Here is a 52117-nt window from a genome sequence, read left to right as displayed (position 1 = left end):
CGACACGCTGGGCGGATCGGCCGATGCTGCCAACCAGCAGTCGCGTTCGGGCGAGCGCAACACCTAATGCGCAGATCTCGTGAGATCTCCGCGCAACTTCGCTTGGCGCAGATCACTGACATCGGCATTGGCGACGAAGTTGCAAAGACCTTGGGCAATGACAAGTCAGATCAGCGAGCAAATGAATACCTTCAGGCGCAGTCTCCATCCTGCTCAGGTTCGGCGAATGGCAAGCGCGACATTGGCAGAGAACGGCGGCACATCAAGTTTCAGCTATGTCGGAATTCGCTTGCCATTCCCCCGTTTGCCTGCCGGCCGCGGTATCCCAGGCGATGACCCGATAGGTCCCGCGAGCCAACCCGGGCAACTCCAAGGCGGCCGGAAACGGCGCAGCATACCGTTTCGCCCGATCGTGTCGCGGCGAAGCAGCCAGACCTGGATGAGCACATGCGGGGTGCGGTTTGGCCACCGCATGCCGCCACCGGCGCCGCCGCTGCCAGGTGAGCCCATTGCAAATGGCGGAAATATTCTGTCGGCAGTTCCGGCGACGTGCAGATCGTCAATTTCGATTGGCAGAGACGGGATTTTGGCACAACGCTGTTGGAAAAAGGTCGTGGCCGTGCAAGTGACGCAAGGTTGACTGAACTCTCAGCAAGACGGCCTGTGTTGCCCATCGCTCTGCCGCTCCGTGACGCGGGCTCGTCCTACTCCTGACATCGCGCAGCCGCTTCCAGCGTTGTCGGTATCGAGCAAAGTGCATGACTGAGACTGAGGCTCCCACGCAAAGCACAGGCGACCAAGATGACATCAGATTCAGACAAGGCTGAGGCAGTTGAGCAATTGCTCGACACACCGGACCTTGCCACCGCGCTGGAAAGCGAGCAGTTCAAAAAATTTCTTGACCAGGTGCCGATCGCTATCGCCGTGTCGGACTTAGGCGCGAAGGAGCGCGTCGTCTATGCTAATCCAGAATTCGAAAAAGTGTCAGGCCTGAAGGCAGCCGAGCTTACCCGGCAAAACTGGGGAGCACTTTCCGGCATTGGCATCCACCAGCAGAAGGGCCGGCCTCTGCCCGAGGCCTTGGTCGAGGAAACCGATTTCGTCGGCACTTTCTGGCTGGAGCCCGTCGGGGCCAACCCGGCTCTTGTCGACGTTTATTCAAACATCATCGTGGACGATAACGGCACGAACTGCTTCCGACTGGTGGCTCTGGTCGACGTCTCATCCCATGGCGAATCTGAAGAAGCGCGCTTGGTGGAGGATCGCGTCCGCGAGAAGGACACCCTGTTGCGCGAACTGCAGCACCGGGTGAAGAACAACTTACAGATGATCACCGCATTGATCCGTCTAGAAACCCGTAACGCGACCGAGCCCGACCAGAAAAGATTTGAGAGGCTCGCCGGCCGCGTCGAGGCTCTGGCGATCCTCTACCAGACGCTATCGGCAGACGAGCAGAAGGAGGAGGTCGATCTCGGCGTTTATCTTAGCCAGATCGCCTCCGCGGTGATGGGGTCGCATGCAGTTGAGGGGATCCGCCTCGACATGAAGGTGGATACCTATCCGGTATCGATCAACGTCGCCATGCCAACGGGACTGGTCGTGAACGAATTGCTCACAAATGCACTCAAGCATGCCTTCCAAGGGCGTGAAGGCGGGACGATAAAGCTGCACAGCATCGCCGATGGCGACGGCTGCCTGGTGATAGTTGCGGACGACGGGATCGGCCTGCCGGAAGGGGAGACATGGCCCAAGCCCGGCAAGCTCGGCGCGCTGATCGCGCGCTCGCTGACAGAGAACGCCAAGGCAAAGTTCAACGTCGCCTCGAGCGCCAGCGAAGGGACGAAGGTCACCATCGTCTTCACGCGATTGGCGGCAGCAAGCTGACAATTGCCAGAGGGGGGATGCTTCATGCTCCCGGCCTTTCCACCGCGGCCCCGGGGCGCTGTGCTTGGCACATTCACGTCGCCGTTCTTCAGGTATGCCGTACCGGGCGCGGCAAGAACGCCGCGTCGATCCCGCCGTTAGCACCTATGCTATCTTAGTGGGTCTGGCTAAAGCTGAGACTCAACCGGAAGGTGGCGGACCAAGGCCGCCAGAACCCGGCGAAAAATTCCGGCCTCTGGTTCGTGTGTGTATTCTTGGAGTTTGCCTTCTTCGCATCCATGCCAGTGCAGCACATTGTTCTTTAGTTCCAGCCGATAGCTGGTTTCTAGTGATATCTCCGCTTGAAAAAAGCGCCGAAGTTCACCGACTAATTCGGCATCCTCAAAGAGCACGCCCATCTCCGAGTTCAAAGACACTGACCGGGGATCAAAATTGAAGGAACCGACGAACCCAGCCCTGTCGTCAACCGTGAACGATTTGGTGTGCAGACTGGCACCCTTGGAGCCAAAAACCGAAATTCCCTGACCGCGAGTGAAGGGCTGGAGCTCGAACAGTCTTACGCCTTTCCTCAGCAATCGCTTGCGATAGTTTGCATAAGCCCCATGAACCGCGGCGACGTCTGTAGCGGCCAAGGAATTGGTCAAAACGGAAACGTCAACCCCATTGCTGACGAGGTCCATCAGGACCGCGGAGCCCCTTTTGCCAGGGATGAAATAGGGAGATACAATTTCCAGATTGTTGCCCGCCGACTTTATGAGGGGAAGCAACTCCTTGGTAAGCCAGCTGCGACGTCTCCAACCTCTCACCTTCTCTGGAGGATCGGAAATCACCCGAACTCGATCCACCCAATGCACGTCGTTGCTGGCCGCGATGAACTCTGCGATGGACCCTCGGTCACCGATCCCGTTCAAAAGCATTGATTCGGTTTCGAGATCGCTTCCTGAAAACAAATCGGAATGCTCGTTCCCAGCGGCTGGACCCAGGACACTGATTGATTTCGCGTCCTCGCAAGCCCAGAATGCCTCAAATATTTCGGCGGTTTGCTGCACGGCAGGACCGAGGAGCAGCACGTCTAAGTCGCGAAAGTTGGTTTCTGCTGCGTCGAAATAGGCATCGCCAACGTTGCGCCCGCCTACGATAGCAACGTTGTCGTCAGCGATCCATGCCTTGTTGTGCATCCTCCGGGTCAACGCAAATAGTCGCAATACAATTTCCACAGCGCGCATGACGCTGCGTTGCCTGACGCCGCTCGGATTAAACAACTTCAACTCGATGTTTGGATGATTGCTCAAAGCCAGATAGGCCGCATCGTTCTTTCGCGGATTGGCGTCATCCAGGAGCATGCGAACTCGCACGCCGCGCTCAGCGGCCCGGAAAACTTCCTGCAAGAGCAAGCGGCCAGTGTGGTCATCGTGCCAAAGGTAGTACATGAGATCGAGACTGCGAACGGCACTCCTTGCCGCCAGAACGCGCCCGGCGAAGGCGTCATAATTGTCCGGAACCAGCAGCAAGCCGCTCTTGCCTGCTTTGATGTTGTCGTGTGCAATCCGCGTAATGGATACTTCCATAAAATTTTCTACCCTTCAGAGATAGAAACCCGGCCTTGCTCAAAATTTGTAGCAAGAACCCTTCAAAGGTAATCTGGTTGCAAATGTAGCTGTCGAATCCCCTGGAGATTTAATCGTGCCATGATCGGTAGATGATCGGAGGCGATCCGAGATAGCGATGTATGGTGCACTTCGAGGCTGGAAATCAGCCTTGGTGGTTTGGCCACGATCCGATCGAGCGCAAGCAAAGGGAATCGCGAAGGGAAACTGGACAGCACGGTTGTGAATTGGACCAAAATGCGGCAGTAGCGCCAGCAACGAGGATCTGCTGTGCACCCGCCATTCGTTAGATCGCCAAGCAAAATGGTTGGCCTTAGGACCGAACGCGTCGCCTCAAGCAGTGCGTTGGCTTGCTTGGTGCGCGACCGCCGGAGTGCCGAACCGATCGTCCTATATGCCCGAGGCGGCACGTCGACGGGCCGGATCAACCCGTGCGAACTCCGTCAGCGCTGGTGGGATCGATCTTCGTCAACCGCGACCTGGCCTCAATTACGCGCTGTTGCGCAACCCGTATCCTGCTGCACAGCGCGATATTGATGCCAACACCGCAGTCATCATCCAGCATCTCGTTCGCACGCTCAAGGGAGCGCTCTGCCCGATTAAGCCGCTGTCGGGCTCGCGCCAGTTCCATATCTAAAAGTTCCATTATTCCGAATCCATTGCGGTCCCTTTGATTGGTAAACCGCTTGTGGTCGCCGTTGGTTCCGGCTGTTCGCGAGCGTGCAGCCCAGACGTAGATGTGGTTGGCAAAGTTCTGGAGCGAGAGTGGTGGGCCGGTGGCCTGAAGGGCGCGACGAATGAAACGCCGGCCCAGTTCAACCCGCGCGACGTCCTTCAAAGCTGGGGGGATCGATCTTCACTAAGCGGTCTGCGGCCTCGACCGCAGTTCGTATCCTGTTGCGCAGCGCCAGGTTGTCGGCCAGCATTTCTTCGGTACGTTGAAGCGCGAGCTCGGTCCGGTGGATGCGCTGCCTGGCATTGGCAACTTCCGATGTCAAAATGTCGGCCACCGTCCCGTGGCCCTGGGGTTCCAAAGTGTCCATGGATTTCTAACACATGGGGACCGATATCGTTCCCTGGTCAATGACAAGTGCACTTCGGCCTGCTTCGCCGGCCGCTGCGATTGCCGGGCGATCGGCGACGACGTCCTGCAGAAGAGCCGGACGTTTCACATCCCCTCATGATGAAGGACAGCGCCCCTTCGCAACCGGCGAGCAACATCGCGACTAGTTCCCAGTTAACCGTAGATCATCGATTGTCTGCCGACATATCCATTGTGCGTTTGGTCCTGCCTCCGTTGCCGGGCCGATGCCGAGATAGGGGTCGCCGATCAGCTTGTCCGGGGCCAGGTCTCATCGGGTGCATAGGCCCCCAGAACTTCGCTGCCGTGATCGGCCAATCTCCAAATCCCAAGACTCAAGCGAAGCGCTACTCTGTGGCGTGAGGCTTATGCGCTTATACTCTACCCAACCGGAGCGGTTCATCCAAAACCCGTTCCGTGCGCAGACGCCGAGATCGAACGAAGGCCTTTAGTCCGTCGGCATCCAACGCATGCCCGAAGGCATAACCCTGCAGTATGTCGCAGCCCAAGCTCTTGAGTGTCTGTGCGTGCTCCATCGTCTCGACACCCTCGGCTACGACCTCGATACCCAGGGATTTGCCGATTTCAATGATCGATGAGACGACCTGCCTTCGTTGCGGCGATTTGACAATAGGAATGACCAATTGGCGATCAATCTTCAGCCGGCGAGGCTGCAGCTTGAGCAAGCTGACTATAGAGGCATAGCCCGTGCCAAAATCGTCTATTTCTATGTCAATGCCGAGCTCTTTTATCTGCTCAAGATTCCAGGTAACAAAATCATCATTTTCGTCAAGGAAAATTGACTCAACGAGCTCGAATGCAACTGTTCCCTTCTTGATATTTAGTTCCCTAAGACTCTTTATGAGTTCCTCATCCTGAAGGCGGCGTGCCGAAACGTTGACTGACACCCGCGGAATATGGAGATTCGCAGCAGACCACCCTTCGAGATCCAAAAGCGATTGCTCTAATATGTTTCGATCGATGATCGAGACGACATTCAATTCTTCCGCAATCCTTAGGAAGACGTCGGGCGCCAAAATGCCCTTCTCCGGATGCCGCCATCGCGCCAGCGCCTCAACCCCAACAATTTCAAGCGTTTTTGCGTCAAATTGCGGCTGGTAAAAGGGAATGAACTCGTTGCGCTCAAGGCCGCCGAGAATTTCGTCGGCAATCCGTTTTGTCTCGACGATCTCGCTTTGCATCGCCTCGGTGAAGAACTCGTATCGATTGCGCCCACGACTCTTTGCTCGGTAAAGCGCGATGTCAGCGTTGACCAGCAGGTGTTTGGCTTCGACATCTTTTCCGTTATCGACTGCAATTCCCACGCTCACGCCAAAACGGCATCGATGGCCCTGATAGTAGACCGGTTCCCGCATCTGGCTGATGACGCGGTCAGCGAGCAGCGCCAGTTGCTCGATATCGTCATGCACCACGCACAGGACGATGAATTCGTCTCCTCCGATCCGAGCGACGAATCCCTCGCCATCGACCTTGGATCGGAGGACGGTCGAGGCGTGAACAAGCATTGCGTCGCCTGCGGCGTGGCCAAGCGTATCGTTAATGTGCTTGAACCGATCGAGATCAATGTGGAGCAGTGCCGCATACCCGCCGGTCCGCCTGGCGTTTGCCGCGTAATCTTCCAGCACCTGGTCGAGGTAACGCCGGTTGGGCAAACCGGTCAGCGAATCGTGGAGCGCAATGTGCTCTATGCGCGCCTTGGCCGATTCGAGTTCTGCATTTTTCGACTCGGAAAGCTGTTTTGCGCGAACCAGGTCCTTGTTCAGCAGGACGTCGGCTGTCACATCCCATTCGGCGCCAATCATTTTTGGGGTGTCGTTTGCGTGCCGGTAAATTATCGCCTTGGATCGGACATGGCGAATCTGGCCATCCGGCCGAATAATCCGGTACTCCGACAAATATGGCCCGCCGTCGGCCATCGCGCGGTCGAAATCGGCGTTGGCGCCAGCCAAATCATCCGGGTGGATCGCTCCCGCCCAGTCCAGGTAGCCGCGGCCCTCCCCGGCTGGTTTGCCGTATATTTCATTGACGCGGTCGTCCCACGTCAGTTCGTTGGTCGCGAGATCGTGTTCCCAAACGCCAATAGCCGATGCTTCCAGAGCGAGTTCCAGGCGTCTCGACAATCGACTCAGTTCCGCATAGTTGCGCTGTCTCTCGCCAATCAGGCGACCGGTAACCAGGAATGGGATCACAACCAACGCCCCGGCCACCGCCATGATGGAGCGCAAGAACCACGCGTTGTCGGGCGTCGAAGGCCAGCCGTTTTTGGGAATGGCTGCGATCCGCCACGAACCGGACGGAAGCAGGACGTCGGCTGTCACCGGATTGCTCTTGGCGACGCGCTCATTGCCGAAGAATTGCTCTCCGCCTGGACCGAGAGCGTCCTTACCAATCAGCGCTATGTCAATCCCGAGATCATCGTCAAGCAGGCCGCTCGCCTTATAAAGGCGCTGAACGTCGACAACGGCCGAAATGATGCCCCAGAACCTTTCGGTGTTGCCCGCACTGCGTACAAAGACCGGAATACGGCCGACGAAGCCTTGCCCTCCCTGCCTCAAGTCGACGGGACCGGCAAGAATTAGCTCGCGCTTGTCTCGCGCCCTTAGCGCGGCCAGACGCTGCCGCTCGTCCTTGCGGTAATCGAGGCCTATGGCCTTGTCGTTGCCATTCATCGGGTACATCAGAGAAATGACCAGATCGGGCGCGCCGGCAATATTCTTCAATTGCGAGCCCCTGCCAAACAGGTTGCTCGCCAGCGAGGCGAAGCGTTGCTGTCCCATATAGGGCTCAGTCACGACCGCCGCGACCAGTCCCTGCACCAGTTGAAGGTTTCCGTTGATGTTGCCTTCAAGCTTGGCGCGGATAAGATTGACCTTGGCCAGGACATCGGCTCGGGCGGCTTGATCCGAGACGATTTTGTTCTGGTGGTCCGCGAACGCTGCGCCAATGGCAATAACGATCACCGCCATTGCCGCCGGGATATTTGCCGACGAGAAAACGGCCTTCTTGATACCGCCGAACCTAGCGCGGAAAGGAGCCAATAGGCGATTCCTCAGATACTATTCAGGTTCTGGGCCAACCCGACCAAGGTATATTAGCTATCAATGTTTAATTTTGACCTTCACGGGTCCTAAAAATTTCGCACCCTCCAACCGCCAGAGGTGGCCGGAGTGGCTGACACGGACCTGCGGCTCCGGCTGACGACTTAACGCGCGTTGCGGCTGAATGGATTGATGCATCGCGCTTCAGGTTTTGTTTGATGCATGTCGTTATCGCAAAACCGCTGCACACCCTCGTTCAAGCCCGAGGGCATGCTTTTGCGCGACATGCATTAGTGGCCCTCAATCGCCTTGGCGGTAACCAGGTAGGGTATCTTGCCGACGCTACGTTTCGTCGCGCCAATGGAATAGGCCATTGGGATCTTGGGAGAGTTCTCTGGCAGGCCGTACATATCCTTGCCGGCCCTCACGGCAAATGAAAAGTGCTGCCACGAAACCGTGTCATGCTCATTGAGAAAATCCAGCGTCAGCCCAGCTGAAATCAGCGCGTTCACCACGTCGCTGACCGGATGAATCCACTCATAGTAGCGCGGATGTTTCAAGATGCGGTCGTCGCCGGTATAGGTGAGTTCTTCGTTCCATGCGAGTGGTCGAGCTATTGGCGTTCGCCAGTCATGCTTGAACTCCAGCGCCGCAGCCTTGCGGTCACACTGGAACATCAACGGATGGCCCTCGGCGAGATAGAGCCGGCCGCCGGGCCGCAGCAGATCGGCAACAACCCGCGCCCAGCGGAACACGTCGTCAAGCCAGTTTACCGAACCCCAGGTAACGTAAGCGATGTCAAAGGTTCGGCCAAGCGCTTCGACTGCCTCGAACAGTGGCGCCTCCACGAAGCGCACGTCAGTGCCTGCCTTTGCGGCGAAATCCCGCGCTGCTGCGATCGCCGTCGGTGAAAAGTCGAGGCCGGTCACGCTGCCCGCGCCCAGATTCTTCAAGCTGATCGTGTCGAGCCCGATATGGCATTGCAGATGGACGATATCCTTGCCGACAATGTCACCGACCTCGCGCGTTTCCAGCTCATAGAGATTGGATCCGCCAGCCAGTACATTTTCTATGTGGTAGCTGCCCGTTGTGTCGGTCGAATGCAGCTCGGCTCGATCATCCCAATTAAGGCGGTTCGCGCCCAGAAACGGTTCCAAATTGCCCCCTCAAGTCCCTGCCGAGACCAATATATATGGTAAACAGAACGTTAATATACCTTGCAGCTAAAGTGTCGCGCGTCAATCCGTGGCGGTACGGTGCACCACCGGGGCTGAACTGAAACCGCGTGTGCGCAGGGTGCTGCGACCGACCCACCTTTCCCCTTTGTGCAAGCCTCGCGCTTCACCGGCCCCGATCGATGGGGTCAGCGATTTCGGCAAGCCTCTTGGCGAGGTCGGTCGACGGGCAGCGCCGGAAGAAATTTGTTGTCGTGCGAAACGTCCGCGGAGCTACGACTGAAACTCCGGCTGTGCCTGCATTGTCCGGAGATCGATCGGCATGGATATGTGTTCGTGCGTGATCATCCAGCGGTCGCTCATCTTCCGCAAACCCGACGTCACCCGCACCCAATAGTCGGACTTCTCCCCGTTGGTTCTTTTGCTTCTGACGTGGCACAGACCATGGCAGAACGCCACGTTGTCCCTGACCGTGACGAGCAGCTCGTGCACCTCATAATCGATCGGACCGTCAACCGAGGCAAACCACGCCTCGAAGTTCGTTCGATAGGCATCGGCGCTCTCGATCCGCAGCGGCGGCCTGATGTCGAATACGACAGTAGCCGCGGCATAGTGTGCCATCAGGGCTTCTATGTCCTTGGCCCGCAATGCCTGCACCAGGTCATCCAGGCCTTTGCGGATTTCCGTTTCTTCTGCAGTCGGGGTCTGCATAGGGCTCTCCTTTCATCGCATGATGAGCGGGCCAGGCCATTGCTCTCGAAGCGACGCACCTGGTCATCGGCCGCGATGGCCAGGTCAAAAGCTGCTGCCTTACTGCGCGGCTTCGGCGAAGGGGGTCGGCACATAGTTGAGTATAGGGCCGAGCCAGCGCTCGACCTCGGCGAGCGGCATGGCCTTGCGGCGCGCATAGTCCTCGACCTGGTCGCGCTCGACCTTAGCCACGCCGAAATAATAGCTTTCGGGATGCGACAGGTAGATGCCGGACACGGAGGAGCCGGGCCACATCGCAAAGCTCTCGGTCAGGCTGACGCCGGCGTTGCGCTCGCCGTCGAGCAGGCAGAACAGCGTCGCTTTCTCGGTGTGGTCGGGCTGCGCCGGATAGCCGGGCGCCGGGCGAATACCGCGATAGGGTTCGCCGATCAGCTCGTCCGGCGCCAGATCCTCATCCGGGGCATAGGCCCAGAACTCCTTGCGCACCTTCTCGTGCAGGCGCTCGGCGAAGGCCTCGGCGAAACGGTCGGCCAGCGCCTTGACCATGATCGACGAGTAGTCGTCGTTGGCCCGTTCGAAGCGCTCCGCGATCGCCGCTTCCTCGATGCCGGCGGTGACGATGAAGCCGCCGAGATAGTCGGCCTTGCCGCTGTCCAAAGGCGCGACGAAATCCGATAGCGCGACGTTCGCCTTGCCGTCGCGCTTGGTCAGCTGCTGGCGCAGCGTGAAGAAGGTCGCCAGCTCCTGCGACCCGGCATCATCGGTGAACAGCCTGATGTCGTCGCCGACGGTATTCGCCGGCCAGAAGCCGATGACGCCCTTTGGCGCGAACCATTTTTCCGCAATGATCTTGGCCAGCATCGCCTGGGCGTCGTCGAAGAGCTGGCGTGCCGCCGGCCCTTGCGCCTCGTCGTCTAGGATTTTGGGATAGCGACCCTTCAGCTCCCAGGTCTGGAAGAACGGCGTCCAGTCGATATAGCGCGCGAGCTCGGCCAGATCCCAGGCTTCGAAGGTTTTCAGGCCGAGGAAGGACGGTTTTGGCGGCGCGTAGGCCGACCAGTCAATCCTGTGGGCGTTGGCCCGCGCCTTGGCCAGCGGCAGGCGCTGCTTGTCGGCTTCGCTGCGCGCATGCGCATCGGCGACCTTCTTGTATTCGGCGCGAACGTTGTCGACATAACCGCCCCTGGTCTCGTTCGACAAAAGTGCCGACACCACGCCGACGGCGCGGCTGGCATCGGCGACATAGACCGTCTGGCCACTGATATAGCGCGGATGGATCTTTACTGCGGTATGCACGCGGCTGGTCGTAGCACCGCCGATCAACAGCGGAATGTCAAAACCTTCGCGCTCCATCTCGGCGGCCATGTGCGCCATCTCGTCGAGCGAGGGCGTGATCAGGCCGGACAGACCGATGATGTCGACCTTTAGCTCGCGCGCCGTCTGCAGGATCTTTGCCGCTGGCACCATGACGCCGAGGTCGATGATCTCGTAATTGTTGCAGGCCAGAACCACGCCGACGATGTTCTTGCCGATGTCGTGGACATCGCCCTTCACCGTCGCCATCAGGATCTTGCCGGCGGTCTGGCGCTCGCCGGTGTCGATGCCTTTGGCGGCATTCGCCAGCTTCTCCGCCTCCATGTGCGGCAGCAGGCCGGCGACGGCCTGTTTCATGACGCGGGCGGATTTCACCACTTGCGGCAGGAACATCTTTCCCGCGCCGAACAGGTCGCCGACGACATTCATGCCTGCCATCAGCGGACCTTCGATGACGTGCAGCGGACGCTCGGCGGCGCGCCGCGCCTCGTCCGTGTCCTGGTCGATGAATTCGGTGATGCCGTTGACCAGTGCGTGCGAAATGCGCTGCTCGACCGGCCAGTCGCGCCAGGCGAGATCGCGTTCCTGCGCTTCCTTGCCCGCCGTGCCCCTAAAACGTTCGGCGAGTTCCAGCAGGCGTTCGGTCGCGCTGCCGCCGCCCTTCGGCTGGCGGTTGTTGACGACGTCCTCGCAGGCTTCGCGCAGTTCCGGATCGATGGTGTCATAGACGGCAAGCTGTCCGGCGTTGACGATGCCCATGTCCATGCCGGCCTGGATGGCATGGTAGAGGAACACGGCATGCATGGCCTCGCGCACCGGCTCGTTGCCGCGAAACGAGAAGGAGAGGTTCGACACGCCGCCCGATATGTGGACATGCGGAAGCGTCGCGGTGATCTGCCTGGCGGCTTCGATGAAGTCGACGCCGTAATTGTTGTGCTCGTCGATGCCGGTGGCGATGGCAAAGATGTTCGGGTCGAAAACGATGTCCTCGGGCGGGAATCCGGCCTGCTCGGTCAACAGTCTGTAGGCGCGGGTGCAGATTTCGACCTTGCGCGCCTTGGTGTCGGCCTGGCCGTCCTCGTCGAAGGCCATGACGACCACCGCCGCGCCATACGCGCGGACGAGCTTCGCATGGTGCAGAAAAGCCTCCTCGCCCTCCTTCATCGAGATGGAATTGACCAGCGGCTTGCCCTGCACGCATTTCAGGCCGGCTTCGATGATCTCCCATTTGGAGCTGTCGATCATCACGGGTACACGGGCAATGTCCGGCTCGGCGGCGATCAGGTTGAGATAACAGACCATTGCCTGCTTCGAATCGATCAGGCCTTCGTCCATGTTGATGTCGATGATCTGCGCGCCGTTGGCGACCTGGTCGCGGGCGATTTCGAGCGCCGCGGCATAGTCGCCCGCGGTGATCAGCTTCCTGAATTTCGCCGAGCCGGTGACATTCGTGCGCTCGCCGACATTGACGAACGGAATCTCGTCGGTCAGCGTGAACGGCTCAAGCCCCGAAAGGCGCATCTGTGGCTCGATGTCGGGAACAGGGCGCGGCGGATATTTCTTCACGGCCTGTGCGATGGCGCGGATGTGGTCGGGCGTCGAGCCGCAGCAGCCACCGACGATATTGACCAGGCCGTCGCGCGCGAAATCCTCGATCTGCGCAGCCATGAACTCCGGGCTTTCGTCATATTGGCCGAATTCGTTGGGCAGGCCGGCATTCGGATAGGCGCAAACAAAGGTGTCGGCGACGCCGGATATTTCGTCCAGATGCGCGCGCATGGCTTTGGCGCCCAGCGCGCAATTGAGGCCTATCGTGAACGGGTTGGCGTGGCGGACCGAATGCCAGAAAGCCGTCGGCGTCTGGCCCGACAGCGTGCGGCCCGACAGGTCGGTGATCGTGCCGGAAATCATCACCGGCAGATGCACACCGTTCTCGATGAAGATCTCGTTGCAGGCGAAGATTGCCGCCTTGGCATTCAGCGTATCAAAAATGGTCTCGATCAGAATGATGTCGGCACCGCCGTCAATGAGACCGCGCAGCTGCTCGCCATAGGCAAGGCGCAATTCGTCGAATGTCACGGCGCGGTAGCCGGGATTGTTGACGTCGGGCGACATCGAGGCGGTGCGGTTGGTCGGCCCCAGCGCACCGGCGACGAAACGACGCTTGCCATCCTCCTGCTCAGCCCTTGCCGCTGCCCAGCGCACCAGCCGTGCACCGTCGCGGTTCAGCGCGTAGACCGCGTCCTCCATGCCGTAATCAGCCTGGGCGATGGAGGTCGAGGAGAAGGTGTTGGTTTCAAGAATGTCCGCCCCGGCGATGGCGTATTGATAGTGAATCTCCTCGATCGCCTTGGGCTGCGTCAGGATCAGCAGGTCGTTGTTGCCCTGCTGATGGCAGGCGCACTCGGCGAATTTGTCGCCACGGAAATGGTTCTCGTCGAAGCCCAGGCCCTGAATCTGCGTGCCCATGGCGCCATCGAGGATGAGGATGCGTTCGCGCGCCGCCGCCGTCAGTGCAGCAAGCACTTCCGAACCGTCGGGCTTGGCCGCGACGGGGCCGAACAGTTCGTCCAGCGATGTTGGGTTTTGCGACATATTTCGTCCTCTGAGCGACGGTCGCGCTTAAGCGACATAAAGACATCTTTATGTGAGTATACGGGATTTTTCTGCTGCTGTCACCCCGCCGAAGGCAATGGCTCGACGTTTGCGCTGCCCACCGGCGCTACGACGCCACCTGCGCGGTCTTCGCAGCCGCCGCTCTCAACAGCATCCCGAACAGGTCGCGCGGCTCGTCTGGGTCGGCCAGCATGTCGAGTTGCTGGTAGAGGCCGGTCGACGGCAACTGGTCCCTGATATAGCGCAGCGCCGAAAAATCCTCGATGGCGAAGCCGACGGAATCGAACAGCGTGATCTGGCTGGCATCGCGGCGGCCTTCAGCCAAGCCGGCAATGACCCGCCACAGCTCGGTCACCGGATGATCGGGTGCAAGCTGCTGGACCTCGCCCTCGATGCGGGTCTGCGGCGGATATTCGACGAAGATATCGGAGCGCAGCAGGATGTCGCGATGCAGTTCGGTTTTGCCAGGACAATCGCCGCCGACGGCGTTGATGTGGACGCCCGAGCCGACCATGTTGTCGGTGAGGATGGTGGCATACTGCTTGTCGGCGGTGACGGTGGTGATGATCCCGGCTCCCTCGACGGCCTCTTCGGTAGAGCGGCAGGCGACCATGTCGAAGCCCAGCCCGGTGAGATTGCGAATGCATTTTTCCGTCGCCGTGCGGTCGATGTCGTACAAGCGCAATTCGCGCACACCGAGCAAGGCCTTGAAGGCCAGTGCCTGGAATTCGGCCTGGGCGCCATTGCCGATCAGCGCCATGCAGTCGGCATCTTTCGGCGCCAGGTGCCTGGCCGCCAGTGCCGACATCGCCGCGGTGCGCAGTGCGGTCAGGATCGTCATTTCCGACAGCAGCACCGGGTAGCCGTTGTGGACGTCGGCGAGCATGCCGAAAGCGGTCACCGTCTGGCGGCCTTCGCGCATGTTCTTCGGATGGCCATTCACATATTTGAAGCCATAGACCTCGCCGTCGCTGGTCGGCATCAGCTCGATGACGCCCTCGGCGCTATGCGAGGCGAGGCGTGGCGACTTGTCGAAGGCCTCCCAGCGGCGGAAATCGTCCTCGATATAGAAGGCGAGCTCGGTGAGGAAACGCTCGACGCCGATCCTCAGCACCAGCTTCATCATGTGGTCGACGCTGACGAAGGGAACGATGTTGAGATTCGGGATCATTTTGTCCTTGCCCGCATTGCTGCAACGGTCAGTCCTTGCGATACGCGTTGTGCGCCTTCATCATCGTCGCCAGTGCCGGATCGCTCTGCTCCAGCGTGCCAATCGCGGCATTGGTGTCGTAGAGCCGTTCGTCCTGGCCCATCTTGAACTTGGCCTCGAGCCGTTCGATCGGCAGGTCGAAACCCAGAATATGCGGGACGCGCCGCTGCATGCCGCCCGGCCCGAGTTCGCGCATGCGCCAGCGATCGTCGCGGTCCTTTTCCAGCACGTCGACAAGCCGCTGCAGATGCCGGGCGGTGGCGTGATCGTCGAGCTGAAACGGCCGGCCATGGCAATGGACGACGGCGAAATGCCAGGTCGGCGCGCTGTCGCGCACCGGGTTGCGCGGATACCAGGATGGCGAGATATAGCCATGCGGTCCGTGGAAGATTGCCATTGTCTCCCTGCCCTCGGCGATCCGCGCGCTGTGCGGGTTCTGCCGGGCCAGATGCGACACCAGCGTGCCGTTCGCTCCCCGCTCGCGGTCGAGCACGAAGGGCAGATGCGATGCGACGATCCCCTGTGGTCCCGATGTCACCACCGTGGCGAAGGCCGCCGCCTCGAACAGGCCAAACACCTCGTCCAGCGACAGCGGTGCGAATTCGGGTTTCGTGTACATAGTACCTTCTTATTGTTGCATGATCTTTTCCGAAAACCGGTTCCCACTTTTCGGGATCATGCTCTAGCTCCGCTGCACGCGAACCGCCGGGATCAGGCCTTGCGGCCGCACCAGCAGCACGGCGATGACGCCCGACAGCACGATGGCGTCGCGGTAGGGTGCGACCGCCGCCGGCAGCGTCGCCTGCAGCAACACTTCGATGATGCCGAGCAGGAAGCCGCCAGCGACAGCACCGGGCAGGCTGCCCAGCCCGCCGACGACGGCGGCGATGAACGCCTTCAGCACTGGGGTAAAGCCCATCAGCGGGTCGACGGAAGCGCGCTGCGCCACCCACAGCATCGCCGCCAGTCCGGCGAGCAGGCCGGAAAGCAAAAAGGCGGTGGCGATGATGCGGCTGGCCGGGATGCCCATCAGGCGGACGACGTTGAAATCCTCGGCCGCGGCGCGCATGGCGGTGCCAGTCACCGTGCGGCGCAGGAAGAGTTCCAGCGCAATCAAGGCCAGGGCCGAGACAACGATGGAGATGCTCGGGCCGACGCCGATGGTGAAGTCGCCGAACGAGAAGGCGCCGGTCATCCAGCCGGGCATGGCGACCGGCTGCGGCCGAGCCGAGATGCCGTTCTGGAAGACGACCTTCAGCAGGCTCGAAACGGCGAAGCTGGTCAGAAGCAGGCTGGTGACGCTGGCGCCGCGCATCGGGCGAAAGGCAACACGCTCCATGGCAACCGCTGCGAGCGCGCCGCAGGAGACGGCGACGAGCACCGCCGCTGGAAACGGCAGACCGAAAACCAGCGCGGCAAGCAAGGCATAGCCCGACAATGTCATCAGTTCGCCATGGGCGAAATTGATCAGGCCGACGATGGAAAAGACGATCGCCAAACCAAGTGCCAGCAGCGCATAGACGCCGCCGAGGCTCACCGCATTGATGATCTGCTGCGCGATCATGGCTCAGGCTCCGAGATAGGCTTGGCGGACGAGGTCCGAGGTGGCGAGTTCCTTGGCGGTGCCCGACAGCACCACCTCGCCATTGGCAAGCACGATGGCGCGGTCGGCGACCTCCAGCGCCAGCGCCACGTTCTGCTCGACGAGAAGGATGGTCAGCCCGCTGCGGCGCAGTTCGGCGATCAGGTCGAAGACCGTGTCGATCAATTGCGGGGCAAGACCGAGCGACGGTTCGTCGAGCAGCACCATGCGCGGCTTGCCCATCAATGCGCGAGCGATCGCCAGCATCTGCTGCTCGCCGCCGGAGAGATTGCCGCCCTTGACACGGTGGTAGCGCCGCAGGATCGGAAACAGCTCCAGCATCTCCTCTTCGCGCACCCTCGCCTCCACCGCCGGCAGGTGCATCGCACCGCCGAGACGCAGATTGTCGGCCACGGTCAGGCCGGCGAAAATGCGCCGGCCTTCCGGCACCAGCGACACCCCCTTGCGGGCGATCGCCTCAGGCGCCAGGCCGGTGATGTCGACGCCATCGAAGACCACTTTCCCCGAGACGGCCGGGACCAGCCCGGCAATGGCGCCAAGCGTCGAGCTCTTGCCGGCGCCATTGGCGCCGACCAGCGCGATGATCTCGCCGCTGTCGACGGCGAGATCGACGCGGCGCACCGCCTCGACCTCGCGTCCTTGAGTTCGGCAATGGCGTCGCTTTCCTGCTCGATGTCGTGTTTATCGCCATGGCTGCAATCGCGGTCACGATGGTTGCGCTGTTCGGGGTAACAGGTTTCGGCACTGATAAATTGCAGCCGCTTTTCATCGTCTGGATCATCGCGATCTTTTTTCTGCGAAACGTCTATTTCATCGCCTTCGAGGCGGGCCGGCGCGCGGCCACCCCCGGCAAGCGGATCATCGGCATCAGGGTGGCGTCACGCAACGGAGCCGGCCTGTCGGTCGATCAGGTCATCGCCCGCAATCTGATGCGCGAGATCGAAGTCTTTCTGCCGCTGTCGATTATCGCCGGACGCGGTGGAATGGGCGTCGCCGATACGCTGACGACAGTTTTTGGGCTGGTATGGGCGCTGCTGTTCGCCTTGTTCCCGCTTTTCAATCGCGACCGGTTGCGGATTGGCGACCTCCTGGCGGGAACCTGGGTCGTCGAGGCCCCTAAGCGCACGCTGATGGGGGATCTGTCGGCACGAAAAGATCCGGTCGCCAGAACTTTTCAGTTCAGCCACGCGCAGCTCGATGCCTATGGCATCGCCGAACTGCACAAGCTGGAAGAAGTGCTGCGCCGCGACGACTATTTCGCGCTGCGGGCGGTGGCTGAGACGATCGGACGCAAGAGCGGTTCAACGCCGCAGGCGCATGATGCCCGCCCGTTCCTGACCGCGTATTACGGCGACCTGCGAGCCCATCTCGAGCGAAAGCTGCTGCTGGGCAAGCGAAAGGAAGACAAGCATCAGCGTTAGGAACGAAAGGCCGTCTTACCCACCCACTTCTCGTAGTCCGACACCAGGAGGTGCAGCGGCGCGACGTCCTCGTCGACGTCCGCGAAGCGGCCGATCGGCTCGCGGAAGACATTGTCGGTGAGATCGTCGTTGACGGTCGAAACCTCGCCGATCAGCACATCCTTGCCCTCGGCCCAGAAGGCATGCCAGACGCCCGGCAGCAGCGTCACGCTCTCGCCCGGATCGAGCTTCAGGAGCCCGCCCGCCGGCAGCCGGTGGATAGTCCCGTCGACCGGCACCGATACTTCCGCCTTCGGGTCGATGCCGCCATCGCGATCGTGCATGAACAGCTCCAGCACCAGCTTGCCGCCGCCGCGGTTGATGATGTCCTCAGCCTTGATGTTGTGACGATGCATCGGCGACAGCTGATCCTTGCGCGAGATCATGATCTTCTCGGCATAGAGCATGCCCATGCCCTTCTTCATGTCCTCGTAGCGACCGTTGCGGACGGTGAACAGGAAGAGGCCGAGCTCGTCGAACTTGCCCTGGCCGTAATCGGTGATGTCCCAGCCGAGCCGCGAGGAGAAGATGGCCGACGAATCCTGCCGGCGCGCCTTCATCTGTTCCGGGGTCCAATAGGCGAAGGGCGGCATGATGTAGCCGAACGAACGGATGAAGGCATCGGCGTCGCGGATGATGTCGTTGATAGCGGAGCGTTTCATGGTTGTGGTTCCTTCCCGTCGGCTTGGGCGATCTCCAAACCGAATAGCCGAACACCGATCCGGTGTCGACGTAAACCGCGTGCTGGCCTCATGACATCCGGGCCGATCAAGGCCATAAGTCCAGGCAAATCCCAGGGTGAAATTCCATGCTGAGCATAGACGACCTCGATACACCCGCGATCCTGATCGATGTCGACCGCGCCGAAGCCAACATCGCGCGGGCGCAGGCCCACGCCGACCGCCACGGGCTGAAGCTCAGGCCGCACATCAAGACCCACAAACTGCCTTACTGGGCCAAGAAGCAGATCGCAGCAGGTGCGGTCGGCATCACCTGCCAGAAGATCGGTGAAGCCGAGGTGATGGCCGATGCCGGGCTCACCGACATTTTTCTGCCTTACAATATTGTCGGCCGCGCCAAGCTGGAGCGTCTCAAGGCGCTGCATGGCCGCGTGACGCTGTCGGTGACATCAGACAGCATGGAGACGTTTGCGGGTCTCGCCGCCACCTTCACCGATCCAGGCCGGCCGCTACAGATGCTGGTGGAGTGCGATACCGGCATGGGCCGCTGCGGCGTCCAGTCGGCCAGCGAGGCTGTCGCGCTGGCCAGGGAGATCGACAAGGCCAGGGGGCTCGCCTTCGGCGGGCTGATGACCTATCCGGCTGCAGGCCGCGCCGCCGAGGCCGAGACTTGGCTCGCCGATGCGCGCCAGGCGCTCGCCGCATCCGGCCTCGCCTGCGAACGCATCTCCAGCGGCGGCACGCCGGATTTGTGGCGCGCAAGCGAGGCTTCCGTCGTCACCGAGTACCGCCCTGGCACCTACATCTATCTCGACCGCTACCAGGTCGCCAAGGGCGTCGGCAGCCTCGACGATTGCGCGCTGACGGTGCTGTCGACGGTGGTCAGCCATCCGACGCCGACACGGGCCATCCTCGATGCCGGCAGCAAGGCCTTGTCCAGCGATACGCTGGGGCTGCCCGATTTCGGCGAATTGCTGGGTACTCCCGGCGCCACCGTCACCAGCCTCAGTGAGGAGCACGGCAACGTCACGCTTTCCGGCGACGCCAAGCTGCGTATCGGCGAGCGCGTGCGCATCGTGCCCGACCATTGCTGCGTCGTCACCAATCTGTTCGACGAAGTTCACTTGATCGCCGGAGAACAGGTGCTGGAGACGCTGCCGGTGGCGGCGCGCGGCCGCATGGGATGAGAAGCGGTCCGCGGAGCGGACGGAAAGCCAATTGCTTGGCTTTCGAGCTTTGACCCCCTGAGCCTGCGAGGGGCAAAGCTGAAGTGAGTCAGGCTGATTGCCGTTCGGCCTGCCGTGCCGCGACGCGGCGCATGGCAATGACCCGGCGACGCAGGATTTCCGTGCGCATCGCCATCAGATGCAGCGCGAAGAACAGCACGGTAAAGCCCAAAGCCATCACCAGCAACGGCCGCAACAGGCTGGGATCGATGGTCGGCCCACCGAGCCGGATCACCGAAGCCGGCTGATGCAGCGTGTTCCACCAGTCGACCGAGAATTTGATGAGCGGAATGTTGATGAAGCCGACCAGGGTGATGATTGCGGCGGCCCAGGCCGCGCGTGCTGCATCGTCGAGGGCCCGCGTCAGCGCGATGATGCCGAGATACATCAGGAACAGCACGAACACTGAGGTCAGCCGCGCGTCCCACACCCACCAGGTGCCCCACATCGGCTTGCCCCAGATCGAACCAGTGATCAGCGCGAGCGCTGTAAAGACGGCGCCGATGGGTGCCGCCGATTTCAGCGCGACATCGGCCAGCGGATGGCGCCATACAAGCGTGCCCAATGCGGAAACCGCCATCAGCGTGAAACACATCATGGCCAGCCAGGCGAAGGGCACATGGATGTACATGATACGTACGGTCATGCCTTGCTGGAAATCTTCCGGCGCCGTGAAGCTCATGTAGAGCCCGGCGGCCAGGAGGAGTGTGGCGATGGTTGCCAGCCACGGCACCACCTTGTCGGCCAACCCGACAAACCGCGTCGGGTTGGCGAAATCCATCCAGCCGCTGAGGCGTGAAGTCAGGTCACTCATGCGGCTCTACATAAACCGGCGACGCGTTTGGGGCAATCGAGTGGCGGTGTCGCAGGTGCGCGTTCCCCTCTCCCTCTGTGGGGCCCGAAGGGCGGGCGAGGTCCGTGACTCGCCCCGGGCGGTGGATCGGCGCGTTAGCGCCGAGCCGGATGAGGGGTGCTGGAGGGGGTGAGGCCGGCGCCAAGCTGGAACACCCCTCATCCGTCGCCTTCGGCGACACCTTCTCCCACAAGGGGAGAAGGGAAGAACTCACGCGGCCGCGTCCGTGATGGTGCGGCTGAGGCGGCGGACTTCCTCGTCGTTGAGCAGGCCGCCGGCGCGCAACAGGCTGGCGAAGCGGCCATTGCGCATCGACAATTCGGCGAAGCCACCCATTTCGACCACCTTGCCCTTGTCCATGAAGACGACCAGATCGGCATCGCGAACAGTGGTCAGGCGGTGCGCGATAATGAAGGTCGTGCGTCCGCGCCGCAATTCGTCGATCGCTTCCTTGACGCGGTCTTCCGTCTCGACGTCAAGGGCGCTCGTCGCTTCGTCGAGCACCAGGATGGGTGAATCCTTCAGCACGGCGCGCGCAATTGCGATACGCTGGCGCTCGCCGCCCGAAAGTTGTCCACCGCGTTCGCCGACGACCGTATCGTAGCCGTTGCTCTTCGACAGGATGAAATCCTGCGCGGCAGCGGCATTGGCGGCGGCGTGGACCTCATCATAGGTCGCCTCGGCGCGCCCGACGCGGATATTGTCCTCGATCGAGCGGTTGAGCAGGCCGGCATCCTGGAACACGGTGGCGATCGAGTGGCGCAGCGACTTGCGGGTCACCGTGCGGGTATCGATGCCATCGATCAGGATACGGCCGCTGGACGGCGAAAAGACCCGCTGCAGGAGATTGATCAGCGTGGTCTTGCCTGCGCCCGTCGGGCCGACGATGGCCACGGTCTGGCCGGCATGGACCTCGAACGACACGTCGTTCACGCCCTGCCCCGAATTGGCGAATTCGAAGTTGACGTTTTCGAAACGCACATGACCAGTGACGTTGACCAGGTCACGCAACCCGTCCGGCTCGGCGGCCTCGGCCGCGGAGTCCTCAAGGCGATAAAATTCCTCGAGCTTGGCCCTGGCTTCCGAAATCTGGTTGGCGAAGGCCGACATCTGGTCGAGCCGGGCGATCAGCAGCGTGGCAAAGCCGGTAAACGCGATGACGTCACCGATACGCAATTGGCCATGCATGACCAGATAGGAGCCGATCAACAGCACGACCATCATCGAAATGGTCGACGACAGACGGTGCAGGGCGTTGGCCAACGCCCACCAGTCGAGCACCGGATACTGCGCATCAAGCAGATTCTTGACATAGCGCTTCAAGGCGTCGGTCTCGTGGCCGATGCGATTGTAGCTCTGCAGCACGGCGACATTGCTGACCGAGTCGCTCACATGCGCGAACACCTGGTGAAAATGCCGCTCCACGGACGCCTGGCCTTCCCTGGTGCGACGCATCACCAGCCGGCCGATTCCGACGTAGAGCGCGCCCAGCGCCAGCAGGACCATCGACATGCGAATATCCATGCTGAGCGCCGTCGGCACCAGCAGAACCAGTGCGACAACCGTGGACAAATGCTGCCTCATGAACTCGAGCCAGAGGCTGAACAAGGTCTCGACCGCGCGCAGCAGCGTATGCAGGGAATTGGAGGTGCCGCGCTGATGATGCCAGGCAAGCGGCATGGTGATCACGCGCTCGAATGACTGGCAAAGAACCTCGCTGCGCCGCGCATGGGCAAAACGGTCCGCGCCGCGCGCCACCAGAACGAAGGCGATGACGTTGAAGACGCCGATACCGGCCCATAGGCCGAGCGTCGAAAAGACCGAGCCGCTATCCGAAATGGCATCGATCACCCGTCCGAACATGATCGGCTCAAGGATGGCGATAATCGCAAGCGCGACATTCGCCCCACAGATAAACGCGACGCGTTTTCTGTCGGCAGCGAGATAACCGAGCGCTCTCCAGTAGATTTGCAGAAGGGACACTTCAGCTACTCCGGCAAATTGTTATTGTGCACTGCATCATTTTCTGACTCGTACTCGTTGACGTGTCGCGAAACAATGCCCTCGTACCCCTTCAGTTCCCAATTCGCGAACAAAAGATGGCGACGCTGCGAAATCTGTCGTGATCACCTAACGGTTTGAGAAGAAAGGTAAAATGTCAGCCTTGCGGCAAAATCGTGGCAGGCAGGAAGCACTGCCGAAATTTTAATCAGCAACTTGGCATGTACGAATCCCAAAAGCCTGCATCGGCTTTTGGGAAATCTCATGCGTAATAGAATTGCTCGAGCAACTTTAAATAACGCACATCCTCAAGATGCACAAAGACGTTCCAAATCCTTGAAGCTACGCCGGTATCCTGACGACCAGATCGGCCTTGTCGCCGGCTTTCGGTTCGAAAGACGAAGCCTTCGTCTTTTTACCATTTACCTCGAGCGAGACGGCTTTGGCCTTCTTGTCGCGGACAACCTGAACCCTGAGCTCGGCCCCCAGCACCTTGAGCGTTGCCGCATAGCCATCCCAATGGCTGGGCAGTTTCGGCCTGAACTGGATGCGCTCGCCCCTGCGCTCGATGCCGAGGATGCCTTCGACCGCCGCGCGATAAAGCCAGCCGGCCGAGCCGGTATACCAGGTCCAGCCGCCGCGGCCGCCCTTGCCTTGCCCGGCATAGACGTCTGCCGCGACGACGTAAGGCTCGACGCGGTAGTGCTCGGCAGCGGCCTCGTCGAACGCATGGTTGACCGGGTTGAGCATCGAGAAGCAGCGGTAGGCGTCGTCGACGCGCCCCATTTCGGCGAGCGCAATGACGAACCATGTCGCCGCGTGGGTATACTGGCCGCCGTTTTCACGGACACCCGGCGGGTAGCTCTTGATGTAGCCTGGGTTCTGTTCCGTCCTGGAGAAGGGCGGCGTGAAAAGCTTGACGATGTTGAGCTCGTCGTCGACGAGCATTTTCATCGCCTGCTGCATCGCCGTCGTCGATCGCGCCGGATCGCCCTCGCCCGACAGCACGCTCCACGACTGGGCAATCGAGTCGATCTTGCATTCCTGCGAGTTGCGCGACCCCAGCGGCGTGCCGTCGTCGAAGCTGCCGCGACGGTACCATTCACCGTCCCAGGCCGTGCTTTCCAGCGCCCGCTTCAGCACGCCCGCGTGTTTTGTCCAGGCTTGCGCACGCTTGGCGTCGCCTTCCGCCTTGGCGACAGCTGCAAAGTCGCCCAGCGTCTTCAGCAGGAACCAACCCAGCCAGACGCTCTCGCCCTTACCGTGCTCGCCGACACGGTTCATGCCGTCGTTCCAGTCACCGCCGAGGATCAGCGGCAGTCCGGCGGGGCTGCTGCGCTTGATGGCAAGGTCAAGTGCGCGCGCACAATGATCATAGAGTGAAGCGGTCTTCTTCGATATCTCCGGCGTGAAAAAGGCGTCGTGCTCGCCTTCTTCCAGCGACGGCCCTTCGATGAAGGGCAATTGTTCCCTGAGGATCGCGGTATCGCCGGTCACCAGCAAGTAATGTGCCGTGGCGTGGGCGAGCCAGACCACGTCGTCGGAAATCATGGTGCGGACGCCTGCCTCGGTTCGCGGCAGCCACCAATGCTGCACGTCGCCTTCGGGGAATTGCCGCCGCGCCGCGTTGAGGATCTGGTCGCGCGCCAGTTTCGGATCATGGAGAAGCAGGGCCAGCGTGTCCTGCAACTGATCGCGAAAACCAAAGGCGCCGCTCGCCTGGTAAAACGCCGAGCGGGCGCGGATGCGGCAGGCAAGGCTCTGATAGGGCAGCCAGTGGTTGACCATCGCGTTGAGCGCCCTGTCCGGCGTCTCGACCTGGATGGTGTCGAGAAACCCTCGCCAGGTGCGTTCATTGTCAGTCAGCCGCTGATCGAAATCCTTGCTGCAGTGATGCTGTACCAGCGCGCTGGCTTCCTCGGCAGAGGCTGCATCGCCGAGCAGCCAGAGCAGCGTCACGTCGCCGCCGGCAGGGATGTCGACGTCGCGTGCAATTGCCGCACAATGATCGTCGCCCGCCTCGACGCGGCCCGACAGGCTTGCGCCGCCGAGCACGGCTTGCGGGAGTTCGCTGGTGCCGTGCCGGCCAATGAACTCGCCGCGGTCGGCCGTCACCGAGTGTGCCGCGCCGTCGGCGGCCAGGAAGGCGACCCGCTCGCTGAAATCGAGCCCGTAGGGATTTTGCGCCAGCAACGCGCCCGTCGCGGCATCCCTGGACGGAACGATGGTCGCCGCCGTGCGCGAACGATGACTGCCAAGAACCCATTCCGCATAGGCATAGACGCGCAGTCGCGCCGGCGCCGAACCGGAATTCTGGATGCGCAACCTGGAGATTTTCACCGGATCGACGGAATCCACCACATGGGTAAGGTCCATCGACAGCGGCCCGCGCTTCGAACGGAAGGTCGAAAACCCCTGCCCGTGCCATGTTTCGTAGGTCATGGCGGGATCGCGGACGACGGCGGCCAGCGGCGAGAACGCCCGGCCGCTGGCATGGTCGTAGATATAGATGCCCTCGCCTGGCCGGTTGGTGACCGGGTCGTTCGCCCACGGCGTCAGTTGATAGTCGCGGCTGTTTCGGCTCCAGGTGAAGGCAGCGCCTTCAGCCGAAACGTGGAAACCAAACGAGGCGTTGGAGACGACGTTGATCCAGGGCTGCGGCGTCGTGCGGCGGCCAGCAAGGCGCACGACATAGTGGCGTCCGTCGCCCTCGAAACCGCCAAAACCGTTCCACTGGTTGAGCCCGCTGCCGCCGGCACTGCCGTCGAACGAGGCTTGGGCCCACGTCTGTGGCGCCGGCGGAGACGGTTCACGAAGCGCTGCTGCACCCGCCGGCTGCAAGGCGTCCCGCGCTTGCAGCGCAGCGGCCTCGGCGCGCTCGATCTGATCGAAGATAGTGCCGTTGCGCGTGTGCAGAACGACGCGAGCAGTGGCCAGCAGCGTCTTGTAGGTCGCCTCGTCCATGAGGTCGCGGCGCACCGCGAAGATGTGCTGGCGGGGTCCTAGCTCCTTGCCGCGCAGGCGGCTGTTTTCGCACAGCGTCTCGACCGCCCGTTGCAGGTCCTGCACGTAGGACGAAGCCTGCTCGTTGATGACGACAAAGTCGATCATCATGCCTCGGGCGCGCATGTATTCCTGGAAGCGGAGCGCCTGGGCAACGATTTCGAGATCGGCGACATCGCCGATCCTGACCAGGAAAATCGGAAAGTCGCCGGATATGCTGGTCGGCCATAGGCCCGATTGCCTACCGAGCCCGGAAGCGATCGATTCGGCCGGAAGCCGCAGGAACGGATCCGGATAGATCAGGTAGCGCGCCAGGTTCTGCACATTGGCGGCATCGGCAAGGCTGAGACCGAGATGCCGGGTCTGCACCTGTGAGCGGGTCCAGGCGAGCATCGCCTGGCGCGCGAAGGCTTCCGGATGATCAAGCCGCGCAATGGCTTCTTCGAGTTCGGCACGGTTGGCGCCGACGGCAGTCCAGAAGGTCAGCGCTATCTTCTTGTTGGCCGGCACGCGCACCTGTCGGCGAAGTGCCGCGACCGGATCCAGCGTGAAGCCGGAATGGCCGCCAAGCTTGGCGCCGGGATCGAAGGCGGCGGCCTCGGTAATGGTGCGGCCGCGGCCTATGAAGGCGCGCCGGTCGGTTTCGGCCTCGGCGTCGCGCGTCGACCCAGACGGGTCGGTGACGAAATGCACCATGGCGACATCAGGCTCGTCCGTTTCCCGCTTACGTCTGGTGGCGAAGATCGCTGCGTTATTCGCAGCGATTTCGGTTTCCACGAACATTTTCGAGAACGCCGGATGCGCGTTGTCGGATGCTTCGGAGCCCAGCACCAGTTCAGCGAACGAGGTCACTTCGATATGCCGGTCGACCGGGCCGTCATTGTAGAGCGTCACCCGCCGGCCTTCGCCATTTCCTTCCGAAATGACGATGCATTCGACCTCCGAACGCAGTGATCCCACTGACTTGACGAAGCTCGCCTTGTCGTCGGAGAATAGCGTCCGCACCTCTTCGTGGGTGGCACGCTTCGGCTCGGCGGTGGCCGACCACCAGTCGCCGGTGCCGGAGTCGCGCAGGAAGATGTAGGAGCCAAGCCGATCCTCGGTCGGGTCCGGCTGCCAGCGCGTGACGGCAAGCTCGCCCCAGCGACTATAGCCGGAGCCGGTCGCGGTAACCATGACCGAGTAGCGGCCATTGGACATGACGCTGGTCGAACGCAGCGCCTTGAGCGGGTTGAGCACGATGCGCGTATCGGGGCTTTCGGCTTCCGTTTCGTCCTTCGACCGTTCGTCGGCCTCGGTCCTGACGGTGGCGGTCGGGATGTCGCGCGGCGCTCTTTCCTGCAGCAGCAACTCGGCCGACTCGATCACCGGATCGCTGTGGAAGCGGTCGCGCAGGCGTCCTTCGAAGATGGCGTCGGCGACGGCGGCGATCGACATGCCGGAATGGTGGGCCATGTAGTTCAGCACGACGACATGGTCGGTGCCCTCCGGCACGCGTTGCGGCGTGAAATCGACCGCATCATAGAAGCCGTGCCGGCCAAGGGCGCCGAGCCGCCGCAGCCTGGCCAGGTTCTGCACCGATTCACGCGGGGTGAACTGCGCCGCCAGCACGGTCGCATAAGGGGCAATCACCGTGTTCTGGCCGAGACCTCGCTTCAGGCCCAGCCCGGGCACGCCGAAATTGGTGTACTGGTAGGTCAGTTCGCGATCGCGGGCGTTGTAGGCCGCTTCCGAAATGCCCCAGGGCACGTCCTTCGAGCGGCCGTACTGGATCTGGCGCTTGATGATGAGCTTGCTGGTCTGGTTGAGGATGCTGCCTTGCGGCTCCTTCATCACCAGCGGCGGCATCAAATACTCGAACATCGAGCCGGACCAGGACATCAGCGCTCCCTTGAACCCGATCTCGACGATCGGCCGGCCGAGGTGGAACCAGTGCTCCGTCGGCAGATCGCCCTTGGCTATGGCGAACAGGCTGGTCAGCCGCGCCTCGGAAGCCAGCAGGTCGTAACAGCTTTCGTCGAGCTGATGCTCCTCGACCCGGTAGCCGATCGACAGAAGCTTGCGTTCCTTGCGCATGAGGAAGGAGAAATCCATCTCGAAGGCAAAGCGGCGCGTGCGCTCGCGCAACGACAGAAGCTTGGCCCGCAGCGCCTCGACGGCAGTGTCGTCGCTATGCGCGTCATGGACATGCGCTTCGCAGGTGGCTTCCAGTCTCGCCGCCCAGTCGGCGATGGTGTCGCTCTGCGTCGATGCGGCCTCAGTATGGATGGCGATGGCGAGCTTGCGGATCTCGCCGGCCAGAACGGCCAGGTTGATGGTGCGGATCGACGCCATCTCGGGCTGTGCCTTGATCGATTCGACCGCGCGTCGCATGCCATCGAGGCGATCGGCAAGTCGCTGGCGCAACGGCCGCAACTGGCGGCGGTCGTCAGGCAACTCGGCCAGGCTTTCGTCGAGGATCGTCACCGTATCGAGGATACCCTCGAAGTCGCCCTGAAGGTGGACTGCAGGCGCTTCCGCCCATTCGGCACAGGCTGCCGCCACCGCCACCAGATGGCCGGCGAGATTGCCGCTATCGACGGCGGAAATGTACAGCGGATAGAGCGGCTTCAGCGTCGTCGTGTCATACCAGTTGAAGAGATGGCCGCGCTCACGCGGCATGCTCTCGATCGTCGACATTGTCGCGTCGATGCGGGTGGCGGCGTCGGACAGGCTGATCCAGCCGAAATCGCGCGCCGAAACCACTGACAGGAGATAGACGCCGATATTGGTCGGCGAGGTGCGGGGGGCCACGACAGGCGCCGGGCTTTCCTGGAAATTGTCGGGCGGCAGATTGTGATGCTCGGCCGTCACGAAGGTCTCGAAATAATGCCATGTGCGCCGCGCAATCGTGCGCAGCACATGGATGTCCGCCGCCGATATGCGCAAACGGTCCTCGGTTTCGGCCGAGCGGCTGATAAAGAAGGCGAAGGCCGGCGAGCCGATCCAGAACAGCGCGAAGAAGAAGGCGACGAAAGCTCCGGTGGAATCGGCCACAACAGGGATGGCGAGGCCGACGACGCCGACGATCACAGCACCGTACATCATGCCGTAATAGGAGCCGAGATCGTTGTCGCCGATCTTGTGAGCCTGCGAGGCAGTGCGCCATTCGAGCAGGTTCTTCCGGCTGACGAACAGGCGGTAGAGCGTGCGAATGATGGCATCGCCCATCATCCAGGCCAGATGCGCCATCAGCACGATCTTCAGAGCCACCAGGGCGGTGCCGAAGACGACGTCGCGCGCCAGCGCCGAGAAATGACCGCGCGGCGTCTGGTCGCCGCTTTTCGGCAGAATGGCGTGGACGATGTCGAACGTCGGCGCCATGAAAAGTGTGAGGATCAGCAGCGCCTGCCATTGCGCGGCCTGGGTGAAGGGCAGCAGCGTCCAGCCGGCGATCGCGGCCATCACCCAGAAGATCGGCGTCAGCGACCGGCGCAGATTGTCGACCATCTTCCAGCGCGACAGCGCCGGCACGCCCGAACGCGGATTGAGAATGAAGCCCAGAAGCTGCCAGTCGCCCCGCGCCCAGCGATGGTGGCGCGACGCGTCGACCGAATAGCGGGTCGGATAGTCCTCGACCAGTTCGACGTCGGTGACCAGTGCCGCGCGCGCCAACGCGCCTTCGAGCAGATCGTGGCTAAGCACGGTGTTTTCTTCGATGCGGCCCTTCAGCGCCGCCTCGAAGGAGTCGACGTGATAGAGCCCCTTGCCGGTGAAGGAGCCGTCGCCGAAGACGTCCTGGTAGATGTCCGACACGGCAAATACGTAGGGATCGAGGCCGCGATTGGCAGAAAAGACCCGCTGGAAGAAGGATGCGTCGTCGCCGCTGGTCAGCGACGCGGTGATGCGCGGCTGCAGGATGGTATAGCCGGCGGTGACGACGCGCTTTGCCGCATCGTAATGCGGGCGGTTGAGCGGATGGCAAAGCTTTCCAGCCAAACTGGCGACGGCATCGCGGGTGGTGCGCGTATCGGCATCCAGCGTCATCACATGGATGACGTTTTCGGGCAACGGCACGTCCAGCGGCAGAAAGGTGGTGTCGCTGTCGCCACGCAGCAGAAGATTCAGTTCGTGGAGCTTGCCGCGCTTGCGTTCCCAGCCCATCCAGGCGCCCTGGGATTCATTATAGAGCCGCCGGCGGTGCAGGACGTAGAAACGCGGCGCGCCTTCGCTGGGATAGCGGGCGTTCAGCCGCGCGATCTCGTCGCGAGCATATTGGAGGATCTCGATATCCGCCGCATCGATTTCGGTTTTGCTGTCCGGCCAGTCCGAAAGCAGAGCGAAATGGATTTCGTCCGCCGTGTTGGCCAGGTGGTGCACTTCGATGTTGCGGATGTTCTCCTCGACGTCGTCGCGCGAGCCGATCAGCGACGGCACCACCACCAGCGTGCGCGCCTCGGGCGGCATGCCGCGTTTATAGTCGTAGCCGACGAGGCGCGTCGGCTTCAGGAACAACGATACGACGGTGTTGAAGAAGGCAAGCGCGCCTTCGCTGGCCGGCACGGCAAACAGCGCCAGCATCAGGACGATCGACGGTATGGACAGGCCGAGACTGGCAAGGGCGTTGCCGGAGAGGACAAGAAGCAGGACCGTCAGCGCGAACACCGGCACGACAATGCCCAGCCATCCGGTCTTGCGGAACGCCCGTTTGATCGTGACGCTGACCGTCGGCCGATAGCCGATCGCCTTTTCCAGTTCCAGCCGGCGCGGGCCGACCAGAAAGAACCCGACGTCGGCGTGAGCGGTCGGACCGGTGACGGTGGTATCGGCGACAGCGGCATGGCCGGCGAGTTCGATCGCCTTTTCAGCAACGCGGAATTCGGAACGATCGGAGCGGCGCGCCATTTCCTCGATCGCGGTCCGGTACTGGTCTCGCGAGAAGAAATCGAGTGCGGCGAAATCGGTGCGCTCGCGCAGCAAGGTATCGATGCGGCTGACATCTTCGAACCAAACCGTCCAGTCGATATCGTTGATGAGCCTGAGGCCGCGGATGATGTTGCCGGTGGTCACGTTGCCGCTGGACAACGTGCGATGTTCGCTGATGATGATTTCCTCGGCATCGGAGCCGGACCTTTCAAGCTCGCCCTCCAGCCATTCCAGCGCCCTGCCGGCATTTTGCGACCCGTCGCGCAGACGGTAGAGCAATTGAGTGGCAAAGGTGGTGTCTTGTGCATGGGCGACGTAGTTCGAAAGGATCGCCTGACGGTCGGCGGTTTCATCGAGTGCCAGCACGCGGTCTGCGACCTCGTTGGCGATCTGGCGCATCTGCCGGGTACGACTGACCCGAACCGCGATCCGGCGAAGATTTTCGATCAGAACGAAGCGCAGCAGCGATGGCAGCGCCCAGAGCTCGCCGATCTTCAGCGGCTCGACGGCCTGAAAGCCTTCGACGATCGCCTTGAACATGGTCGCCGAGACCGAACTGTCCGAATGGGCGACATAGGTCCAGGCCAGCGCAAGGGCGCGCGGCACGCTGGCGCCGTCGGACAGTTTCAGGGTCGGCAACTGACGATAGAAGCGGGGTGGCAGGTCACGCTTGACCTGGAAGATGGTTTCCTCGACCAGATAATTGTTGTCGAGCAGCCATTGCGCCGCCGGCGTGATCGTCTCGCCTCTCGCCTGCGCGGCATTGGTCGAACGGTAGACTTCGAGGATCTTGCTGGCGCTGTCGCGGACGCGTGGCTGGAAATCGAACGGCTCCAGGCCGAACAGATCCTTGACGTCACCCTTGGCGAGGCTTGTACCCAGCGTGCGCAGGCGCTCTTCCGGCAGGAAATTGGAGCGTATCGGCTCTTCCGTGATGGCTGGAAAGCTCGCGCTCGTCTTTTCCAATTGGGTGGGGTCTGTCTGTATATTCATTGAAAATTCCGCATGGGGGACGCGTTAGGGGCGTCACCGCCACGGCAATGTCCCTAGAACCGATTGAAATGGAATTGGTTGCATCGAAACAAGGGCCGAAAGTTTATTTTCGCACCAGACCTGCAGACGAACCACCTCCCTCCCGCCGGGAGTTGATCGACGGAAGGATTCAGGCTTTTTCGTGATCTGGGCTTGAGCTTACGGCATATTTCGCCGGTGTTGTGATCATGTTTCGAAACAGGCGTTAATCGTTTGCCGCAACGCGATCGATGCGGATCACGAACAGCGTCGCTGGTCGCGCAGGCTCGACGCGCTGTGACAGAGCGTCGTCCGGCCCGAGCAACAGCGCGTCGCGCGGTCCGATGCGGACAAGCGCCGCGCCGGCCACCGTGACCTCGCCGTCAACACACAGGATGAGGGTCGCATCGGCGGCTGACTGGATGTCCGTCGGAGCTGAAATGACCAGGCGATCGACGGCATGAGTCATCCGTCCACGCCGCATCATGACGTTGAGATCGGTGATCGGACCGGCGATCAGCGCCGCTTGCGTCGGCACATCGGCCGCAAAGGAAAGCGGGGCGGACGTTTTGGTCAGCGTAGCCGCCGGGCGGCCGGCGATATCAAGGATGATCCCCTCGCCTTCCAGCACGGCCAAGCTTCGGTCCACTCCGGCAAACTCGGAGAATGGCCCGCCGCTTTCGACGCGCGCCATGGAGACGCGCCAGTCGAAATCGTCGAGCGCAGCACCTGCGGGCGAGACGGCGATTTCAGTCGTCACCCCGCCGCCGTTCTTCCACGGCATGGACCGGTATTCGGCTGCCCGCAGGATGCGCAAGACGCGGTTCAGCCGAGGATGCCTGGCAGGTTGAGCTGGTGCTCCCTGGCGCAGTCGATGGCGAGATCATAGCCGGCATCGGCGTGGCGCATGACGCCGGTTGCGGGGTCGTTCCATAGCACCCGCTCCAGGCGTTTGGCCGCTTCGCGTGTGCCGTCGGCGACGATGACCATGCCGGCATGTTGCGAAAACCCCATGCCGACGCCGCCGCCATGATGCAGAGATACCCAGGTTGCGCCGGACGCGGTGTTGAGCAGCGCATTGAGCAGCGGCCAGTCGGACACGGCGTCCGAGCCGTCCTTCATCGATTCCGTCTCGCGGTTCGGCGAGGCAACCGAGCCTGAATCGAGATGATCGCGGCCGATGACCACCGGCGCCTTGAGCTCGCCTTTCGCCACCATCTCGTTGAAGGCGAGGCCGAGCCGGTGGCGGTCGCCGAGACCAACCCAGCAGATGCGCGCCGGCAGACCCTGGAAGGCGATGCGCTCACGCGCCATGTCGAGCCAGTTGTGCAGGTGGGTGTTGCCGGGCGTCAGCTCGCGCACCTTGGCGTCGGTCTTGTAGATGTCCTCGGCATCGCCGGAGAGGGCTGCCCAGCGAAACGGACCGATGCCGCGACAAAACAGTGGCCGGATATAGGCCGGCACGAAACCCGGGAAGGCAAAGGCATTGTCGAGCCCTTCCTCCTTGGCCACCTGGCGGATGTTGTTGCCATAGTCGAGCGTCGGCACGCCGGCGTTCCAGAACGCCACCATCGCCTCGACATGTTCGCGCATCGACGCGCGCGCCGCCTTTTCGACCGCCTTCGGGTCGCTGGTGCGCTTCTCGCGCCATTCGGCGAGCGACCAGCCCTTGGGCAGATAGCCGTTGAGCGGATCATGCGCCGACGTCTGGTCGGTGACCAGGTCGGGGCGCACGCCACGCCGCACCAGTTCCGGCACGATGTCTGCGGTGTTGCCGACCAGGCCGACCGATTTCGCCTCGCCGGCCCTGGTCCAGCGCTCGATCTTTTCCAGCGCCTCGTCGAGCGTGTCGGCGCGTTCGTCGACATAGCGAGTGCGCAGCCGGAAATCGATGCGGTCGGGATCGCATTCGACCGCCAGGCAGCAGGCGCCGGCCATGACCGCGGCCAGCGGCTGGGCGCCGCCCATGCCGCCGAGGCCGCCGGTCAATATCCATTTGCCCCTGAGGTTGCCTTCGTAATGCTGGCGGCCGGCCTCGACGAAGGTCTCGTAGGTGCCCTGCACGATGCCTTGGGTGCCTATGTAGATCCACGAGCCGGCCGTCATCTGGCCGTACATCATCAGGCCCTTCTTATCGAGCTCGTTGAATTTCTCCCATGTCGCCCAGTGCGGCACGAGGTTGGAATTGGCGATCAGCACGCGCGGCGCATCGGTGTGGGTACGAAACACGCCGACCGGCTTGCCCGACTGCACCAGCAGCGTCTCGTCGTCTCCAAGCGTCTTCAGAGAGGCGACGATGCGATCAAAGTCGTTCCAGGTGCGCGCCGCGCGGCCGATGCCGCCATAGACGACCAGTTCGTTGGGGTTTTCGGCGACGTCGGGATCGAGATTGTTCATCAGCATGCGCAACGGCGCTTCAGTCAGCCATGTGCGGGCATTGAGCTCGCTGCCGCGCGGGCTGCGGACTTCGCGGATGTTGTGGCGAGGATCGGTCATGGCGTCACTTTTCCTTTCGAATGAGCTGCGCGGCGATGCGTCAGCGCCCGGCCCAGGCAATCGCGCTTTCCAGGATCCGCTTCAGCGTGGCGCGGATCGGCGCGGCGAATGCCGGGTCGTAAGGCACCGGCCAATTGTCGGGCGTACCTTTGCCCTCGGGCTCGCGCATATAGCCGCGGTTGGACAGTTCCATCTGCAGCGCATGAACGCCGTTTTGCGGCTGGCCGAAATGGCGCGTGATCCAGCCGCCTTTGAAGCGGCCGTTGACGACAAAACTCTCACCGGTCTCGGCGAGGATCTGGCCGACCATTGCCTGCAAGCCCGGATCGGCGCTTTTGCCGTCATTGGTGCCGAGGTTGAACACCGGCAGAGTGCCTTCGAACAGCCGCGGCAGCATCGAGCGGATCGAATGGCAGTCATAGAGGACGATCTTCCGGTGCACGGCGCGCAGCCTGTCGATCTCGGCCTGCATGGCGGCATGGTAAGGCACAAAGTACTTTTCGCGGCGCTCGTCGACCTCCGAGGCATCAGGCTCTTCCCCGACACGATAGAGCGGATCGCCGTCGAAGGTCTCGGTCGGGCACAGGCCGGTGGTTGCCTGGCCGGGATAGAGTGAGACGCCGGAGGGATCGCGATTGACGTCGATGACGGTGCGCGAGATCGCGGTATGCACCACCGTCGCGCCGAGGTCTTCGGCAAACTCATACAGCTTATCGATCCACCAGTCGGCGTCGCGGCGGCCGAGCCAAGGCGACACCAGCCGGTTCTCGAGGCCGGCGAGATCGATGCCGGTGTGCGGGATCGAGACCAGCAGGGGGGTGGTGCCGCGCTTTACAGTGAGCCAGGAGGGCGCGTTCATGAATGGTCTCCCTGCGCTGGCGCTTTGCGGCGACCTATAGAGGCGCACATCCTCACGACGCGATTCCCGGCAGCGCCACCGCGCCCGCTGCCTTCACGACAGCGCCGCTGCGCACCATGGCGATGGCCTTTTCCATGTCGGGGTGGAAATGCCGGTCATTGTCGAGATGCGGCACTTCGGCCCTGACCAGTCTGCGCACCGCTTCGAGCGGCGCACTCGATGCCAGCGGCGCATGGAAATCGCAGCCCTGCGTGGCGGCCAGCAATTCGATGCCGATGACGGCCGTCGCATTCTCGATCATGCCGATCAGCCGGCGCGCGCCATGTGCCGCCATCGAGACGTGGTCTTCCTGATTGGCCGAGGTCGGGATCGAATCGACACTGGCCGGATAGGCCTTTTGCTTGTTTTCCGAGACGAGTGCCGCCGCCGTCACTTGCGGGATCATGAAGCCTGAATTCAAGCCTGGCTTCGGGGTCAGGAAGGCCGGCATGCCCGACAGCGCCGGATCGACCAGCATGGCGATGCGCCGTTCCGACAGCGAGCCGATCTCGCAGACGGCGAGCGCGATCATGTCGGCGGCGAAGGCGACTGGCTCGGCGTGGAAATTGCCACCGGAAAGTGCTGTGTCGTCCTCGGCGAAGATCAGCGGATTGTCGGTGACGCCGTTGGCCTCGGTGCCCAGCGTGCCGGCGGCCTGGCGCAGCACGCTGAGCGCTGCACCCATCACCTGCGGCTGGCAGCGCAAGCAGTACGGGTCCTGCACGCGTTCGTCTCCGACCCGGTGCGATTCACGGATGGCACTGCCGGCCATCAGGTTGCGCAGCGCCTCTGCCGTCTCGATCTGGCCAGGATGCCTCCTGAGCAGGTGGATGCGCGGATCGAAGGGGGCGTCGGAGCCCTTGGCGGCATCGGTCGAGAGCGCACCGGCGACCAGCGCCGACTGGTAGAGCACTTCGGCGTCGAACAAGGCGGCCAACGCATAGGCGGTCGAAAACTGCGTGCCGTTGAGCAGCGCCAACCCTTCCTTGGCGCCAAGCGTGACCGGCTCCAGCCCGTGCGAGACAAAGGCGACCTTGGCCGGGAACCGGCCATGTGGGGTAAAACATTCGCCGACGCCGATCATCACCGCCGTCATGTGCGACAGTGGCGCAAGGTCGCCGGATGCGCCGACCGAGCCTTGCGCCGGCACCACCGGAATGACGTCGTTGGCGAGCATCGCTTCGAGCAGCTCAATGGTCTGCGGCCGCACGCCGGAGGCGCCCTGCGCCAAGCTGGCCAGCTTCAGTGCCATCATCAGCCGGCAAACAGCGACCGGCATCGGTTCGCCGACACCGGCGGCATGCGACAGCACGATGTTGCGTTGCAGCGTCTCGAGATCGGCGGCGGGGATACGGACGCTGGCCAATTTGCCGAAACCGGTGTTGATGCCATAGACCGGCTCACCCTTGGCGACGATGCGGGCAACGGCCTCGGCGCTGGCCTTGATCTTTGGCCAGCAGGCCGCGTCCAGCTTCGGCATCGCGCCACGATAGATTTCGCGCCAGTCGGCCAGCGTCGTGTTGCCCGGCTTGAGTCTGAGTTCACTCATTGTCCCCTCCAGATGCGGGCATGCAGCGGGTTGAAACCCATACGGTAGACGAGCTCGGCCGGGCGCTCGATGTCCCAGATCGCCAGGTCGGCCGATTTTCCAGCCTCCAGCGTGCCGGTTCGTCCGAGCAGTCCGAGCGCGCGGGCGGCCTCGCGGGTGACACCGGCAAGGCATTCGTCAACAGTCAGACCAAACAAAGTCGCCGCCATGTTCATGGTCAGCAGCAGCGAGGTCAGCGGCGAGGTGCCGGGATTGCAGTCGGTGGCGACCGCCATTTTGACGCCGTGCTGGCGAAACAGGCCGATCGGCGGCTTCTTGGTCTCACGGATGAAATAGTAGGCACCGGGCAGGATCGTCGCCACGGTCCCGGCCCTCGCCATCGCCGCCGCACCCGCCTCGTCAGTGTATTCGAGATGGTCGGCCGACAGGGCGCCATAGCGCGCCGCAAGTTCTGCGCCGTGCAGGTTGGACAATTGGTCAGCGTGGAGTTTTACCGGCAGGCCTGCTGCTTTCGCCGCGTCGAACACGCGAGAAATCTGCTCGGGCGAAAAGGCGATGCCTTCGCAAAAACCATCGACCGCGTCGGCCAGGTCCTCGGCAGTGACGGCCGGCAAAATCTGGTTTGCGACCAGATCGATAAAAGCGTCCTTGTCGCCTTTCGCTTCAGGCGGCAGGGCATGCGCGCCGAGGAAGCTCGTTGTTACCGTTACTGGACGGTTTTCGCCCAGGAGCCGCGCGGCGCGCAGCGATTTCTTCTCGTTTTCGAGATCGAGCCCGTAGCCCGACTTGACCTCGATGGTGGTGAGGCCTTCAGCGATCAGCGCGTCGAGGCGCGGCAGCGACTGCGCAACCAATTCCTGCTGGCTGGCAGCGCGCAGCGCCTTGACCGACGAGACGATGCCGCCGCCGGCCCTGGTGACCTCTTCATAGGTGGCGCCGGCCAGCCGCATCTCGAATTCATTGGCGCGATTGCCGGCGTGGACCAGATGAGTATGGCAGTCGATCAGGCCGGGTGTGATCCAGCGGCCTTCGCAATCGACAATCTCGGCGTTCTGGCTGAACGCTGCCGGCATGTCGGCTTCCTGGCCGGCATAGACGATCAGGCCATCGCGCGCGGCGATCGCGCCGTCTTCGACGATACCCAGTCCGGCGGCGCTGTCGGCCATGGTCGCCAGTCGCGCATTGCGCCAGAGGCGGATCTCCCCTGCCCGGCTTTTGCTCTCTCCAGCCATCATCTTTTCCGTTTCAATCGGCGGTGGTTATGTATATACATATTGAAACGCACTGCAAGTGGTATCATTGCACGGGACAAAGGGAATCGGAGAGAAAAACGTGACTGCGATCTTTGCGGAACAGGCGCTTCTGCCCGACGGCTGGCATTCCAATGCCCGGATCGTCGTCAGTGATGGCCACATCGCCACGGTCGAGCCGAACACCGCATCCCAGCCCGGCGACGAACGCCATGCCATTCTGCTGCCAGGCATGCCGAACCTGCACAGCCACGCCTTCCAGCGCGGCATGGCCGGTCTAGCCGAGCTGCGCGGCCCTTCAGCCGACAGCTTCTGGAGCTGGCGCGAGGTGATGTATCGCTTCGCGCTGTCGATGACGCCGGATCAGGTCGAGGCGGTCGCCGCGCAGCTCTATGTCGAGATGCTGGAGGCTGGGTTTTCACGCGTCGGCGAGTTTCACTATCTGCATCACGACCGCGACGGCCAGCCCTACGCCAACGTCGCCGAAATGGCCGACCGCATCACCGCCGCGGCTGCCGACACCGGCATCGGGCTGACGCTGCTGCCGGTCTTCTATGCACATTCCTCTTTCGGCGGCGCAGCGCCGAACGAAGGCCAGCGGCGATTCATCAACGATATGAATCGGTTCTCGCGGCTTGTTGAGAAATGTCACGAAACCGTTCGCACCTTGAATCACGCGGTCGTCGGCATCGCCCCGCACAGTCTGCGCGCCGTGACACCGGAGCAGTTGGAAAACATCGCGACAATGGCACCCGGCGGACCGATCCACATCCACATCGCCGAGCAAGTGAAGGAGGTCGAGGACTGCCTTGCCTGGTCCGGGGCGCGGCCGATCGAATGGCTGCTCGCCAATGCCAGGGTCGATAGTCGCTGGTGCCTGATCCACGCCACCCACATGACCGAGACCGAGACGGCGGCCTTGGCGAAAAGCGGAGCAATCGCCGGCCTCTGCCCGATCACCGAGGCCAATCTCGGCGACGGCACCTTTGCAGCACCTTTGTTCAAACAGCACGGCGGCCGCTTCGGCGTCGGCTCCGACTCCAACGTGCTGATCGGCCTGCCGGACGAATTGCGGCAGCTCGAATATTCGCAGCGCCTCGCCCACCGTGCCCGCAACCTGCTGGCGGTCGCCGGCGGTTCGACCGGGCGCGCACTGTTCGATGCCGCGCTCGACGGCGGCAGCGTAGCGCTCGGCGCAAGCCCCTCGCGGATCGCCGCTGGCGCCCCAGCCGATTTCATCTCGCTCGATGGCAAGCACCCGTCGCTTGCCGGCAAGACGGGCGATGCAGTGCTCGACACCTGGATCTTCGCCAACGGTTCCAAGGTCGATTGTGTCTGGGTGCATGGCAAGAAACTCGTCAGCAGTGGCAGGCATGCAAGGCGCGATTTTATTGCCGAGCGTTTTCGCAAGGTGATGGCGGCGCTTTCGGCATGAGCATGATCCAGACAATGGATGCGGACGGCGGCGAGCCCCTCTCGCTGCATCAACGCATCCTGTCCGACATCAGCGAACGAATCCTGTCCGGCGCCTGGGCGCCCGGCCACCGCATCCCGTTCGAGCACGAACTGACGGCCGAGTACAAATGTTCGCGCATGACGGTGAACAAGGCGCTGTCGCAGCTTGCCAAGGCGGGGCTGATAGAGCGCCGCCGCCGCTCTGGCAGCTTTGTCCGGCGGCCGCAGTCGCAAGCCGCGGTGTTGGAAATCCATGACATCAGGATCGAGGTCGAGGCGCTCGGCCTGCCCTATCGCTACGAGCGTGTGGCGCGACATAAAAGGCGCAGCAGCGCCGAGGATCGCGCCTTGCTGGAACTCGACTCCAACGGGCCGGTGCTGGCGCTGGAATGCCGGCATTTCGCCGGCAAGCGGCCGTTCGCCCACGAACAGCGGCTGATCAACCTGGCCGCTGTGGCCGAGGCTGCCAACGAGGAATTTTTTGCCGTCGCGCCTGGGCCGTGGCTGATCGCCCGCGTGCCATGGAGTGCCGCCGAGCACCGCATCCGCGCCGTCGCCGCCGACAGACACATTGCGACCGCACTCGAAATCGAGTCCGGCGCCCCCTGCCTGGTGGTCGAGCGACGGACATGGAGCGCCGAGCACCCGGTCACCCATGTCCGTTTCACCTATGCGGCCGACAGCCACACGCTGGTCGCGCGGTTCACGCCGTCGCAGGGGTAACCCTCCCCCTCGAGGGGAGGGTCGCGGAGGAAAATGCCGCATGGCGGCATTTTGTGACGCGGGGTGGGGTCGGTGCAACTTCGCCGGGCCCCCCCCCCCGCGCGAACAAACCCGGGGGGCGGCGGGACGCCCCCCCCCCCCCCCCCGCGGGGGGGGGCGCGCACAAAACCCCCCCCGGGGGTATTTTGGGCCGGGGGGGGGGGGCCGGTGCAACTTCGCCGACCCCACCCCGTCTCGCAATCTCCGCTTCGCTCCGACTACTCGCCGACCCTCCCCTCGAGGGGGAGGGTTAAGAGCCGCATCTCAAATCGCTGCAGTAATAATAATCTCGACCAGATATTCCGGCCCGGCAAGCTTGGCCTCGCCGGTGGCGCGGGCCGGGGTATGGCCCTGTGGCACCCACTTGTCCCATTCCGCGTTCATCTCGGCAAAGGTGCCCATGTCGGCCAGCCAGATGATCGCCTGCAGGATCTTGGTCTTGTCGGTGCCGGCCTTGGCCAGCAATTCGTCAATGGCCGCCAGGATGTCCCTGGTCTGGGTGCCGACGTTTCCGCCCGGTTCGCCGACCTGACCAGCCAGATAGACGGTGTTGCCGTGGATGACGATCTGGCTCATGCGTGGGCCAACATCGATGCGACGAATGCTCATTGGACGTTTCCTTCCTTTGTGGGTCGCGCCTCTTTAGAGTCGCGGTTCGCTGGGGGCAAGGTTGGATGAGCGAATCCTCTTGAGCCAGCAGGCGTGGGGCGAAAATAGGCACACGCAAATTGCTCCGGTCGCCGCAATTCCGCCGGATTGACTTGTTGACTAATGTAATAACATCACATATCCACCGCCGCTGCCGTACTAGTGGTGTCCCACGGATCGTCACATGACCAAAACCTGCCTGACATTCCGCGACCTGACGCTGGGCTACAACAGCCATCCGGCGATCCATCATCTCGATGGCACGATCCGCCGCGGGTCGCTGACTGCCGTCGTCGGCGCCAATGGCTCGGGTAAGTCGACCCTGATGAAGGGTATCGTCGGCGTGTTGAAACCTATGGCCGGCACGGTTGTCCGGGCGCCCGGCGTGCGCGCAGCTTATCTGCCGCAACAGTCGGAACTCGACCGCTCCTTTCCCGCCCGGGTCGTTGATCTGGTTTCGCTCGGCCTGTGGCCACGGCGCGGGCTGCTCGGCCGCTACACCAGGGAAGATCGCGATTCGGTCAGCCAGGCGCTGATGGCCGTCGGCCTCGGCGGCTTCGAGAAACGCCCGATCGACACGCTGTCGGGCGGCCAGCTGCAGCGCACGCTGTTCGCCCGTGTGCTGCTGCAGGACGCCGATCTCATTCTGCTCGACGAACCGTTCAACGCCGTCGATACCAAGACCGTCGGCGACCTGATCGCACTGATCAAGCGCTGGCATGGCGAGGAACGTACGATCCTGGTTGTCGTCCACGATCTGGAACTGGTGCGCCAGAATTTCCCCGAGACGCTGCTGCTGGCGCGCCAGCCAATCGCCTGGGGCGAAACCAGGGAAACGCTGCGGCCGGAAAACCTGTTGCGCGCGCGCCGCTTCCACGAAGCCTGGGAGGAGAACGCGCCCTGGTGCGAGCCCGACAAGCACGGTGATCACGGTCACGGCCCCGGGCACGACCCTGGGCACAACCATGCGCACGACCATTATCACGGCTCCGGGCCGCGGGCCGCATGATGGACACGCTCTACGGTCTTCTCATCGCTCCGTTCGCCGAATTCGCCTTCATGCAGCGGGCGCTTGCCGGTTCGCTGATGCTGTCGCTCGGCGCCTGCCCGGTCGGCGTGTTCCTGATGCTGCGGCGCATGAGCCTTTCCGGCGACGCCATGGCCCACGCCATCCTGCCGGGTGCTGCCGCCGGGTTCCTGTTTTATGGGCTGGAAATCCTGCCGATGACCATCGGCGGGCTGATTGCCGGCATCATCGTCGCGCTCGGCGCCGGCGCCGTCTCGCGCTTCACCATTCAGCGCGAGGACGCTTCGATGGCGGCCTTCTACCTGATTTCGCTGGCGATCGGCGTGCTGATGGTGTCGATCCGCGGCTCCAGCGTCGATCTCATGCATGTGCTGTTCGGCACCGTGCTTGCGCTCAACAATGAAGCGCTGACACTGATCGGCGGCATCGTGCTGGTCACGCTGGCCAGCCTCGCCATCTTCTGGCGGGCGCTCGTCGCCGAATGTCTCGACCCGCTGTTCCTGCGTTCGGTCAGCCGGCTGGGCAGCCCTGTGCATTTCATCTTCCTCGGCCTCGTCGTGCTCAACCTGGTCGGCGGCTTCCAGGCGCTCGGCACGCTGCTATCGGTCGGGCTGATGATGCTGCCTGCGGCCGCCGCCCGCTTCTGGACCATGCGCGTGGAGCCGATGTGCGTGCTGGCGGTGCTGATCGGCTTTGCCTCCTGCGTCGCGGGGCTGCTTCTGTCCTATCACGTGTCGCTGCCTTCCGGCCCGGCCATCATCCTGTCGGCCGGCGTCGTCTATTTTGCCTCGATCCTGTTCGGCACGCGCGGCATCCTGCGCGCCCGTATTATCCATCACCGCCACAGAACCGCCTGATCCGAAGGAGTGCTGTCCATGCTGAAATCGATCCGCGCCGCCCTGGCAGTGGGCGTTATGACATTGTCAGCCTTTGGCGCGTCGTCGGCCTTCGCGGAGCCGTTGAAAGTGATCGCCAGCTTCACGATCATTGCCGATTTCGCCAAAAATGTCGGCGGCGACCGGATCAATCTGACCACCATCGTCGGGCCGGATGGCGATGCCCATGTCTACGAGCCGAGTCCGGCTGACGCGGTGGCGATGGCGGGTGCGGATGTGGTGCTGGTCAACGGCCTGCATTTCGAAGGCTTTTTGCAGCGCCTGGTCGACGCCAGTGCCACCAAGGCGACGATCGCCGTTTTGACCAAGGGCGTCACGCCGATCAACTTCAAACCCGAATTCGCCGATGCCGACGCTGCTGAAGGCGCCCACACTGATGGCGAGACCGATCCGCATGCCTTCCAGTCGATCGCCAACGCCAAGATCTATGTGAAGAACATCGCCGATGCCTTCTGCACCGCCGACGCTGGGGGTTGCGACAGCTACAAGGCCAATGCCGCCGCCTATACAAAGAAACTCGACGCGCTTGAGGGCGAAGTGCAGACGGCGATCCAGTCGATCCCGGAAGAGAAACGCGTCGTCATCACCTCGCATGACGCCTTCGGCTATTTCGAGAAGGCCTATGGCCTCACCTTCCTGGCGCCCGAAGGGGTGTCGACCGAGTCGGAGCCGTCCGCTGCCGACGTCGCCAAGCTGGTCAGCCAGGTGAAGCAGGACAAGGCGGCGGCGGTCTTCATCGAGAACATCACCAACGCGCGGCTGATCGAGCAGATCGCCAGCGAGACCGGCACCAAGGTTGGCGGCACGCTTTATTCGGATGCGCTGTCGCAACCCGACGGCCCGGCATCGACCTATATCGACCTGATGCACAACAACATCGCCCAGATCAAAGGCGCGATCCTCGGAAGCTGATGCCTTCCTGGCCAGCCGGGCCGCGCCGGCTCTGTTGGATTCTCCGTCGAAAGAACTATCTGCGCAGTGGGATTTCATTCTGCGCGGATTGCCGATCTCGTCGGGGAGTCTTAAGACTGCGGCCAAACCAGTTTTGCGAGGAAACATGGAATATCGTCAGATCACCGAGGACTATTCGGTCTCCGGCCAGATCCAGCCCGAAGAAGTCGCCGCCATCAAGGCCGCCGGCTTCAAGAGCGTCATCTGCAACCGGCCTGATGACGAGCAGCCCGGCCAGCCTTCGGCGGACACCGTCAAAGCGGCAGTCGAAGCCGCCGGGCTTACCTTTCGCTACATTCCGGTCATCAGCGGCCAGATCACCGCCCAAAATGTCGAGGACCAGGCTGAGGCGCTCGATGAGCTCGAAGGCCCGGTGTTCGCCTATTGCCGTTCCGGCGCACGCTGCACCAACCTTTTTGGGCTGATCCAGCAGTCGAAGGGCTAAATCGGCAGCGCGCCGGTTTCCTTCAGCGTTTCCAGCACGATCGCCGTCTTCACATGCTGCACGGATTCGTGCGGCAGGAGCACGCCGTTGACGAATTCCGACAGCGATTTCAGGTCGGGCGTCACCACTTTCAGGATGTAATCCATCTCGCCGGTCAGCGCGTGCGCCTCCTGCACTTCCGGCAGCCGCGCCACCAACTCGCCGAAGCGCCGCGCATTGTCGCGGTTGTGGGTGGCGAGCGTTACAGAGATGACGTTGACCAGTGAGAAGCCGAGCTTGTCGCGGTCGAGCACCGCGCGATAGCCCCTAATATAGCCGTCCTCCTCCAGCCTCTGGCGGCGGCGCGAACATTGCGACGCCGACAGGTTCACCCGTTCCGACAAATCGTTGTTGGTCAGCCGTGCGTCGCCCTGCAAGAGAGCCATTATCTTGCGGTCAAACTGGTCTATGCGCGCCTCATCCATGATTTTTTCATCCACCATGCACAATTCCCGCATGATCTATTCGTTTAAAGCGTTTGAATGCAAGCACCATGCGCCTGCTCCGCGCTATAGTAGCGTCAAAATGGCCCTTTGCGGCCAAGCAGCTTTTGGAGGACAACACCATGGGTCCCTTCCCGCACGATGCACCGCCCGCAACGGTCAGCAAGGCCAATCCCGCCGGCACCGACGGCTTCGAATTCGTCGAGTTCGCGCATCCCGAACCGGAAAAGCTCGCCGACCTTTTTACCCGCATGGGCTATGTACCGGTAGCCAAGCACCGCACCAAGAACATCACCGTCTGGCGGCAGGGCGACATCAACTATGTCGTCAATGCCGAACCCGGCTCGCATGCGATGAAATTCGTCGACAAGCACGGCCCCTGCGCTTCCTCGATGGCCTGGCGGGTGGTCGATGCCAAGCACGCGTTCGACCATGCTGTCGCCAAGGGCGCCACACCCTATGAAGGCGTCGACAAGGCGCTCGATGTGCCGGCGATATCAGGCATTGGCGGCTCGCTGCTTTATTTCATCGAGGTCTACGGCGACAAAGGCTCGGCCTACGAAGCCGAATTCGACTGGCTGGGCGAGCCCGACCCGAAGCCGGAAGGCGTCGGCTTCTATTATCTCGACCACCTCACCCACAATGTCTATCGCGGCAATATGGACAAATGGTGGGATTTCTATCGTGACCTGTTCGGCTTCAAGCAGATCCATTTCTTCGACATCGACGGCAAGATCACCGGCCTGGTCAGCCGCGCGATCACCTCGCCCTGCGGCAAGATCCGCATCCCGCTCAACGAGTCCAAGGACGAGACCAGCCAGATCGCCGAATATCTGAAGAAGTACAATGGCGAAGGCATCCAGCACATCGCCGTCGGCACGGACGAGATCTACGGCGCCACCGACAGGCTGGCAGCCAACGGGCTGAAGTTCATGCCCGGTCCGCCGGAAACCTATTACGAGATGTCTCATGCCCGCGTGCACGGCCATGATGAGCCGATCGAGCGGATGAAAAAGCACGGCATCCTGATCGACGGCGAAGGCGTGGTTGACGGCGGCACGACCAAGATCCTGCTGCAGATCTTCTCGAAAACCGTAATCGGCCCGATCTTCTTCGAATTCATCCAGAGGAAGGGCGACGAAGGTTTTGGCGAGGGCAATTTCCGTGCGCTGTTCGAATCGATCGAGCAGGACCAGATCAAGCGCGGAGTGCTGAAGGTGCAGGCGGCGGAGTGAGGTGCGCCTTCAAATTCCTTGCGGTTCGATCAATTATGACCTAAATTCTGGTCATAAGAGGTCTGACCATGAATGTTCCGATGGCAAAAGCGAAGGCCCAACTCTCCGAGTTGGTGAAACGTGCGCAGGCCGGTGAAGAGATCCATCTGACGCGGCATGGCGAGGTTGTGGCAACCTTGAGCGCTCCCGCCCGGGCTGGCGGGAGCAAGGGTCTTTTTGGAGCCCTGAAAGGCCAAATTCGGATATCGGATGATTTTGATGAACTCGGTCCCGAATGGGACGAGTACATTAAATGAGCCACCAATATCTGGTGGATACTCATATTCTGCTTTGGGTACTGAACGCAGACTCGCGCCTTTCGGACCACCATCGCGACATCTTTCTTGCGGGCGAGGATGTGGTCGTCAGCGCCGTCTCGGTAGCAGAGATCGCCATCAAGAAATCGCTCGGCAAAGTCACGCTCACAGGCAACATAGTGGAAATCTTGCGATCGAACGGCATTCCGATCCTCGGTGTGAATGAACTACACGCGGCGAGGCTTGAGCATTTGCCGCTCCATCACCGCGATCCTTTCGACCGTCTGCTCATCGCACAGGCTCAAATTGAGGGCCTGACGTTCGTCACTGCGGATCGGCATTTTTCAGCCTATGACGTTGCGTTGGTCTGATCACAGATTCAGCCGCTCGACCTCCGCCTACCTCAACTTCAAATCATAGTTGAGCAAAAACTCATCGAGTTGCGGCGGCTTTACCGAGGTGCCGGACATCATCGCATGCACCTGGCCACGATGATGGATCCCATGGATGAAGAGATGGGCGAGCAGATCGCCGATGCGCTCCGGTATTTTCCGTCCGCTGAAGTTTACTTGGTGAGGCCGGCGGCCTTGCGCAGAATGTCGTTGATGCGGCTCTGCCAGCCGGGACCGCCGGCGCGAAAGCGAGCGACCACATCACTGTCGAGGCGCAGCGTCACCTGCTTCTTCGGATTGTCGAGCGCCGGCCACCCGCGCGAACGGCAAATGCTTTCGGCAAGGTCCGGAAAAACGTCAGCGAATGGACGAGCGTTTTTGAAATCCTCCTCGGTCCATTCGGGGTTGTCCGAAACGGCGTCCCAATCTTCTTTGGTAAAACCTTTGCCTGGCTGAAATTCGCTGTCAGGCTTCGTAATATTCAGCTTAGGTTTTGCCATCGAACAATCTCCTTTCCGCCTGGTTGGCCGGTCGCATCGAAATTACCGAGATGCCCTCGGCGCCCAGCCGGGCAAAAACCACAGCTGAGCCGGTCGTTCGACCAGAGGTTGTTGCGCGCCATGCGGCGCAGATGACCGAGCAGGTCCACGTCACACACCAGTCCAGGCAATCAATTTCACAGCGATACAGATAGCCCCTATGGCTAGCAGACGAGCGATCATACGACGGCGTAGCGCTTGCGTTTCAACATCGCTCGCAACGTCCCGATTTATAGCGACGTTAACAAGCTTCGGCAGACGCGCCACGCTACTGAAGTTACGCAGTCTTTCAGATCGATCCTCGATCTGACGGCAGAGCCGGATCGCCGAAATCAAAAGCCAGGCAGTAGCGATGCTACAAATTCCCACGAACCAAAGGTAAGCAGCGGTGTAAGGCATCCTGGGTCCCCCCGCGTTTGGAACGATTAAGCTAGATCACTCCGCTGACTGGACCAAGGACACGCCCGCCCACAGAAGTGCGAATCCGGCGAGAACGATCAGCAGCAGCCGGTTCATGCGCCGGCGCATGGCTTGCGTCTCCTCGTCCCGCGCGACGTTCGTGTTGGTCACCGTGTGGAAAATCATCGCGTTGCGCGGAAAGCCGCTGCGGTTGGTAAGCCCGGGCGAGCGCGCCTCGATGCGATAGCTCAGCCGGACCGCCTGGATGAAGATCGCCAGCATGAGAAGAGCCCAGACACCGCAAAGAAGATAGACAGTCTCGCCTGTCATTCTCCGTATTTCTCGACCTTCTGCTCGATCGCACCAAAAATCGAATGTCCGATCCTGTCCTTCATCTCGATGCGCACAATGTCGCCAAGGCCCAGGAACGGGGTTGTCGGTTCGCCGGCCTCGATGGTCTCGATCATGCGCAACTCGGCTATGCAGGAATAGCCGGCGCCGCCCGCCGAGACAGGCTTGCCAGGCCCGCCGTCGAGCTTGTTGGAGACCGTGCCCGAACCGATGATGGTGCCGGCGGCCAGCGGCCGGGTTTTCGCGGCATGCACAATCAGCGCCGGAAAATCGAATGTCATGTCCACGCCGGCGTTGGCGCGGCCGAACGGCTTGCCGTTGAGATCGACCAGCAGCGGCAGGTTGACCTTGCCGCCATCCCAGGCCTCGCCAAGTTCGCCCGGCGTCACCGCGACGGGCGAAAACGCCGAGGACGGCTTTGATTGGAAGAATCCGAAGCCCTTGGCAAGCTCTGGCGCGGTGAGGGAGCGCAGCGTGACGTCATTGACCAGCATGACCAGCCGGATCGCGGCTCTTGCCGCATCGAGGCTTGCCCCCATCGGCACATCGTCGACGACGACAGCGACTTCCCCTTCCATGTCGACGCCAAGAGCCTCGTCGAGCGTGCGGATCGGATCACGCGGCGCGATGAAACTGTCCGAACCACCCTGGTAGATCAGCGGATCGGTCCAGAAGCTTGCCGGCATTTCGGCGCCGCGCGCCTTCCGCACCAGTTCGACATGATTCACATAGGCAGAGCCATCGGCCCACTGGTAGGCGCGCGGCAACGGCGAATGGGCATCATGCTCGTGAAAGCGCGCTGACGGCACCGCATTGTTCTCCAGCGATTCCGCTATTGTCGCCAGATGCGGCGCGATCCGGTTCCAGTTGTCGAGCGCCGACTGCAGCGTCGGCACCAGAAACGAGGCATCGGTGAACCGCGTCAGGTCGCGCGAGACGACGACCAGCTTTCCGTCGCGCGTCCCGTCCTTCAATGTGGCAAGCTTCATGCGGTTTCCTCTCCTGATGCGGCTTTGGTGCCGCTTTGAATTTTGTATGATCTCTTCCGAAAACCGGTTCTCACTTTTCGCTAACGCGGTCCTTCGGTTCGGGATCATGCTCCAGTCCCACAACAAGGCCGTCGTGGGCAATCGTCAAGTCTCCGGCCCATGTTTTCCTGACGGCGGCGATCCAGTCGGCCTCGCCGATCTCGGGATCATCGGCCGGGATGAGGTGGTTGAGCACCAGTCTCTTGGCTCCTGCGTCACTGGCGATGCGCCCCGCCTCCTCAGCAAAACTATGGCTGGCGAGCAGATGCTCCCTCAGCCGCGCGCCATTGCCGGTTTTCGCGACGAGCCGCTCGATGCCGTCTTCCAGCATGGCTTCATGGACGAGAATGTCGGCGCCTTTGGCGAAATCCGCCAATGGCGGAAAGAACGCCGTATCGGCGGAAAACACCACGCTCTGTCCGGCATGCTCGAAGCGAAGCGCAAAGCAGTCGTTCACCGGCGGATGGTCGACGCGTAGCGCCAAAACCTTCAGGCCGCGCTCCTCCATCACCCGGCCTTCGCCGAACTCGATGATCGAAACCAAATCTGCGATATCAGGCCGGCCTTCGTCGACTATGCGTATCTCGATGTCGAATTCCATCGCTTGGCAAAAGCGCTGCCAGTAATGGCCGGTGCCGGGCGGGCCGAACACGGTGACCGGTGTCGCCAGACCCGCCGTCCAGGCGGTGTGGATCAGCGGACCGAGTTCCAGCACATGGTCGGAATGCAGATGCGTGATGAAGACCAGGTCGAGCGACTTTAGGCTGATGCCGGTCTCGGCCAGCCCGTGCGTCACGCCAAGCGCGCAATCCACGACGATGGTACGTCCGCCGAATTTCAGCAGCGACGAACTCGGCCACGGACCGCCCGGCCGGAGCGCCGGGCCGCCCTTCGAGCCCAGCAGCACCAGCCGATCCCGCATTGGATCAGCGCTCAAGACCAGTCGCCCTCGGGCGTGCCGTTGAAGCGCTTCTTCAGATCGGCCCAGCAGTCGATGTAATTGTCCTGCCGGGTTTCAACCTCGGCGGCGTAGCGGGTCAGCATCTGTGGGAATCGCGTCTCGAACATGAAGGCCATGGTGTTGTCGAGCTTGACCGGTTTCAGATCCGCGTGGAAGGCTTTTTCAAAACCTGTTGCGTCAGGCCCGTGGGCCAGCATCAGATTGTGCAGGCTGATGCCGCCGGGAACGAAGCCCTCTTCCTTGGCGTCATACTGGCCGTGGATCAAGCCCATGAACTCGCTCATGATGTTGCGGTGATACCAGGGCGGGCGAAACGTGTTTTCGGCCACCAGCCAGCGCGGCGGGAAGATGACGAAGTCGATGTTGGCGGTGCCCTCTTCGCCGCTCGGCGCGGTCAGCACCGTGAAGATCGACGGATCGGGATGGTCGAACAGGATCGCGCCGACCGGCGAAAACGTTGCAAGATCATATTTGTAGGGCGAGTAGTTGCCGTGCCACGCCACCACATCCAGCGGCGAATGATCGAGTTCGGTGACATGGAACTGGCCGCACCATTTCACGATCAGCCGGCACGGCGTTTCCTTGTCCTCGAACCAGGCGCAAGGCGTCTTGAAATCGCGCGGATTGGCCAGGCAATTGGCGCCGATCGGGCCACGATCCGGCAACGTCAGCTTGGCGCCGTAGTTCTCGCAGACATAGCCGCGCACTGTTTCATCGACCAGTTCGACCTTGAACACTAGGCCGCGCGGCAGCACGGCGATCTCGCCCGGTCGCAATTCGATGACGCCCATCTCGGTGACGAAGCGCAGCGCCCCCACTTGCGGCACGATAAGCAACTCGCCGTCGGCGTTGAAGAAATGGTCGTCGGCCATCGAACGGTTGGCGACATAGACATGGGCGGCCATGCCGGTCTGGCCGAGCACGTCGCCGGCGGTGGTGATCGAGCGCATGCCGGCAATGAAGTCGGTCGGTTCCTTCGGCATCGGCACCGGGTTCCAGCGGTACTGGCCAAGCGCAAGTTCGTGATCGCCGACATTCGGCGCGCTTTTCCACAGCGGATAATCCGCCGCCTTGAAGCGGCCGGTGTGCCTGACGCTCGGCCTGATGCGGTAGAGCCAGGAACGCTCGTTGGTGCCGCGCGGCGCGGTGAAGGGCGAGCCCGAAAGCTGCTCGGCATAAAGGCCGTAGGCCGGCCGCTGCGGCGAATTCCGCCCTTGCGGCAGCGAACCGGGCAAAGTCTCGGTTTCGAAGTCGTTGCCGAACCCCGGCATGTAGGAAAAGGCCATGGCATCCTCCCTGGATTGACCAAATTGGTTTCATTTGTAACCATCGAAAATGTAACTATCAATCGTGATGGAGCAGACCATGGAGGCTGACACCCTCGAACTCGAAAGCTTCCTGCCCTACCGGCTCTACCGGCTCGCCGATGCCGTCAGCCGCGAATTCTCCAGGGTTTACAAGGACCGCCATGGCCTGACGCGCCCGGAATGGCGCACGCTGGCCGGTCTCGGCCAGCACGGCACGATGACGGCAACAGCTCTCGGCGAACAGTCGGCCATGCACAAGACCAAGGTTTCGCGCGCCGTCGCCGAACTCGAACGGCGGCGGTGGCTGACGCGCAAACCGGATGAAAAAGACCGCCGCATCGAGCATCTGACGCTGACCGGAGCGGGCCTTGCCGCCTATCGCGAAATGGTGCCGTTGGCAAAGGCATTCGAACGGGACTTGCTGGGAAGGCTGAATGCCAGCGAGCGCGCAGCAATCACGAACGGACTGAATGCACTCGAAATAAACTTCGCCTTGGGCAACGGTTAGATAGCTATAGTGGTCGGTAGTGCGCCCAACCCGAAGTAAGTGCGTTCGGTCTCAATCATGCGCCTTATTTGACGTCGAAACGCAACCGGCTCATCGACGTGAGCCAAGACCTCGTGCGCTCGCGAAGCAGCAGGCTCCCGTACGCTCCCCAGCATCAGTCTTGCCGTGCCTTGATCCCCAGCCAAAGCCGCCGCAACACCGGCATGGAAAGGAGCCCACACGCCATGGTCGCCCAATTTCATTTCGTTCACCAGGACCGTGGCAGTTGCAGCTACAGAAGGGAACGTCGATCGATAAATCTGGTCAATTTCGGCTGCCGTCCTGGCCATTTGACTTGCCAAGGGGGCAAACTGCTCAGGACTTTCAAACTTGGCAAACGAGCCAACGCGCTCAACGCGATCGAAGGTCAATGTGCTCGGCAGTGAACCCCAAAGCCAGTGAACCGCTAAATTCAGATAAGAGCCTTTTGACCATGAGCTGGGTTGGAACTCGACAACACTTAGCCAGAAGCCACGATCGGCGATCCATGTTCGCGACTGACCCTTCCGCCGGAATCCAGCGGGTTGCAATGCGATCTTTGCCTGCGAAGCAATGATACGTCCGTGCTCGTTTTCCGCCATCTCGGCCCCCAACGTGAAGACAAATGGGCTGGCGCTACCAATCCATCACCACCTTGCCGGAATTGCCGCTCTTCATCGCCTCGAAGCCGGAAATATAGTCGTCCACGCCGATGCGGTGGGTGATCAACCCAGTGACGTCGAGCGGCCCCTGCACCAGCGCGATCATCTTGTACCAGGTCTCGAACATCTCGCGGCCATAGATGCCCTTGAGATGCAGCATCTT

The 52117-nt window shown here is 62.1% G+C and carries 41 protein-coding genes and 3 pseudogenes; 14 read left to right on the top strand and 30 right to left on the bottom strand.

Annotated elements, in window-relative coordinates; translation table 11 throughout:
* Positions 1 to 801 precede the first annotated feature (801 nt).
* On the top strand, positions 802 to 1884 hold the full coding sequence (locus AC0L3H_RS28585) for a histidine kinase dimerization/phosphoacceptor domain -containing protein (RefSeq protein WP_473587691.1): 1083 nt from the start codon (positions 802 to 804) through the stop codon (positions 1882 to 1884).
* Positions 1885 to 2051: 167 nt separating this feature from the next.
* Here AC0L3H_RS28585 and AC0L3H_RS28580 read toward each other — a convergent pair whose 3' ends face one another.
* Complete coding sequence (locus tag AC0L3H_RS28580; RefSeq protein ID WP_473587690.1) at positions 2052 to 3452, bottom strand: phospholipase D family protein; 1401 nt, start codon at positions 3450 to 3452, stop codon at positions 2052 to 2054.
* Positions 3453 to 3885: 433 nt separating this feature from the next.
* Here AC0L3H_RS28580 and AC0L3H_RS28575 point away from each other — a divergent pair, with 433 nt between their 5' ends.
* Positions 3886 to 4128: a hypothetical protein gene (locus AC0L3H_RS28575; protein ID WP_473587689.1), complete on the top strand. Its 243-nt coding sequence runs from the start codon at positions 3886 to 3888 to the stop codon at positions 4126 to 4128.
* A gap of 178 nt (positions 4129 to 4306) precedes the next feature.
* Here the strand turns inward: AC0L3H_RS28575 and AC0L3H_RS28570 are convergent, their stop codons facing one another.
* The 9 genes from AC0L3H_RS28570 to AC0L3H_RS28530 form a co-directional block, all read right to left on the bottom strand.
* Positions 4307 to 4534, bottom strand: coding sequence for a hypothetical protein (locus AC0L3H_RS28570; protein WP_473587688.1), 228 nt, complete (start codon positions 4532 to 4534; stop codon positions 4307 to 4309).
* Between the two features lie 412 nt (positions 4535 to 4946).
* Entirely contained in the window at positions 4947 to 7559 is a 2613-nt protein-coding gene (locus AC0L3H_RS28565; RefSeq protein ID WP_473587694.1) for a bifunctional diguanylate cyclase/phosphodiesterase, read from the bottom strand.
* Positions 7560 to 7921: 362 nt separating this feature from the next.
* Complete coding sequence (locus AC0L3H_RS28560) at positions 7922 to 8788, bottom strand: class I SAM-dependent methyltransferase (protein ID WP_023803186.1); 867 nt, start codon at positions 8786 to 8788, stop codon at positions 7922 to 7924.
* A gap of 291 nt (positions 8789 to 9079) precedes the next feature.
* Positions 9080 to 9517, bottom strand: a complete 438-nt coding sequence (locus AC0L3H_RS28555) for a YybH family protein (RefSeq protein ID WP_473587687.1) — start codon at positions 9515 to 9517, stop codon at positions 9080 to 9082.
* 99 nt (positions 9518 to 9616) lie between these two features.
* Positions 9617 to 13426, bottom strand: coding sequence for a methionine synthase (metH, locus tag AC0L3H_RS28550; protein ID WP_473587686.1), 3810 nt, complete (start codon positions 13424 to 13426; stop codon positions 9617 to 9619).
* Between the two features lie 127 nt (positions 13427 to 13553).
* On the bottom strand, positions 13554 to 14618 hold the full coding sequence (locus tag AC0L3H_RS28545) for an ornithine cyclodeaminase (protein WP_473587685.1): 1065 nt from the start codon (positions 14616 to 14618) through the stop codon (positions 13554 to 13556).
* A gap of 28 nt (positions 14619 to 14646) precedes the next feature.
* On the bottom strand, positions 14647 to 15276 hold the full coding sequence (locus tag AC0L3H_RS28540; protein ID WP_473587684.1) for an FMN-binding negative transcriptional regulator: 630 nt from the start codon (positions 15274 to 15276) through the stop codon (positions 14647 to 14649).
* 63 nt (positions 15277 to 15339) lie between these two features.
* A complete protein-coding gene (locus tag AC0L3H_RS28535) occupies positions 15340 to 16221 on the bottom strand; it encodes a branched-chain amino acid ABC transporter permease (RefSeq protein ID WP_091591683.1) in 882 nt (293 codons plus the stop codon).
* Between the two features lie 3 nt (positions 16222 to 16224).
* Positions 16225 to 16881, bottom strand: coding sequence for an ABC transporter ATP-binding protein (locus AC0L3H_RS28530; RefSeq protein WP_473587683.1), 657 nt, complete (start codon positions 16879 to 16881; stop codon positions 16225 to 16227).
* A gap of 44 nt (positions 16882 to 16925) precedes the next feature.
* Between AC0L3H_RS28530 and AC0L3H_RS28525 the strand changes: the two genes are divergently transcribed.
* Positions 16926 to 17681 carry an RDD family protein gene (locus AC0L3H_RS28525; protein ID WP_473587693.1) on the top strand — a complete coding sequence of 252 codons (756 nt, stop codon included), beginning with the start codon at positions 16926 to 16928 and terminating at the stop codon, positions 17679 to 17681.
* On the opposite strand, the gene AC0L3H_RS28520 is transcribed toward AC0L3H_RS28525, so the two are convergent.
* Complete coding sequence (locus tag AC0L3H_RS28520) at positions 17678 to 18382, bottom strand: D-lyxose/D-mannose family sugar isomerase (RefSeq protein ID WP_287283427.1); 705 nt, start codon at positions 18380 to 18382, stop codon at positions 17678 to 17680. The two genes, AC0L3H_RS28525 and AC0L3H_RS28520, sit on opposite strands and share 4 nt — an antisense overlap.
* Positions 18383 to 18528: 146 nt before the next feature.
* Between AC0L3H_RS28520 and AC0L3H_RS28515 the strand changes: the two genes are divergently transcribed.
* A complete protein-coding gene (locus tag AC0L3H_RS28515) occupies positions 18529 to 19587 on the top strand; it encodes a D-TA family PLP-dependent enzyme (protein WP_473587682.1) in 1059 nt (352 codons plus the stop codon).
* Positions 19588 to 19675: 88 nt separating this feature from the next.
* Here AC0L3H_RS28515 and AC0L3H_RS28510 read toward each other — a convergent pair whose 3' ends face one another.
* From AC0L3H_RS28510 to hutI, 8 genes are all read right to left on the bottom strand, one after another.
* Positions 19676 to 20440 carry a heme ABC transporter permease gene (locus AC0L3H_RS28510; RefSeq protein ID WP_473587681.1) on the bottom strand — a complete coding sequence of 255 codons (765 nt, stop codon included), beginning with the start codon at positions 20438 to 20440 and terminating at the stop codon, positions 19676 to 19678.
* Between the two features lie 249 nt (positions 20441 to 20689).
* Positions 20690 to 22462 (bottom strand): glucan ABC transporter ATP-binding protein/ permease, encoded by a 1773-nt coding sequence (locus AC0L3H_RS28505; protein WP_128170259.1) that lies wholly within the window; start codon positions 22460 to 22462, stop codon positions 20690 to 20692.
* A gap of 360 nt (positions 22463 to 22822) precedes the next feature.
* Positions 22823 to 31381, bottom strand: coding sequence for a glycoside hydrolase family 94 protein (locus AC0L3H_RS28500; RefSeq protein WP_473587680.1), 8559 nt, complete (start codon positions 31379 to 31381; stop codon positions 22823 to 22825).
* Positions 31382 to 31625: 244 nt separating this feature from the next.
* Complete coding sequence (locus AC0L3H_RS28495) at positions 31626 to 32216, bottom strand: HutD/Ves family protein (RefSeq protein WP_473587679.1); 591 nt, start codon at positions 32214 to 32216, stop codon at positions 31626 to 31628.
* A gap of 8 nt (positions 32217 to 32224) precedes the next feature.
* Entirely contained in the window at positions 32225 to 33895 is a 1671-nt protein-coding gene (gene hutU, locus AC0L3H_RS28490; protein WP_473587678.1) for a urocanate hydratase, read from the bottom strand.
* Positions 33896 to 33935: 40 nt separating this feature from the next.
* The gene (hutG, locus tag AC0L3H_RS28485) at positions 33936 to 34754 is read right to left on the bottom strand and encodes an N-formylglutamate deformylase (RefSeq protein ID WP_473587677.1); all 819 of its coding nucleotides are present in this window, start codon (positions 34752 to 34754) and stop codon (positions 33936 to 33938) included.
* 52 nt (positions 34755 to 34806) lie between these two features.
* The gene (gene hutH / locus AC0L3H_RS28480) at positions 34807 to 36342 is read right to left on the bottom strand and encodes a histidine ammonia-lyase (RefSeq protein ID WP_473587676.1); all 1536 of its coding nucleotides are present in this window, start codon (positions 36340 to 36342) and stop codon (positions 34807 to 34809) included.
* Positions 36339 to 37574: an imidazolonepropionase gene (gene hutI, locus AC0L3H_RS28475; RefSeq protein WP_473587675.1), complete on the bottom strand. Its 1236-nt coding sequence runs from the start codon at positions 37572 to 37574 to the stop codon at positions 36339 to 36341. Before hutI ends, hutH begins: the two co-directional genes overlap by 4 nt.
* Positions 37575 to 37674: 100 nt before the next feature.
* On the opposite strand from hutI, the gene AC0L3H_RS28470 reads away from it, so the two are divergent.
* Together AC0L3H_RS28470 and hutC are read left to right on the top strand one after the other, a co-directional pair.
* A complete protein-coding gene (locus tag AC0L3H_RS28470) occupies positions 37675 to 39027 on the top strand; it encodes a formimidoylglutamate deiminase (RefSeq protein ID WP_473587674.1) in 1353 nt (450 codons plus the stop codon).
* Entirely contained in the window at positions 39024 to 39770 is a 747-nt protein-coding gene (hutC, locus tag AC0L3H_RS28465; protein WP_287055384.1) for a histidine utilization repressor, read from the top strand. The genes AC0L3H_RS28470 and hutC overlap by 4 nt, the downstream gene beginning before the upstream one ends.
* Positions 39771 to 40073: 303 nt before the next feature.
* Here hutC and AC0L3H_RS28460 read toward each other — a convergent pair whose 3' ends face one another.
* A complete protein-coding gene (locus AC0L3H_RS28460; protein ID WP_091600542.1) occupies positions 40074 to 40418 on the bottom strand; it encodes a RidA family protein in 345 nt (114 codons plus the stop codon).
* Between the two features lie 223 nt (positions 40419 to 40641).
* Here AC0L3H_RS28460 and aztA point away from each other — a divergent pair, with 223 nt between their 5' ends.
* The 4 genes from aztA to AC0L3H_RS28440 all read left to right on the top strand — a co-directional run bounded on the left by aztA (position 40642) and on the right by AC0L3H_RS28440 (position 43776).
* Entirely contained in the window at positions 40642 to 41466 is an 825-nt protein-coding gene (gene aztA, locus AC0L3H_RS28455) for a zinc ABC transporter ATP-binding protein AztA (RefSeq protein WP_473587673.1), read from the top strand.
* Entirely contained in the window at positions 41466 to 42341 is an 876-nt protein-coding gene (aztB, locus tag AC0L3H_RS28450) for a zinc ABC transporter permease AztB (RefSeq protein ID WP_473587692.1), read from the top strand. Before aztA ends, aztB begins: the two co-directional genes overlap by 1 nt.
* 18 nt (positions 42342 to 42359) lie before the next feature.
* Positions 42360 to 43292, top strand: a complete 933-nt coding sequence (aztC, locus tag AC0L3H_RS28445; RefSeq protein ID WP_473587672.1) for a zinc ABC transporter substrate-binding protein AztC — start codon at positions 42360 to 42362, stop codon at positions 43290 to 43292.
* 145 nt (positions 43293 to 43437) lie between these two features.
* Complete coding sequence (locus AC0L3H_RS28440) at positions 43438 to 43776, top strand: protein tyrosine phosphatase family protein (protein ID WP_128176911.1); 339 nt, start codon at positions 43438 to 43440, stop codon at positions 43774 to 43776.
* Here the strand turns inward: AC0L3H_RS28440 and AC0L3H_RS28435 are convergent.
* Positions 43773 to 44240: an Lrp/AsnC family transcriptional regulator gene (locus AC0L3H_RS28435; protein WP_027153898.1), complete on the bottom strand. Its 468-nt coding sequence runs from the start codon at positions 44238 to 44240 to the stop codon at positions 43773 to 43775. The two genes, AC0L3H_RS28440 and AC0L3H_RS28435, sit on opposite strands and share 4 nt — an antisense overlap.
* 140 nt (positions 44241 to 44380) lie before the next feature.
* On the opposite strand from AC0L3H_RS28435, the gene hppD reads away from it, so the two are divergent.
* The 3 genes from hppD (at position 44381) to AC0L3H_RS28420 (ending at position 46160) form a co-directional block, all read left to right on the top strand.
* On the top strand, positions 44381 to 45493 hold the full coding sequence (gene hppD, locus AC0L3H_RS28430) for a 4-hydroxyphenylpyruvate dioxygenase (protein ID WP_473587671.1): 1113 nt from the start codon (positions 44381 to 44383) through the stop codon (positions 45491 to 45493).
* A 68-nt stretch (positions 45494 to 45561) separates the two neighbouring features.
* Entirely contained in the window at positions 45562 to 45789 is a 228-nt protein-coding gene (locus AC0L3H_RS28425; protein ID WP_091600557.1) for a type II toxin-antitoxin system Phd/YefM family antitoxin, read from the top strand.
* Positions 45786 to 46160 carry a type II toxin-antitoxin system VapC family toxin gene (locus AC0L3H_RS28420; protein ID WP_473587670.1) on the top strand — a complete coding sequence of 125 codons (375 nt, stop codon included), beginning with the start codon at positions 45786 to 45788 and terminating at the stop codon, positions 46158 to 46160. Before AC0L3H_RS28425 ends, AC0L3H_RS28420 begins: the two co-directional genes overlap by 4 nt.
* Before the next feature lie 27 nt (positions 46161 to 46187).
* Here the strand turns inward: AC0L3H_RS28420 and AC0L3H_RS28415 are convergent.
* From AC0L3H_RS28415 to hmgA, 7 genes and pseudogenes are all read right to left on the bottom strand, one after another.
* Positions 46188 to 46337 (bottom strand): annotated as a pseudogene (locus AC0L3H_RS28415) (DinB family protein); the annotation flags it as partial.
* A gap of 17 nt (positions 46338 to 46354) precedes the next feature.
* Positions 46355 to 46681, bottom strand: coding sequence for a BrnA antitoxin family protein (locus AC0L3H_RS28410; protein WP_473587669.1), 327 nt, complete (start codon positions 46679 to 46681; stop codon positions 46355 to 46357).
* A pseudogene (locus tag AC0L3H_RS28405) lies at positions 46668 to 46766 on the bottom strand (BrnT family toxin); the annotation flags it as partial. The gene AC0L3H_RS28410 and the pseudogene AC0L3H_RS28405, both read right to left, overlap by 14 nt.
* Before the next feature lie 389 nt (positions 46767 to 47155).
* A complete protein-coding gene (locus tag AC0L3H_RS28400) occupies positions 47156 to 47401 on the bottom strand; it encodes a hypothetical protein (protein ID WP_287173242.1) in 246 nt (81 codons plus the stop codon).
* 44 nt (positions 47402 to 47445) lie between these two features.
* Positions 47446 to 48459, bottom strand: a complete 1014-nt coding sequence (locus AC0L3H_RS28395; RefSeq protein ID WP_473587668.1) for a fumarylacetoacetate hydrolase family protein — start codon at positions 48457 to 48459, stop codon at positions 47446 to 47448.
* A gap of 70 nt (positions 48460 to 48529) precedes the next feature.
* Positions 48530 to 49420: an MBL fold metallo-hydrolase gene (locus AC0L3H_RS28390; protein ID WP_167366596.1), complete on the bottom strand. Its 891-nt coding sequence runs from the start codon at positions 49418 to 49420 to the stop codon at positions 48530 to 48532.
* A gap of 11 nt (positions 49421 to 49431) precedes the next feature.
* Positions 49432 to 50745, bottom strand: coding sequence for a homogentisate 1,2-dioxygenase (gene hmgA, locus AC0L3H_RS28385; protein WP_128170242.1), 1314 nt, complete (start codon positions 50743 to 50745; stop codon positions 49432 to 49434).
* Between the two features lie 79 nt (positions 50746 to 50824).
* Between hmgA and AC0L3H_RS28380 the strand changes: the two genes are divergently transcribed.
* Positions 50825 to 51274 carry a MarR family winged helix-turn-helix transcriptional regulator gene (locus tag AC0L3H_RS28380; RefSeq protein ID WP_473587667.1) on the top strand — a complete coding sequence of 150 codons (450 nt, stop codon included), beginning with the start codon at positions 50825 to 50827 and terminating at the stop codon, positions 51272 to 51274.
* Here AC0L3H_RS28380 and AC0L3H_RS28375 read toward each other — a convergent pair.
* Both AC0L3H_RS28375 and tdh read right to left on the bottom strand, forming a co-directional pair.
* Positions 51271 to 51894 carry a DUF4304 domain-containing protein gene (locus AC0L3H_RS28375; protein ID WP_473587666.1) on the bottom strand — a complete coding sequence of 208 codons (624 nt, stop codon included), beginning with the start codon at positions 51892 to 51894 and terminating at the stop codon, positions 51271 to 51273. The two genes, AC0L3H_RS28380 and AC0L3H_RS28375, sit on opposite strands and share 4 nt — an antisense overlap.
* Before the next feature lie 34 nt (positions 51895 to 51928).
* Positions 51929 to 52117, bottom strand: a pseudogene (gene tdh, locus AC0L3H_RS28370) (L-threonine 3-dehydrogenase); the annotation flags it as partial.

The sequence above is a fragment of the Mesorhizobium sp. WSM4816 genome (assembly GCF_055811535.1).
This window is presented reverse-complemented; position numbering and strand designations above follow the sequence as displayed.

Bases quoted from the DNA above. Each gene is read 5' to 3' on its own strand.
- AC0L3H_RS28375 (WP_473587666.1), bottom strand. From the start codon at position 51,894: ATGGCGGAAAACGAGCACGGACGTATCATTGCTTCGCAGGCAAAGATC.
- AC0L3H_RS28380 (WP_473587667.1), top strand. From the start codon at position 50,825: ATGGAGGCTGACACCCTCGAACTCGAAAGCTTCCTGCCCTACCGGCTC.
- AC0L3H_RS28555 (WP_473587687.1), bottom strand. From the start codon at position 9,517: ATGCAGACCCCGACTGCAGAAGAAACGGAAATCCGCAAAGGCCTGGAT.
- AC0L3H_RS28435 (WP_027153898.1), bottom strand. From the start codon at position 44,240: ATGGATGAGGCGCGCATAGACCAGTTTGACCGCAAGATAATGGCTCTC.
- AC0L3H_RS28390 (WP_167366596.1), bottom strand. From the start codon at position 49,420: ATGCGGGATCGGCTGGTGCTGCTGGGCTCGAAGGGCGGCCCGGCGCTC.
- AC0L3H_RS28395 (WP_473587668.1), bottom strand. From the start codon at position 48,459: ATGAAGCTTGCCACATTGAAGGACGGGACGCGCGACGGAAAGCTGGTC.
- hutC (WP_287055384.1), top strand. From the start codon at position 39,024: ATGAGCATGATCCAGACAATGGATGCGGACGGCGGCGAGCCCCTCTCG.
- AC0L3H_RS28570 (WP_473587688.1), bottom strand. From the start codon at position 4,534: ATGGACACTTTGGAACCCCAGGGCCACGGGACGGTGGCCGACATTTTG.
- hutI (WP_473587675.1), bottom strand. From the start codon at position 37,574: ATGGCTGGAGAGAGCAAAAGCCGGGCAGGGGAGATCCGCCTCTGGCGC.
- aztA (WP_473587673.1), top strand. From the start codon at position 40,642: ATGACCAAAACCTGCCTGACATTCCGCGACCTGACGCTGGGCTACAAC.
- AC0L3H_RS28420 (WP_473587670.1), top strand. From the start codon at position 45,786: ATGAGCCACCAATATCTGGTGGATACTCATATTCTGCTTTGGGTACTG.
- hmgA (WP_128170242.1), bottom strand. From the start codon at position 50,745: ATGGCCTTTTCCTACATGCCGGGGTTCGGCAACGACTTCGAAACCGAG.
- AC0L3H_RS28580 (WP_473587690.1), bottom strand. From the start codon at position 3,452: ATGGAAGTATCCATTACGCGGATTGCACACGACAACATCAAAGCAGGC.
- AC0L3H_RS28440 (WP_128176911.1), top strand. From the start codon at position 43,438: ATGGAATATCGTCAGATCACCGAGGACTATTCGGTCTCCGGCCAGATC.
- AC0L3H_RS28460 (WP_091600542.1), bottom strand. From the start codon at position 40,418: ATGAGCATTCGTCGCATCGATGTTGGCCCACGCATGAGCCAGATCGTC.
- AC0L3H_RS28510 (WP_473587681.1), bottom strand. From the start codon at position 20,440: ATGAGTGACCTGACTTCACGCCTCAGCGGCTGGATGGATTTCGCCAAC.
- AC0L3H_RS28535 (WP_091591683.1), bottom strand. From the start codon at position 16,221: ATGATCGCGCAGCAGATCATCAATGCGGTGAGCCTCGGCGGCGTCTAT.
- hutG (WP_473587677.1), bottom strand. From the start codon at position 34,754: ATGAACGCGCCCTCCTGGCTCACTGTAAAGCGCGGCACCACCCCCCTG.
- aztC (WP_473587672.1), top strand. From the start codon at position 42,360: ATGCTGAAATCGATCCGCGCCGCCCTGGCAGTGGGCGTTATGACATTG.
- AC0L3H_RS28545 (WP_473587685.1), bottom strand. From the start codon at position 14,618: ATGATCCCGAATCTCAACATCGTTCCCTTCGTCAGCGTCGACCACATG.
- hutU (WP_473587678.1), bottom strand. From the start codon at position 33,895: ATGACCGATCCTCGCCACAACATCCGCGAAGTCCGCAGCCCGCGCGGC.
- AC0L3H_RS28565 (WP_473587694.1), bottom strand. From the start codon at position 7,559: ATGGCGGTGATCGTTATTGCCATTGGCGCAGCGTTCGCGGACCACCAG.
- AC0L3H_RS28500 (WP_473587680.1), bottom strand. From the start codon at position 31,381: ATGAATATACAGACAGACCCCACCCAATTGGAAAAGACGAGCGCGAGC.
- AC0L3H_RS28515 (WP_473587682.1), top strand. From the start codon at position 18,529: ATGCTGAGCATAGACGACCTCGATACACCCGCGATCCTGATCGATGTC.
- hutH (WP_473587676.1), bottom strand. From the start codon at position 36,342: ATGAGTGAACTCAGACTCAAGCCGGGCAACACGACGCTGGCCGACTGG.
- AC0L3H_RS28520 (WP_287283427.1), bottom strand. From the start codon at position 18,382: ATGAAACGCTCCGCTATCAACGACATCATCCGCGACGCCGATGCCTTC.
- AC0L3H_RS28410 (WP_473587669.1), bottom strand. From the start codon at position 46,681: ATGGCAAAACCTAAGCTGAATATTACGAAGCCTGACAGCGAATTTCAG.
- AC0L3H_RS28400 (WP_287173242.1), bottom strand. From the start codon at position 47,401: ATGCTGGCGATCTTCATCCAGGCGGTCCGGCTGAGCTATCGCATCGAG.
- AC0L3H_RS28425 (WP_091600557.1), top strand. From the start codon at position 45,562: ATGAATGTTCCGATGGCAAAAGCGAAGGCCCAACTCTCCGAGTTGGTG.
- metH (WP_473587686.1), bottom strand. From the start codon at position 13,426: ATGTCGCAAAACCCAACATCGCTGGACGAACTGTTCGGCCCCGTCGCG.
- AC0L3H_RS28540 (WP_473587684.1), bottom strand. From the start codon at position 15,276: ATGTACACGAAACCCGAATTCGCACCGCTGTCGCTGGACGAGGTGTTT.
- hppD (WP_473587671.1), top strand. From the start codon at position 44,381: ATGGGTCCCTTCCCGCACGATGCACCGCCCGCAACGGTCAGCAAGGCC.
- aztB (WP_473587692.1), top strand. From the start codon at position 41,466: ATGGACACGCTCTACGGTCTTCTCATCGCTCCGTTCGCCGAATTCGCC.
- AC0L3H_RS28585 (WP_473587691.1), top strand. From the start codon at position 802: ATGACATCAGATTCAGACAAGGCTGAGGCAGTTGAGCAATTGCTCGAC.
- AC0L3H_RS28575 (WP_473587689.1), top strand. From the start codon at position 3,886: ATGCCCGAGGCGGCACGTCGACGGGCCGGATCAACCCGTGCGAACTCC.